Here is a 57,671-nt window from a genome sequence, read left to right as displayed (position 1 = left end):
GAAACAGCTGAGAAGCTGTATGTCGGCAAAGCCAAATCACTCCACAGCTTGCCCCAAGAAGAAATTAACGCCTTGTTAGCGGTGAAAGCCAAAGAAGGGAAAGTCGTTGTTCGTCTAAAAGGCGGCGATCCATTTATTTTTGGTCGAGGTGGCGAGGAACTTGAAGAGCTAGTTAGTGAAGGCGTGCCATTTGAAGTGGTACCCGGTGTCACTGCAGCCGCTGGTTGTGCTGCCTATGCAGGCATTCCGCTGACTCATCGTGATTACGCGCAGTCGGTTCGTTTTCTAACTGGTCATTTAAAAGATGGCACGACAGAGTTACCTTGGAATGAACTGGTGCATCCAGCGCAAACACTGGTCATTTACATGGGGCTAACGGGTCTTGAGTCGATTAGCCAATCATTGATTCGTTTTGGGATGCGTCCTTCTATGCCTGTTGCGATTGTTGAAAAAGGCACTTCGCAAGATCAGCGTGTCTTTACTTCAACAATGAAAGACATCCATCAGGTAGCACTTGATAACGAAGTGAAGTCGCCAGCTCTGCTTATTATTGGTGAAGTCGTTACACTGCAAGAAAAGCTTTCTTGGTTTGGTCAGTAAAGCCGTTACAGTGCTCAAAAAAACAAAGGCAGCCTATCGCTGCCTTTGTTTTATTCGCTACAAGCAATTAGCGGGTTTTGGTAATCCGGCTATTTTGGCTGCCAATTTGGGAGGACTGCCAGGGAATAGCTTCATTAGATAAATGCTCTTACCTTTGTCAGCCCCCAATTCTTTTGTCACTGCTTTTACCAAAGGTCGCATGGCTGGGGAGACTTCAAACTGCTCGTAAAAGTTCCTTAAAACGCGCAAGACCTCCCAATGGGCTTCAGTGAGCTCAAGGCCTTCTTTAATGGCTATCGATTTCGCTAAATTTTCATCCCACTGGCTTAGGTCTAAAAGATAGCCTTCTTCATCAAATTCTATATTTGTCATGTTGTATTACCAAGAAACTATTTTTGAGTACTGTTGCGTGAGCCCAACCCACTCAATATCTGAGAGGCTTTTACCAATAGAGGGGCTCAAACCGTAGGCCTCTAGATCTTGTTGGCGAAAATAGACGGATACTTTTTTCTTAGAAAGGGTTTCTAGTGTTGACGTTTGAGTGGCTAGGCGAAGAACACCTGCTTCAAATAGAAAAGCAGCATCGCCCTCGTTTAACGATTCTGTCCAGTCTAGCTCAACACTCTGAGGGTATTGGCTCTGATTAATCTGATAAAGTTTCATGAGAATCCTTAAAAGCGATAGATGTGTTGATGCTGCTCGAGCATGTTGATCCAAGCTTCCTGAGAAATAGCCTGTACGCCAGTCCAGAGCGATGTGCCGAATGCTTTAACTTCACTCTCTTTGACGTAGATGTTTTCTATATCGTAGAACTCCAGCCCATCTAACAGCTTGTATAGGTGTTTGCCTTGGCGCTTATTTGGCGTTTGCTCTTCGACTAAAAGTGCTAAGGCATCGCCTGTGATCGCAATCGAAATGGCCTGTTCAAATGTGCCGAATACTAAGGCCAAGTCTAGCGCTTCTTTGAGGCTTGTGCTTGCATAAGGTGAGCTAGATAGATAAATCAAAGTGCTCATACTATTTGAACCTCACAATGCGATCAGACTCAAGCGTTAGGCTAACTAAGCTACCTAAGCCTTCGAGTTGGTACTCGTCTGCTAGAACAAAATGTTCTACCTCGTGACGCTTAGCCTCAGATTCATTTAGTTGACCTCGGCGTATTGCTGCGGCGATACAAACATAAAGAGGGATCTTGTGCTGTTTTGCAAAAATAGACCACTCGTCGCGAATGTTGCATTCATCCCGTGGAGGCATGGCTAAGTTCGTGGCAATGGCTACGGCTTCTTCGTAAAAGAAAATGCCTTGAATGGTATTTTCGCCATTGGTTACAGCCGCTTCGGCAAAGTCTAAAGCGCTATGGCATGCTCTACTTGCGGTAGGGCTTCCTGTAATAAAAAGAGAGTAATTCATAGGTCGTTTGTAAAATAAAAAGAATTTTACACACAAAAAAGGCCGCAGTCTGCGGCCTTTCGAAGTCTCTTAGGATGATTAGTCGTCGCTAGCCATGCCGAAAAGAGAAAGTAGGCTTAGGAACATGTTGTACAGAGATACATACAGGTTTACCGTAGCCATAATGTAGTTAGTTTCACCACCACGAACGATCTCACTGGTTTGTAGCAAAATCACTGCAGCAGAGAACAGAGTGAAGCCTACCGAAATAAAGATTTGTAGGGCTGGAAGCTGAATGAAGAAGCCCGCAATCATGGCGAACAGTAGGGCAAAGAAACCAACTGTTAAGAAGCCATTTAGGAAGCTGAAATCTTTCTTAGAAACAATCGCGTAAGCAGATAGACCTAGGAAAGATAAGCCCGTAGTACCTAATGCGCTCATGATCATTGAAGCGCCATTAGACATGCTTAGGTAGGCATTTAAGATTGGACCAAGTGTTAAGCCCATAAAACCTGTCAATGCGAAAACACAAAGCAGACCTAAAGCACTGTTTTGGCATTTGTGAGTTAAGAACAGAAGACCATAAAAACCAACCAGCGTAATGATTAAACCTGGGTGAGGCAGATTCAAAACCATGCTAAGGCCGGCCGTAAAAGCACTAAAAAGCAAAGTTAATGAAAGTAAGCCATACGTATTACGCAGCGTCTTATTGGCCGCTTGGGACGTATGTGTCGAAAGGGCATCAGTGTAACGCATGATAAGAGTTCTCCTAGTTAGATTATCCTGTTACTTAGGACAGACTATGCGGGCGTTAGTTCCAAAGTTCAACGATTAATTGTGAGGTTTGAAGTGGTTAGAAGTAAATACGCCCACATGATGTGGGCGTAAATGTGATTAGCGGATGGTATTGGTCTGTTTATGAGGCAACGGCTGCTTTGTGATTGCCTGAAGCCTGTTTAGTTTTATGTTTGTCCACCTGGCGGGCCAGTTTATCGATCATTCCATCTATGGCATGAAATAAACGGTCTTCTGAAGAAGCGGTAGCAAATAATTCTTTGCCGGGTAAATGTATTCGTGCTTCTGCTTTTTGTTCTTTACTGTCTTGAACAAGTGTCACGTTAACAGACGTTATTTGATCACTTAATTTAGCAATTTTGCCCATTTTTTCATTGATGTGATCTTTGATAGCTGGAGTGATGTCGACGTGATGACCAGTAATATTTATTGTGTACATACAACTTTCTCCTCAGTAAAGTTGGCCGATTATCGAGCCAGAAAGAACTCTAGCTTCGCGGCACAATTCCAGCATAGGAGTCATATTTTTTTCTGTCAACAGGATTTCATCGTAAAGAAATGTGGTTGTAACAAATATATGAATCGGTTTTCTACGCTGCTTGATTCCATAGAGAAAAGAGAGTTATCGTGCTAAAAGGTTTGCCGTTTGGTAAACTGATCTACCGCTAATGATTTGGTCGAGTGTATGGCTACCCCTGATTTTTTGTTACCAGTCTCGTTTAATCTTGCTTGTGAATTGGGATTAGAAGAAAGTGTTCTATTGTCCTATTTGCAGCAAAAGGCACATCATATCGGAAGTAAGCAGATGAAAATTTCTCATAGAGAAATTGTCGATATGTTACCATTTTGGACGGCCCCGTACGTAGTGCGTTTACTGTCTAGTCTGCAAATGGCTCAACGTTTGCAGTTTCAACGTACTGAATCAGGCTTAGACATAGTTCTTGAGGCTGGGGAACAACAATCCAGAGTTAAAGCTCGCTCTGATATTGGTAACTCTTCGGCTGCTGGAAGTGAAGTTAAAGATGATGCAATGAGTAAGTTGTCACGACTTCAAAGTGAAGCCACGACCAAGTCTCAACCACAGTTCACTCAGCGTTCACGTGCGTACTCAGATACTTCTGTGCCTTCTGTTGCCTCTTCTAGGGATCGCAGAGGTCTCACAGATTTTGACCTATACTTGGAGGCAAAAGAGCGCACTCGTCAACCAGATCAGTGGATGCCAGAAGATGCCACTTTTGAGCAAATTCAACAAGCTGGTATTGAGCGAACATTTGCAGAGTCTCTTATGGCTGAGTTCTTACTAAGAATCAAAGAGCAGCGCAAAAATGTTCGTACTTGGAACAGTGAGTTTTTTAAGTACGTAAAACGTCAATGGCAATATAAGCAATCGGATCGTCAGTCCTATGAAGGAACCGCAACCTATTCAACAAATGCTAAATCCAATCGCGAGCAAGTTAGCAGTGCCCTCACCAACATCCACGACACAGACTGGTAATGGGGCTGCTTCTGACCATAATTCGTCAGAAGCAGAACAACGTACACGTGTGCTTGTTAACATGCTTTTCGCTAGGTTTAAGGCAATTTATACCCATAAGTTTGCTTCAGCTTATGCCACAACGGAAGAGGTTAAGCTGGCAAAGCGAGAGTGGGCAATAGCTTTAAAGGGCTTTCAAGAGCCTCTGCTGGCGTATGCTGTAGAACGAACCAAAGAGCGTTATGCTTGGCCGCCAACCATTTCAGAGTTTCTTGCTGTTATTCAAACGGCATATAAAGCCTATGGTTTGCCAGAGCCAAGGCAGGCATATTTAGAAGCGTGTAGTTGCCGACATAATCCAAGAGAAAAACGTTGGTCTCATCCTGCAGTGTATTTTGCCGGGGCTGAAACAGGATGGCATAACTTAAGCACTGATGAGGAGCGAGTGACGTGGCCTCAATTTGAGAAGCATTACACTTACTTTGTTGATAAGGTCATTAATGGTGAAAAGCTGGTTATTCCTAACCCCGTGATGATCGAAGATAAGTCTGCTCCTATTTTAGATGCTCTATTGAAGGATATTGCAGAGCAGATAGATCAAAACGAAAGTGATATTGCTCACCACTTATATTATCTGTACAAAACAAATGGTACGAAAATTCGAGCGTTATATCGTGATCGAGCAGTCAAGGCTTTAAAAGAACAAGGGTATAATGGGAATTTGCCGCTCTAATAACTAGCAATATGAAAGACTGGGTTAACTCAGCTGAAATGTAGCATTGGATTTAGTGGGTAATGGGCTGTTTACGTATGTTGTTGATTTACAAATTGCTACGTTCTGCAACATGTTAATTGCTTTTCGCAAAGTTTCGTAAACGGTAAAATTATAATAAGAATATGATGCTTTTAATGAGGTATAGATGCGCAAAGTTCTGATCGTCGACGATCACACCGTGGTGTGTGAAGGAATAAAACGTGTCATTGAAGACATCAACGGAGTTCATGTATGGGAAACTGTTCACAGTGGTGAAGAGGCGCTTCAAGTACTTCGTAGAGAAAGAGTAGATGTTGTGTTAATGGACGTTCATATGCCTGGAATTGGCGGATTGGGAGCTACGCGTGAAATAAATAGACTGTACCCTGACACGAAAGTGATCGCTCTTTCTGCCATTGATGATGCGCCTTACCCAGCTAAAATGATGGAAGCTGGAGCAAGTGGATATGTAGCCAAAGGCTCTGATATGTCTGAGTTGATTGAGGCTCTTGAAACGGTGTTGAAGGGCCAACAATACCTTTCTCGTGTTGTTGCGCAAAAGGTTGCGCTCGCAAAAACAACAAAGAATGGAGGAGACTCACCTTTCGGCGAGTTGTCAGACAGGGAGCTTCAAGTAGCTCAAATGATTGTTGACTGTGTTAAGACAAAAGAAATTGCCAGTCGTTTAAATGTGTCCGATAAGACGGTTAGTACATTTAGAAAGCGTATATTTACAAAGCTAGGCATAGAGAGTGACGTAGAGCTTGCACGATTAGCAATGCGCTATAATGTACTTGGCTTAGTCTAAGGTTTTTTCAGTGACTCAAGAGTTCGATCCAAAGCATTTTGTACAAAACCTAACATCGCGTCCAGGTGTTTATCGAATGTATGGCAAAGGGACTCTGCTTTATGTAGGTAAAGCGAAAAATCTAAAAAATCGAGTTTCAAGCTACTTTCGGGCGTCAGGTTTAACCACTAAAACCATGGCACTAGTTAGTCGAATAGATGATATTGAAATCACGGTTACAAAAAGTGAAACAGAAGCTCTACTGCTTGAACAAACCCTGATCAAACAACATCGTCCTCCTTACAACATCTTACTTCGAGATGATAAGTCCTATCCGTATATTTTAATTTCAGATCATAAACACCCTGCTATTTTGTTTCGACGTGGTGGAAAATCGAAAGAAGGTAAACTTTATGGTCCTTATCCGAGTGGTGTTGCTGTCAAAGAAAGTATGATCGCAATGCAGAAAGTGTTTCGTGTAAGGCAGTGTGAGGATTCGGTATATGCTAACCGGACTAGGCCATGCCTTCAGTATCAAATCAAGCGTTGCTCAGCCCCTTGTGTCTCATTGATCAGTGATGAAGATTACGCCGAAGATGTTCGCCATGCCAGAATGTTTCTCCAAGGCAAGAATCACGAGTTAACGACGGAATTAACTGAACAGATGAGCTGTGCTGCGTCTGACATGGAGTTTGAGCGTGCAGCAGCATTACGTGATCAAATCATTCAGTTGAAACATGTTCAAGAAGAGCAGCACGTTTATGGTCAATCCGGTGATGCGGATATTATCGCTGCATTGATCCAGCCTGGCGGCTTCTGTGTGCATGTCATGATGGTGCGTCAAGGGAAAGTGATTGGTAGCAAAAGTCATTATCCAAAAATGCCTATCGAAATTTCTGAGTCAGAATTGCTCTCATCCTTTATTGCGCAGCTTTATATTGGTGGTATTCAAGAGTTGCCAAAGTCTTTGATTTTAAGTCATGAGATTGAGGATCAAGAGACATTGGAAAATGCGTTACTGGAAACAACGCAGAAGAAAATAGAGATTACCAGTAGCGTGCGAGGGCAGCGTGCCCGTTGGTTGGACTTGGCAAAATTAAATGCAGAGCAGGGGTTGCAAGCACGTTTAACCGATAAGCGTAACCATTACAGCCGAATTACCGCATTACAAAAAGTATTGGGGTTCAAAGAGCCTCCATTACACATGGAGTGTTTCGATATTTCTCATTCAAGCGGTGAGGCTACAGTAGCATCCTGTGTGGTTTTCGGAGCAGAGGGGCCGGATAAGAAACGTTATCGATCTTTCAATATTGAAGGTGTTGAGGCAGGGGACGATTACGCGGCAATGCATCAAGCGCTTACTAGGCGTTACAAACGCGTAAAAGAAGGAGAGTTGCCGGCTCCAGATGTTTTGCTGATTGATGGTGGTAAAGGTCAATTAGCTCAAGCTCAGTCTGTTTTAAAAGAGTTAGGTCTTGTTGATATCTTTCTGTTAGGCGTAGCCAAAGGGGATACTCGTAAACCAGGCCTTGAGACGCTTTACATTGGGTCTAAAGAAGATGAAGTCGTTTTGCCTCCTGACTCAGCTGCTTTACATTTGATTCAGCATATTCGTGATGAAGCGCACCGTTTTGCAGTGAAAAGTCATCGTCGTCGCCGAGATAAGAAAAGACGGCACTCGGTATTAGAAACGATCCCCGGTATTGGTCCAAAACGACGAAAGGACTTGTTAACTGCTTTTGGTGGTTATCAAGAGTTACTTGCTGCATCACAAGAAGATATTGCAAAAGTGAAAGGTATCGGAGGAAATAAAGCACAAGAGATATACCTATACCTCCATAAAAGTTAAGCTTATACAATCTCTTAAGTATTGGTGATTCTTTTAAAAGGCTTTTATGAACATTCCAAACTTACTTACGTCCTTACGTATCTTTCTCATTCCAATTCTAGTTATTGTTTACTTCTTACCTTGGGAAGGCCGTTTCTATGCAAGCGCGGCGATTTTTGGTATCGCTGCAATCACCGATTGGCTTGATGGCTTTTTAGCTCGTGCTTTAAATCAATCAACACCCTTTGGCGCATTTTTTGATCCAGTTGCAGACAAAGTGATGGTGTCTGTTGCTTTAGTTGTATTAGTTGCCGAATACAATAGTGTGCTGATGACATTGGCTAGTGCTGTTATCGTAGGTAGAGAAATCGTAATCTCAGCTCTTCGGGAATGGATGGCTGAAATGGGTAAGCGTGCCAGTGTAGCTGTTTCTTTTGTTGGTAAAGTTAAAACCACCATGCAAATGATGGCCATTTTTGTATTACTGTCTAATCCTCCGGGAACAGAGTGGGCAATATTGGGGTTAGGGATCCTTGTTGTCGCTGCTTTACTGACTTTATGGTCGATGTTTGTTTATCTTCGAGCTGCATGGCCAGAGCTTACGGCTAAATAGTTGGTTAAAGCTTAGTCATTGTTGTACAAGGATTAATCTTCATTGGTTGAGAATTGTTCATTTTTGAGAAAAGTCGTTAAGTTAGCAATTTATTTAGTATTTTTGCTTGACGTCTTAATCAAATTCTATAGAATACGCACCATCTTTTGAGACGCGGGAATAGCTCAGTGGTAGAGCACAACCTTGCCAAGGTTGGGGTCGCGAGTTCGAGCCTCGTTTCCCGCTCCATCTCTTAAGAAGTACTGATTGAGGCCGGATGGCAGAGTGGTCATGCAGCGGACTGCAACTCCGTGTACGCCGGTTCGATTCCGACTCCGGCCTCCAAATCAGAACTAAGCCCGGGTGGCGAAATTGGTAGACGCACAAGACTTAAAATCTTGCGATAGAAATATCGTACCGGTTCGATTCCGGTCCCGGGCACCATTCTTGGTGCCTTTTTTATTGCTTAAAAGCAATAACACTCCTTTCATTGTAAATACTTTCTCAACTCTTTAGTTACATATCTGTAACAAGTATTAAAGCCTTATTACCATTACGCGAACTATACTCCAAGAAAAGCTTCGGTTTGGAGTGCTTATGATTCGTTTATTGCGTAACTTATCGATTAGATTCCGTTTTCTTCTTTTGGTCTTTTCCCTTGCACTAGGTGCAGCTCTAATTGCCTTCGTGTCTTTAACTGTTAACAAGGCCTACATACTTGACGCTAAAGCAGAGAAGGTGCGAAATCTAGTAGAGGTTCAGACTAGCACTCTCCAATTTTTTTATGACCAAGAGCAATCTGGCATATTGACGAGAGAGCTAGCACAGTCGCTCGCGAAAAATGCAATTAAACAGGCTCGTTATGATAAGTCAGAATATTATTGGATTAATGACTATCAAGCGCGAATGGTAATGCATTCTGTTAAGCCTGCGTTAGATGGTAAAGACCTAAGTGAACTTGAGGACCCTAACGGTAAAAAGCTATTTACTGAATTTACTCAAGTCGTCAAAAAAGATGGTGCGGGTTTTGTTGACTATCTTTGGCCCAAGGCCGGTTCAGATACACCTGTTGAAAAGATTTCGTATGTTAAAGGTTTTGCCCCTTGGGGGTGGATTATTGGGACAGGCATCTATTTAGATGATGTGGATACGCTGTTCTTTGAAGAGGCAGCTAGGCTGGGGGCGATATGTGTATTGATCGTAATGGTTACATTGCTGATTTCGACTCTTATTTCACAATCTATTATGATGCCTATTCAGCAAATTCGAAGCGCAATGGAGAATATTTCAGAGGGTGAAGGCGACTTGTCAACAACACTACCCGAGGATGGTAGAGATCAATTAACGACAATTGCCCATTCCTATAACAGTTTTGCAAAGAGGCTGAGGGGGACGCTTGGATCTGCTGTAGAGTTAAATAAAGGAGTGGAGGAGCGAAGTCAGCTTCTTATGAATGTTGCAAATGAAACACAGGTCATTACTTCTAAGCGAGAAGTTCTTTTTCAGCGTATGAGTGAAATCATTACAGAGGTAGACACACTGAAAAGCCAGGTGGTCTCTGCAATTGACACGAGTTTAGAAAATGCTGAGAAAACTAGAGAGAAAACCTCTGTTGGGCAACAATCCATCCAGAAGACCGTAGCGTCATTAGAAACATTGTCTCGTGAACTGACTCAAGGCGTCAAAAGTGTTGAAGGCGTTGCAAAAGAGTCACAAAGTATTGGCTCTGTTTTGGTGGTAATTAGTGAGATTGCTGAACAAACTAACTTATTAGCTCTCAACGCAGCTATAGAGGCGGCTCGCGCTGGGGAGCAGGGCAGAGGGTTTGCGGTTGTGGCGGATGAGGTGCGTAACCTTGCAAGTCGAACTCAGTCGTCGACTGAAGAAATTCAAGCTATGATCACCAAGTTGCAGTCTGGAGCTAAAGATGCTCAAGATAAGATTCAAACGAGCTTTTCTCAACTTCATCATACTGCAGAAGACTTAACGCAAACTGATCATTCTTTAAATGCTGTAGCATTATCTGTTGATGCGATTATTGCAGCAGGTGAAGATGTAAATAAAAGTATCGAAGGTCAGAAACTGGCGGTTCAAAGTTTGAATGCTGTTAATCAGGATATTGCAGAGCTCTCACAGCAAGCTGGAGCGTTAGTGGCTCGTAATAGAGTAACGAGTCAAGAGTTGGCTGAAGCAGCACAAGAAAATTACAAGGTAATGTCTACTTTTAAATTGTAGCCGACTTAATGGAGATTATTAGCTGCCTGAAATTGTCTAATTTCTATGCTACATTCGCATATATTTAGTTTGTTTTTGGAGGTCGTATGGCAAGTGGCTGGGCGCATGATGGGGCTGTACAAGACCAAATTGACGCGACGGTTAATTCCGCAGTTGAGCGAGCTCGAAGTAGGATGACCGTAGGTGATAGTCTTGAGTTCTGTGAAGAGTGCGATAATGAAATACCAGAAAAGCGTCGACATGCTATTCTAGGCGTACGTTTGTGTATCGTTTGTCAGAACGAAATGGAGAGTCACGATAAAACGAAAAGCATGTATAACAGAAGTGGTAGTAAAGACAGTCAACTTCGTTAGTGGCTTTTGGGTTAGATTAAATTAGTTAAAGTCATGAAATACCGACATTTTTATTTTAACGACACCTTGGTGTTTGCTGCTTGTAAGGTAAAGTCAATGCGGTGTCTTCAGTGACCTTTTAACCATTAAGTGTATTAAGCTTTTTAAACGGTGTGATTCGCGTATAACGGACTGACGAGTTTGATGTCTAGAGATATCGTCAGAATTGTTAAAATGGTAATTTAAAAGTTTCCCCTCAATTTTCTGACATAATTTGATTACATCAGTTTCTTCCGTTTTTCCAGAAAACTTAAAGCCTATGCTTTCCAATGTGATGACTGAGTTTGTAATAGACTGAATACTAGATACAAGGCTTGTTCTTGCATCTTGGTATTGCTTTAAATCCTCTTCATGCAGGTGCAAGGTCACTGATCTTTGTGCCTCATAAAGAACTTTAGATGACTCTTCTAAAATGCTTTTTATAAGCTCAGCTTTGATTGCATGATATGAATCTTGATGGCTGTTGCTGGAGATGTCGTGTACTTTTCTTGCTAAGTAAACAAATAATCCAAGGCAGCTCAATCCAGTTAATATGGAGCCAAATGTTGACCAAAACTCAAAAGAATTGCCAAAAGGAAGTGCTAAAGTAACAAAGGCTCCTAATATCACGCCTGTCACTAATGTTAGAAGCTGTGAGCTGATAAATTGAATAGATTTAGACACTTTGCTATTTCCCGTGAAATCCATTTAAGTGTCGCGTAAGCGAGTTCAAGTAAAGCAAAATTAGTTCCTTCTAATGTCAGCATTATGTATAGAATGCGGATCATACAATAGCTTTTAATGAAACTCATTAATTTTTGTAAATCATTATTTCAATACTACCAGTTTAATTAATAAACACGACCCGTCACGTGGTTTAGTGATTGCCTCACTTAAATAAGTTCTAAATCGAGCTTAGACACAAGAATTAACTCTATATCCAAGGCAAAAAAAGCCCCGCATGTAGCGGGGCGAATGACTTAGAGAGAATGCTGAGTTTAAACAGCGTCCTGACTTAATGAAGTGGCTTCGGTAAGTACTTCATTAAGGTGCAGCCATGTTTCAACCACTGTATCAGGGTTGAGCGATACACTTTCGATGCCTTGCGCTACTAGCCAGTCCGCAAAATCGGCATGGTCAGATGGGCCTTGACCACAAATACCTACGTACTTGCCTTTTGCTTTACAGGCTTCAATGGCCATTTTAAGTAGCTTTTTAACGGCTGGATTGCGCTCATCAAACTTGTCGGCAATAAGTCCAGAGTCACGATCTAGACCCAATGTTAGCTGTGTTAAGTCGTTTGATCCGATTGAGAAGCCATCAAAGAATTCTAGGAACTCATCAGCTAGCAAGGCATTTGAAGGTAATTCACACATCATAATGACTTTAAGATCGTTCTCACCGCGAACTAAGCCATGCTCAGCAAGTAGATCAATAACCTGTTCAGCTTCTTCTAGAGTACGAACGAAAGGAATCATGATCTGGACATTGGTGAAGCCCATTTCATTACGTACACGGCGGATCGCTTCACATTCCAATGCGAAACAATCGCGGAATGATTCGTCTAGGTAGCGTGCCGCACCGCGGAAACCAAGCATTGGGTTTTCTTCATCTGGTTCGAACTGTGGTCCACCGACCATGTTGTGGTACTCGTTTGACTTAAAGTCAGATAGGCGCACGATTACCGGTTTGTCTGCAAACGAGCAAGCGAGCGTTGATACACCTTCTACAAGCTTCTCAACGTAAAACTCAACTGGGCCTGCGTAGCCTGCGATTCGGTGAGTGATCTCTTCTTTTAAACCTGCATCCATACGAGCAAAGTTAAGCAGCGCTTTCGGGTGAATGCCGATCATACGATTGATGATAAATTCTAGGCGAGCCAAACCAACGCCGGCATTCGGCAACATGGCGAAGTCAAATGCTCGGTTAGGGTTACCCACGTTCATCATCACTTTTACCGGTAGGTCGGGCATGTTGCCCACTTCAGAAGTTACTACATCGAATTTCAATGCGCCTTGATAAACCATACCCATATCACCTTGAGCACAAGAAACGGTTACTTCTTGTGCATCTTTTAAGGTTTCTGTCGCATCGCCTGTGCCCACAACAGCAGGGATGCCTAGTTCACGGGCAATGATAGCAGCGTGGCAGGTACGACCACCGCGATTAGTGACAATCGCAGAGGCTTTTTTCATGATTGGTTCCCAATCTGGATCGGTGATATCTGTAACTAAAACATCACCTTCTTGGATGCGATCCATTTCGTTAATAGAGCGCAGAACCTTTACAGCCCCCGAGCCAATTTTGTGACCAATGGCACGGCCTGTAACCAATATCGGTGCATTTTCACGTAGGTTGTAACGTTCCATGCTTTGCGTGCTAGATTGCGAACGAACCGTTTCTGGACGAGCTTGTACGATGTAGAGCTTGCCATCGATGCCATCTTTTGCCCACTCAACATCCATCGGACGCTGGTAATGTTTTTCAATGATCATGGCTTGACGGGCTAGGTCTTCAACTTCTTCGTTGGTTAATGCAAATTGATTTTGTTGATCCAGTGTTACCGGTACGATTTGTACAAACTCATCACTGTCAGCCGCTGCGTATTCCATTTTCTGAGCTTTGCTGCCTAATGTTTTACGCACGACAGCTGGTCGGCCAGCTTGTAACGTGCCTTTGTGAACATGGTACTCGTCTGGGTTTACCGTGCCTTGAACGACCATTTCACCAAGACCGTAAGCAGCAGTGATGAACACTACGTCGTTAAAGCCCGACTCCGTATCGAGGGTGAATAGTACACCGGAAGCACCGATGTCACTGCGCACCATTTTTTGGATGCCAGCTGATAGAGCAACGCCCTTGTGTTCGAAACCTTGGTGAACACGGTATGAAATGGCGCGGTCATTAAACAGTGAAGCAAAAACTTGCTTGATGGTTAACTTAACAGCATCCAAACCTTGTACATTTAAGAAAGTTTCTTGCTGTCCAGCAAAGGATGCGTCAGGAAGGTCTTCCGCTGTCGCTGATGAGCGCACAGCAAAGGAAGCTCCAGCGTTATCATTAGACAGCTGGGAGTAGGCTTGCTCGATTTCACTGTTAAATTCGTCTGAAAATGGCGCTTCTTCAATCCATGTGCGAATTTGCTTGCCCGCTTTAGCAAGTGCTTGAACATCATCAACATTCAAAGCATCAAGCAGATCATGGATTTGTTGGTTAAGGCCACTTTCTTCAAGAAAGGTTTGATAAGCGTAAGCGGTTGTTGCAAAGCCGTTTGGAACTTGAATCCCCAAATCGGAAAGGTTGGAAATCATCTCACCTAGAGATGCGTTCTTTCCGCCCACTTCGCCTACATCATCAAGACGTAGATCACTAAACCACTTAATAAATTTGCTCACACTGCACTCCAGCTTATCACATAAGAATTATTAACTTGTTCCTGATCAATGGCTTGCCATAACGGAACAATAGGAGTCATTGTAAAAAGAGGATGTGAAATGAGTAAAATCGATTATTCGATGTTGTTTTATTTCAATCAGTTTTTTCAATGTCGTTGCATAACAACAAAACAGGGGGATTTCGTGAAGGTATATTTTGTTTCTGATGGAACTGCTATCACGGCTGAGGTGTTTGGCCAAGCCATGCTTTCGTTCTTTGATGTAACCATTAAACAGGTCAGTGTGCCCTTTTTATCAACCGCAGATCAGGCTCATGGTTTCTGTAAACAGTTGCAAGAAGAGCGATCGAAAGGAGAAAGTACGCTAGTGTTTTTCACCATTTCTGATCCCAATATTAGAGCAATAATCGAGTCTTGTGATGGTCATTGTTACAACATTTTTGGGGATTTATTGTCGCCTATTGAACAGGCATTAGGTGTTCCAGCTCAGCCTAACGCGCAAAAAGCGCATGGCATAAAAGAAGGGATTTACGATGGGCGTATAGATGCGATCAACTATGCGTTAGCTAATGATGACGGGGTTTCGGTAAAAAATTATGAAGAAGCTGAAATCATTCTATTGGGCGTGTCTCGCTCTGGTAAAACTCCAACAAGCTTATATCTAGCGATGCAGTATGGTATCAAAGCCGCCAACTATCCTTTGACGGAAGATGACTTTAATGATTTTGGTCTGCCGAAAGTGCTAAAACCACATAAGCATAAGTTGTTTGGTTTGACCATTGATCCTGAACGTCTGCATGAAATTCGTACAGGGCGTATGGCGGAAAGTAAATACGCTTCATCGCGCCAGTGTCGTTATGAATTGAACGAAGTGGAAGCGATTTATCGCCAAGAACGTATTCCATTTTTGAACACCACTCGGCTGTCTGTGGAAGAAATTTCCACCAGAATCATGGCTGAGATGCATTTAACCCGTAATCGGGGGTGAGCTGAAAAGTAGTGGAACTATCTAAAAAGTTGATCTATGCAGGGAAATAACAGATTTATTACATGGTTTAGGCGATATTTGTGGCGAAAAAGTTATCAAGGCACCTCCGCTTGTCATTATTTCGCCATAGATATGACATAAAAAGACCCGTTTTGTTGTGTTATTACAGGGCTTAAGAAGCTAAAGATGCAGCCATAGTGAATAATGTGGCACCATTTAGAGAGTATTATCTAATAATAACTTATACTTAGATCATTAATTCATTCAAAAATAGAAGCTCAAGATAAGCTTCTGATTAATAGGACGGTACCATTTGAGTAAAAAAGACATTCAAGACCCATTTCGAGATCGGGAAGCATCAAAATACGACAACCCCATTCCGAGTCGCGAATACATACTAGAGCATATTGCCTCGGTGGGTCGTCCTGTTACTCACCCTGAATTATGTGAAGCCTTCGGCTTAAAAGACGAAGACTCAATTGAAGCCGCGCGACGACGTTTAATAGCGATGTGTCGAGATCATCAATTGGTTAGTAACTATGACGATGCTTATTCACCTATCGTAGAGAGCGACTTAATAGAAGGCTATGTACAAGGTCAAAAAGACGGCCATGGCTTTTTACTACGCAAAGACGAAGACGATGTGTTCTTATCCCCTCGACAAATGCAATCTGTTATGGATGGCGATTTAGTCGTTGCGCGTCTTTCTGGCAAAACGATTAAAGGGCGACTTGATGGTGTTGTGGTCGAGATCAAAGAACGCAAACACAGTACTTTGGTTGGCCGTTACTACGAAGAAAGCGGCTCAGCGTTTGTTACGCCAGAGAACCCTCGTATTTCGCAAGATATCATGATCGAGCAATCTTCCGGACTCTCTCCGAAGCACGGTCAATATGTATTGGTGGAGATCGTTACCTACGCGGAACGTCATGTTGCAGCAAAAGGCATCGTGAAAAAGATCTTGGGCGACTTTATGGCACCAGGTCTTGAAATTGATGTGGCGATTCACCAGTACGATATTCCTAATGAATGGCCGAAAGACGTTGTGCAGCAAATTAGCCATTTCACGACAGAGGTCGCAGAAGACGACAAAGTGAATCGCGTCGATCATAGACAAACGCCTTTTGTCACCATTGATGGCGAAGACGCTCGTGACTTTGACGATGCGGTGTACTGTGAAAAAACACCGGGCGGTTGGAAATTGTATGTGGCCATTGCCGATGTTTCCCACTACGTGAAGAAAGGCTCTGCGTTGGATGAAGAAGCGATCTTGCGTGGCAACTCGGTGTACTTCCCAGGTCGTGTTGTCCCCATGTTGCCAGAAGTGCTTTCTAACGGTTTATGTTCTCTCAACCCGAACGTTGATCGCTTAGCGATGGTGGCTGAAATTTCGTTAACTACTCGCGGTAAAATGCGCGGCTACAAATTCTACGAAGGCATTATCAATTCCCATGCTCGTTTGACCTATTCAAAAGTCGCGAAGATGATTGCTGCCGAGCCAGATGAGCAAGGTATTGAGCTGCGTGAGCGATACAAGGACATCGTGTCACACATTGATGATTTGTACGGTTTATACCAAGTTCTGCGTGCAGCACGTGAAGAGCGCGGTGCGATGGACTTCGACACGGTTGAGACACGTATGGTGTTTGATCAAAACGCTAAGATTGAGCAAATTGTGCCGATCGAGCGCAACGATGCCCATAAGCTGATCGAAGAATGTATGTTGTGTGCCAACGTCGCTTCTGCTGAGTTGCTATTAAAAGCGAATCTGCCTGCGCTGTTCCGTATCCACGAAGGTCCGCGTGAAGAGAAGTTGATTGCTTTGCGCACTTACTTATCCGTGCTGGGTTTAGAACTGGGTGGTGGATTAAAACCGACACCGAAAGATTACGCAGATTTGGCTGAGAAAATCCGTGATCGAGCTGACGCGCGAAGCATTCAAACCATGTTACTTCGTTCTATGTCACAAGCGGTTTATCAACCAGATAATGTGGGCCACTTTGGTCTTGCATACGATGCGTACACCCACTTTACATCCCCGATTCGCCGCTACCCAGACCTATTAGTTCACCGTGCGATTCGTTACTTGATTCGTGGTGAGGGCGCGCCAAAGGTCACTCAAGCCTACAAAGTGCCCGGCTCAGTGACCCTAAAAGCGAACAAGATTTATGGCTATGATGATGCCGCTATGGATCAACTCGGTGAAAACTGTTCTGTGACGGAGCGTCGAGCAGATGAGGCCACTCGTGATGTGGAATCATGGCTTAAGTGTCAGTACGTTGAGCAACACTTGGGTGAAGAGTTCGATGGTATTGTCACTGCTGTCACGCCATTTGGATTGTTTGTTGAATTAGGTGGTTTATACGTCGACGGTTTGGTACACGTGTCTGGGCTTGGGGACGATTACTTTGTTCACGATCCTGAGCATCAGGCCATGATTGGTGAGCGTACTGGTAAGGTTTTCCGATTAGGCGAGCAAGTACGCGTAACCGTATCCGGCGTTAACCTTGAGCAGCGTAAGATTGACCTGCAAATGTTGCAAGGCCGTCCAAAGCCTAAACAACGCATGGATTTGGACGAATTGACTGAGCTTGAAATGCAGTTGGCTCAGTTGCCACCGATGGAGCTTGGTGGGCGTGTTAAACCAAAGGCAAGACCTGATCGAGAAGGTCAAAAAGCGCCTGCGGACGAAGAGTGGGATAACAAGCCTAAGAAAAAAGCCGGTAAGAAAAAGGACGCTCAGAGAGTAAAAGCCAAAGCTAAAAAGCCACGCCCTAAAAAAGCGGGCAAAAAAGCCGATGGTGCAAGCAGCAGCGCAACGCCAAAAAAATCGTCAGCTGTGAAAAAGGCAACGGGTACGAAAGCTAAAAATACCAAGCCGAAAACCAAAAAGAAAAAGAGCAACGCCAAAGCTCGTGTACGTGATTAATCAAAGAATAGAAAGAGTGTGTTAGCCACATGGCAGATTTAGATTGGGTATACGGTATTCATGCCGTAGAAAATGCGCTGGGCCAAGATGGTAAAGTGAAAGAAGTGCGTCTACAGGAAGGACGTGATGATAAAAAGATGCAGCGCATTATCAAGCTGTGTCAGGCACAGAAAATTCGGATCAGCCAAGTGCCGCGCCGTGACTTGGACCAGCTATTTAGTAAAAGCAAAGAGCGAGTGGTTCACCAAGGTGTGGTGGCGTTGGCTGAAGTCACCAAAACTGGTGATGAGAAAGATCTAGAACGTTTAGTGAAAAACCTAGATGCCGTGCCATTGATCGTAATTTTGGACGGTGTAACGGACCCTCATAACCTTGGCGCTTGTTTGCGTAGTGCTGATGCGGCAGGTGCTCATGCGGTAGTGATCCCGAAAGACAAATCGGCAACGATTAATGCGACGGTAAGCAAGGTCGCGTGTGGCGCTGCGGAAAGTATGCCAGTGTTCTCTGTCACCAACCTTGCCCGTACTATGAAGAAGCTCCAAGACCTCGGTGTTTGGATTTTTGGTACTGCGGGTGAAGCGACGAAAACTGTCTACGAGCAAGATCTCACAATTCCAACGGCAATTGTAATGGGTGCGGAAGGGGATGGTATGCGTCGTCTAACCCGTGAACAGTGCGATTACTTGATTAAACTGCCGATGGCGGGTGTGGTGACCAGCTTAAACGTTTCGGTTGCCACAGGTGTGTGTTTGTACGAAGTGGTACGTCAGCGTGCGGCAAAAGCAGGTTCTTAACCTGCTTTTTTAATTGGTTGAATGTTCGTGAGGTTCCCGTGTTAAAAGCCTTCCAAGTAGCCCCTCTAGGCCATGAATTAGACAGCGATATCCAACATAAGATTGACTTTAAAACCAAACCGCCTGGTGCTTTGGGTGGCTTGGAACGCATCGCTTTTCAAGTGGCGCGTATTCAAAGAACGCTAGTTCCTAAGCTTGAGAAAGCGCAAATGCTAGTGTTTGCAGCAGATCATGGCGCGGTTGATAAAGGCATTAGTGCATTTCCCCAAGAAGTCACACCACAAATGGTAGCGAACTTTTTAGCCGGTGGTGCCGCGGTGAGTGTCTTCTGTAAACAACACAACGTACCACTAAAGGTGGTTGATGTTGGCGTCAAAGTTGACATGCCAGATCACCCCTTACTGTCTAAACGAAAAGTGGCTTACGCGAGTCAAGATTTCTCAGAGCAAGCAGCACTGAGCCTTGAGCAAGTAAACCAAGCGTTTCAAGCAGGCGCAGATGAAGTGGATGCTTGCGGAGATATAGACTTGTTGCTATTTGGTGAGATGGGGATTGGTAATACAGGTGTCTCGTCTTGCATGATGAGCGCGATAACAGGAACGAAGCCAGAAGACACAGCAGGGCGCGGGACTGGGCTAGATGATGCTGGTGTTTCGAAAAAAGCACAGATTATTGCGACATCGCTTCAGCGTGCTGAGCAAGAGCTTAACAAACCTGTAGGCAAATGGGCACCTTGGGAAGTCGCAACACAAGTAGGTGGACTAGAAATTCTAGCCATGTCGGGGGCCATGCTGCGCTCGGCTGAGTTAGGTAAACCATTTGTGGTTGATGGCTTTATCTGCACGGTTGCTTTGTTATTTGCTAGCAAATTGCAGCAAGCCGTGGTGGATTATGCCATCTTTGCTCACCAATCCGATGAACAGGCTCATAAAGCGCTGTTACAACACTTTGACGCTACGCCTATCTTAAAGCTGGACTTACGTTTAGGCGAAGGGTCTGGTGCCATTCTTAGTTACCCGATCATTAAAAGTGCTGTCATCTTCTTCAATGAAATGGCAAGTTTTGAGTCCGCTGGAGTCAGTAATGCTTCTTGAACAGGATTGGCAGGGCTTTAAACGATCTCTGGCAACCTATACAAGAATCCCACTGAATATCGATTGGGACTCTCCTAAAAAGCACACGCCTAGCGTGTGCTTTTTACCATGGGTTGGTGCGATCGTCGCAATGCTTAGTGCTTGGCCGCTGCTCTTTAGTGGATGGTCTCCTGAATTTCAAGCATTGTTGATGATCGTCAGTGCAGTGCTATTGACCGGAGCCTTTCATGAAGATGGTTTGATGGATGCTGCCGATGGCTTAGTCGGCGGTTGGACGGCAGAACAGCGCCTTACCATTATGAAAGACTCGCGGGTTGGCAGTTATGGTGTGTTGGCAGGGATATTTTGCTTTGCAATAAAGTGGTGGCTCTTGAGTCAGTGGATCACTAAATCTTTGTGGCAAGATGGCATGTTGTTTGTGCTATTGGGCTGGATCACGGTTCATGTTTGCGCCCGTTGGTTGCCACTGGGGATCATGACTTTCTTAGATTATGTCAGCCTTGGTCATAGTAAAGCTAAAAGCATGATCTCAGAATTTACCTTGCGTGGCTGTGTATGGATCGCCTTGTCTATGCTGTTTGTCATTGTGTTGATTGGCGTAAATTATTGGTTCTCAGTTGCGCTAATGTTAGTGGTCACAGGTGTCTGTGTCGCCCTATATTTAGTTCGTCGAATTAATGGTTTTAACGGTGACACGTTGGGAGCAAGTGAGCAGATCGCGGAGCTGTTGGTGTTGTTTACCTTACTGGGGTGGCAAGCCTAATGAAGTTATTGTTGATTCGTCACCCCAAACCGGACGTTGCAAAAGGGCTTTGCTATGGTCAAACGGATGTGCCGATTGTGGAGAGCTGGCCGCACGATGCACAAGCCATTAACACTTGGCTCACCAAACACTACCCAGATAACACTTGGCAATTCTTTCACAGCCCGTTAGTGCGAACGCGCTTGCTAGCAAAAGCATTACAGCCTCAATCCGTGTCTGTGGAAGCTATTAAAGAAGTAGATTTTGGCAACTGGGAAAATCGCTTATGGAATGATATTCCCAAACCTGAAATTGATGAATGGATGGCATGTCTGACCAATAATGCGCCATATCATGGTGAGAGTTTAAAGACTTTGTTTGAACGTGTCATAAGCTGGTTTGAAGGTATTCGTCAGGCGGATAAAGACACGGTATTGGTCACGCATGCTGGCGTGATTAAAGTGCTGGTGGCGCATTTATGTCAATGGCCATTGGACCAGTGCCATCGTTTAAACCCTTCTTATTCGAGTATCACTGAATTAGATCTAGGCGAGCATTATGCCATATTGAATCGTCTAGGCGCGGGTGACTGGGTACGTTAAAGAGGTTTCTATGCTGTTGTACATTTTGGGCATGATTGGTATTGCCGCGTTCGCGATCTCGGGAGTGATTTCTGCTGGTCGACGCAACATGGATATTTTTAGCATTGTGTTGCTGGGTATGGTGGCTTCGTTGGGCGGCGGCACCATTCGCGATGTCGTGCTGAGGCTGGATGCCGTGTATTGGGTGCAAGATACGTCTTATTTATGGGTTGCGTTTTTGTCCTCAGTATTCGCTTTCTTTGGGGTGAGGGTGATCGAAAACCGTCAGCAAGTGTTTCACTATGCCGACTCATTTGGTTTGGCTTTATTCACTGTCGTCGCTACGGAGCGCGTGCTGGCCCAAGGCTTTTCTCCGATGATTGCCATAACCATGGGAGTGATTACTGGAGTTGCAGGTGGGATCATCCGAGATTTGTTGAGTGATCGTGCGCCATTGGTTCTAGGCAAAGAGTTTTATGCCACACCAGCATTTCTCGGAGCTTTGTTAGTCGTGCTACTAGAGCAGAATATGCCTTGGCATGAATATAACTCGATTTACGCCAGCTTTTTGATCTTTATACTGAGAATACTGGCAATTCATAAAGGCTTGTATTACCCAAGCTGGTTACTATTCAAAAAAAGAGATTCATAACGATGGAGAGAACCCCAGAACAGCAAGCGCAAATCGACATGGCCAAGCGTTTGAAAAAGAAAGAGGTAGTGGATAAGAAAATTGCTGCGGCGACCGAAGAGCGCGGTGTTTCGATTTTGTTAACTGGAAATGGTAAAGGTAAAAGTTCCAGTGCGTTTGGCACGATGGCCCGAGCATTGGGGCATGGCCAAAATGCGACCGTTGTTCAATTTATCAAAGGTCGTAAAGAAACAGGGGAGCAATTATTTTTTGGTCAACATCCCCAAGTATCTTTTCATGTGATGGGGCATGGTTTTACTTGGGAAACGCGCGACCCAGAGTTAGAGCAAAAAGCCGCCAATCAAGCTTGGGAAGTGGCAAAACAAGCACTTGCGGATGAGCGTGTGAACTTTGTCCTGCTGGATGAAATTACTTATATGTATAAGTACGGTTATCTTGATGCGGATGATCTGGTCGAAGCGTTAGCGAATAGGCCTGCTCACCAAAATGTGATGATGACCGGCAGAACGGCACCGAGAGCCTTATTAGATAGTATTGATACTCACAGTAAAATCGCTAATGAGCGTCATGCCTTCGAAGGGGGAGTGAAGGCGCAAGCTGGCATTGAATGGTAAAATGAGAACCTTTCTTATTTAATTGGACTTTTTCTGTTTTCTAGATGATAATCATTCTTATCATTAGAAGAGGAGGTCCTATGATTTACTGGCAGCATTTAACTCGACAAGCAAATGAAGCACATACTCGCGAGGCCTATGTAGACGCTCAAGAGTTGGGGCGAAAAGCCTTAGCATGTGCGGAAGCAACTTTTAAAGATGACTTTGAGGTCGATGCAGAAACAGCCGTTTCGGCGGTGATTGTGAGCTATATGAATCTCGCAGAAGTGTCTGTTTCTATGAAGGAGTGGCTACAAGCCAATGATTACTTTGAGCGCGGTGTGCAGTTCCTACAAGGGATTATTGTGAAGCCCGAGTTGCCGACAGAGCATCGTGAGTTAATTGAGCTGACGGCTTCGCATTTACGATTTGAGTGGGAGCTTTTTACTCAAACTTACGGTAGCAAGTTGGCTGTTGCGAAACGTACTAACCGTCTTCGTTGGTTAAAACAACGAAATGACGAAAGCTCACCGTGGCAAAGTAGCTATGGTTACTAATATTTTAATGATTGCTTTGAGTATAGTGTTGGTTGTACTACTGATTAACCTATTGAGACGATAGCGAATCAAGTTATCTTACAGTGTACAAAAAAATATACACTTAAGCCTTGCTGTTCTTTTTTAGGGTTTGCTCAGCCATAGAGTACCGCTTAGACAGAGACTAAAATACAAGCTCTTTAGGATTCAACAAGGGTTAGTTTTTATGTCTGTAGCGGTGTCTGATATCAAACGGCATTCTCTTCTAGAAGATGCCCAAGCCATCATCGCGGGTACCATGATGATCGCCTTGGGCATTAACTTTTATACGCAAGTTGGCTTGTTGACTGGCGGTACCGCAGGGATTGCCTTCTTGCTTAATTACATAACGTCTTTTAGCTTCGGGCAAATTTTCTTTGTGATTAATCTGCCATTTTATTGGTTATCGATTCGTCGTATTGGCCTAGAGTTTACTCTCAAGACTTTCGCTTCTGTTTTTCTAGTGTCTGTATTTTCAGATATTACGCCGATGTTCTTACAGCTTGAGAACATTAACCCATTCTATGCCACCATTGCTGGCGGATTTTTAATTGGTGTGGGCTTTGTGATGCTATTCCGCCACAATGCAAGCTTGGGTGGCCTGAATATTCTGGCGCGCTACTTATTCCAGACTCGTGGCGTGCCCATTGGTAAGTTTATGATGACAGTGGATTGTATGGTGGTCTGTATGTCTGTGTTTATCGTGGACTTTTCATTGATTGCGATTTCGATCCTTGGTGCTGTGGTACTTAACTTCATGTTGGTCATGAATCATAAACCAGGTCGATACAGCGTCTCGTTTTAATTAGACGTTAACTGCGTTTCTTAAATCTAGCGGGTCAGGTATGATAGAGACATCATGCTTGGCCCGTTTTGTTATGTACTTTTACAAAATTGTTAAACGAGCCGCGCTGTAATTTTAATCCTTAACTTTACGCGACGAGACACTTCCAGCCTCTATGTCAAAACCCTTTTCCGATACTTCCGTCAGACTCGACTTCTTTGTTTCCCATACATTAGGACTGTCACGAAAAGATGCCAAACTCCTAATTACCAAAGGACAAATCAGCGTCAATGATACGGTCATTAAAAAAGCCAATCATACTGTCACGCACCAAGATCAAGTTAAGCATCACGATGATTTATTAGCTTGGCCTCGAGATAAGTATTTCGTATTGAATAAACCCGCTGGCTATGTGTGTGCGACGGAAGATGGTGAACACCCAGTAGTGTTGGATTTGATCGCGACGCACGAGCAGAAAGATTTGCGTGTAGTTGGACGTTTGGACATGGACACAACAGGGTTGCTGCTGTTAACGACAGATGGGCAATGGTTGCATCGCATTACTTCGCCTAAGAGTGATTGTTTTAAGCAATATCGAGTCTGGTGTGCGGATGACATCACTGATGAAGCGATCAAGCAACTTGAGCAGGGTGTTCAACTGAAGAGTGAAGAGCACCCCACTAAGCCAGCTAAAGTTGTACGAGTAACTTCCCAAGAAATATTGCTGAGCATTTCCGAAGGAAAGTACCATCAAGTTAAGCGTATGTTGGCGGCCTTGGGTAATAAAGTCGTTCGTTTACATCGAGAATCCATCGCTGAGGTGGCTTTGGGTGACTTAGAAGAAGGTCAGTACCGAGAGCTAACCGATGCCGAAGTGGCGCTATTTTAACGTTTTAAAGAGAGATCCAGAATGAGTGAAGAGCTAAGCTTAGATCAACGCATCCAGTTACTCGCATCCACTGATGATGTTCGATTAGAGTACTTTGTAAAAACCGTCAAAGAACATAAAACAGTTTGGAGTCTAAGCAACGAAGAAGGTTTCGTGATGGTTGAAACCGATGATGGCGACTGCGTTATGGTGTGGCCTGATGCAGACTTCGCTGCTCAGTGGGCGATAGATGAATGGGATGACTGTGAGCCTGTTGAGGTCTCTCTGGAGACTTTCCAAAGCATGTGGCTACCAAGTCTTGAGAAGGACAACATTACCTTAGCTGTTTTCCCAAACATAGATGATGAAGGTAAGCTGACAAGTGCTGAGCAATTGAAGGCACTGCTTGGCTAAGTTTTAAGGACGACAAGGAGGCACCGTGAAAAACCAACGTTTAGCCAGTGAGCTGGCGACTGAAATTCAAGCCTTCCTTGATCAGCAGGGCAGCTTAATGCTCGCTGTTGTGGATGCTCAGGGTGTTCCTATTGCGTCATATGCTCCCTATGTCGTGCTAGAAGAAGAGTTTTACATCTTAGTCAGTCGTTTAGCTCAGCACACTCAAGCTTTAGAACATGGTCTGCATGCTTCGGTATTGATCATTGAAGATGAAGCAAGCAGTGATACTGTATATGCTCGAAAACGGTTACAATACGAAGTCTCTGTTAACATGATTCAGAGAGAGTCCGCTACTTGGTCTTTGGTAGGAGACTTATTAGTCAAACGTCATGGTGAAGTGGCGTCTCAGTTGTTATCACTGGGGGATTTTCTGATGTTTAAACTGCGTCCTTTACAAGGGCGTTTCGTCAAAGGTTTTGGACGAGCATACGAGTTAGCAGCCAACACATTGGTATCAGATCAATTAGATCATTTACGTGGATAAATCGAAGGAATAAAAGACTCATGAGTAAGCGTCAAGCCAACCGAGAAGAAGTTTTCTCGCGTATTTTAGAAGCGGCTGAAATTGAATTTGGATTGAAAGGTTTTGGTGGTGCAAGCCTTCAGCATATAGCTGAGCGTGCGGGTTTGCCGAAGCCAAATATCGTATATTACTTTCACTCTAAAGCGAATCTTTATAAGCAAGTTTTGAATAACATTGCTGACGGTTGGAATGATCTATTTGATAAAGCGACTGCGATGGACGATCCAGCTATTGTGCTAGATCGATTTATTCGCATTAAGTTGCGTCAAAGTTTTGAAAATGGTCGGTCATCACGTATTTTTGCTCAGGAAGTGATTCAAGGTGCGCATTACATTGGTGACTACTTGAAAGAAGATTTACGTCCTTGGCTACGTTCTCGCGTAGGTGTCATTGAGCAATGGATTGAGACTGGCAAAATGCGCAAGGTTGACCCAGTCGCCCTTATTTTTATGATTTGGTCTACGACTCAACATTACGCGGATTTTGAGGCGCAGATTCTTGCTTTGACTGGAAAAGAGCAGCTTGATGAAGCGGATTTAGTTCGTGTTGGTGACACGTTAAGCGAGATCATCCTTCGCGGTTGTGGATTAACCCCTCCAGTCTCTAATCATCCGTTATAGCATCCCGTTGGGTGATTATGTGTTGAACCAAAGCCCGTAATTTTGCGGGCTTTGCTGGTTTTGGCATATAGGATATCTGTTTCTCTTTGCACAGCTCAGCTAATTCATCCGTACGCACCGCTGTGATCAACACGGCTGCGATAGTTTGATTAAAGCGCTTTCTTAACAACTCAATTAAGTCTATCCCGTCATGCTGGTCATTAAGCTGATAATCCATCAGTAATAATTCGGGTATTGTTTCCGCAAAAGCATTCAGTGCATCTTCATAACGATTGAAGGTACGATAAGTACAGTGCCATTTATCTAATAATGTGCTCATGGCTTCCAAGTTATTCGGGTCATCGTCAACACACCATATATGACACATTGCCAAAGCTTTGTTAATGGTTGCAACAGGAGCAATTTCAGGGGCTTTTTGAGGCAGTGCGGGCTGCTTGGCATTGGGCACTAAGATCGTAAAGCAGCTTCCTTTATGTGGTACTGAACGTACTTGGGTGGTAACCCCAAGTAATTTCTGCATACGTCTTACTAGTCCTAACCCCAACCCCATTCCAGGTTCACGATTATTTTCCCAGCGATAAAAGTCATCAAATACTTTGTTCTGCTCACTCTTAGGAATACCGACACCTGTGTCCCATACTTGAATGGAAACATGCTGATGACTTGGTCTAACAGAAATTAACACTCGCCCAGTTTCAGTGTATTTGACCGCATTCGAGACAAAGTTCTGAATGATGCGTCTTAGATAAATTGGGTCACTGTGTACGCGGCAAGGTCTTATGTGAGTCGATAAACGTAAGTTTTTGCTTTCTGCTATCACTGCAAATTCAGTGATAATTGGATCAATAATCGGCTGGATGTCGGTGTCAACGAGAGTCGGTTTGATCGCGCCTTGATCTAGTCGGGCAATTTCTAATAGAGTTGAGATCAACGTTTCGGTTGACTCAAGGGAGTCACTTAACTTGTTTAAGGTGGTAATGGAGTCATCTGGAATTGCGCTATCTTGAAGTGCTCCGAGGTATAGCTTTGCAGCGTTCAAAGGTTGCAGAATATCGTGGCTTGCCAGCGCAAGAAACTCTGTTTTGGAGGCATTGGCATGCTCAGCTTCTGCCTTAGCGCTCATTAACTCTTGTTCTGCCTGAGCACGTCGGTCAATTTCTTGTCTCAATTCTTGGTTGATGCCCTGTACTTCTTGTGTTCTCGCAACCACACGTTTTTCAAGATCAATGTTGGCATCTTTTAGGGCTTGCTGGCTTTCAATGTGCTCTGTGACATCGGTAAAACTGGTAACAAAGCCTCCATTGGGTAATGGATTACCCACCATCTCAATAACACGTCCATTGGCTCTTCTGCGAAGGAAACGATGTCCTGTGCCTTTACGAAGATGCTCTAATCGCTTATTCACTAGCTCTTCGACGTCACCAACTCCGCATTCGCCATTGACAGCGTTGAAGCGGATTAACTCTTCGACAGGTAGACCGATTTTTAACATGCCTTCTGGATACGGGTAGAGAGACATATAGGTTTTGTTCCAGGCCACCATCCGTAGCTCTTTGTCGACGACACTTATGCCATGGTCCAGGTTATCTAGCGAGATGAACAATAAGTTTTGGTTGAACTGAATAGCTTGAGTGGCTTCATCTAAGTAGGTCACCATCTCTTCTACTTTGATTTGCTTATCCACCAGCAGCGAGTTGATGATGGTACGAGCTGAAGAGCCACCTAGAACTCCCCCAAGCACACGTTCGCAATATTCGATAAATAATCGAGAAGGACGCTGGTTTGAGGGCAAATCTTCGTTGTAATTTTGTTCGAAATGATGAATCACTTCAGCGCATTTTTGTTCCCCTAAAAAGGTTTCAAGCAAAACGAATAAGTCACCATTGATGGCTTTACTTTTCGGTTTAAAAAAACGACTTTCAACTTCCGAAGTGGGGGTGACAAAGGCTGTGGCTTGGATACGGTCGACTAGACGTTCGCTGGCCAACAATGAGCCAAAAACATAACCAATAATATTGGCAATTAGGCTGATTAATGCACCATAACTAATGAGCTCACTGCGTGACGAATAGGTGCCTAATGACATTTCGCCACCAGCAGTAAAGGGGAGCAGCATCCATAAGAACCAGCAGATAAAGCCAAGCGTCAGACCTGCGTAGACACCATAGGCATGTCCACGTTTCCAATACAAACCACCAATGACAGCCGGAACAAGCTGGAATACCAAAGAGAAGGCAAGTAAGCCGGTACTAGCAAGTGATTCACTGTTTGCCATTTCTTGGTAATAGACAAAGGACAAAGACAAAATGCCCAACATGGCGATGCGTCGAACCAGTAAAATTCGACGATTATAAATGGGCAAGGTTCGATTTTGAGTTTTGCTTCGAGCCAGCATCAGCGGCAGGATCACATCGTTACTGATCATGATACTGAGCGCAAAAGTGGCCACAATGACCATGGCCGTTGTGGCAGACATACCGCCAAGGAACATTAGAATTTGTAAGGGAAGGTTTTGCGATTCTAGAGCTAATTGAATCACATACGTATCGCCATTAATGTCACTACTAAAGAGGCTTTGTCCGACTATAGCAATGGGAGGAATAAGCGCAGCAAAGACGAGTAAGTACAGAGGAAAAATCCATCGTGCGGTGCGTGACTGTTTATCATTTTGATGATCCACCACGGTGACGTGGAATTGGCGAGGCAAACAAATGACCGCGGCGGCGGCCATCAATGTTTGCATAATAAATGGGAAAGAAAAAAAAGTGTCGCTGCGCCACTCGCTTAAGTCAGCACCCTCTACAAAGCTTTCAATAGAATCATGAGGTATCGCAAAAATTGCGACCAAGCCTACCGCTATAATGGCCACTAATTTAAACAGCGACTCACTGCCAATCGCTAACATCATACCTGAACGGTATTCAGTTACTTCAACCTTACGTGTCCCAAACAACATCGCAAAGATTCCGATTAATACGGTTGCCACAAAGACAACCAAACTAGCGGAGCTTTCATCTTGATTTACGAATAACGCAAAATTTGAACCAATGGCTTTAAGTTGAAGTGCAATATAAGGAATCACTGCGAGCATGCAGATTAGGATCACAACAGGGGCCGTGAGCGGCCTTTTACCATAGCGCGAAGAGATAAAGTCCGCTACCGAGGTGATATTTTGCCTACGGCTTACAAAGATCATCTTTCGCAGAATACCAAAACCAAATAGGTAAAGAAGTACAGGACCTAATAGTATCGGAAGGTAGCTCCAACCTGATCGCGTGGCTTCACCAATGGCTCCGTAAAAAGTCCATGCGGTACAATAAATAGCGAGCGACAAGCTATAGACAAGAGGGTGTCGGGTGAGTCGTTTGGCAATTGAACTGTCCTTATCGCCCCAATTAGCAATCCAGAAAAGTCCTAAGATGTAGAGTATTGCGAGAATTACCCAAAATGCTGTCATCGCGTGACATGTTCCATTACTAGCTACGAGATGTGCTTAATGTAGCACAGCTCATGCTGAATGCCTTTAGACCATAGTCTTGAGTGTTTTGTTTCGCTATATGAAACAGACAGTTAAAGATCGGTCGCTCTATTCTAATAATTATAAATGCTATGATTGTTTTACATCACTCATTATGAGATCGCCTATGCCATTGCAAGAGTTTAAAGCTTACCATGCACATTTGTACTACTCCGATCATGATGGATTATCAGAAGCTCAGCATATTGCCCATCAAGTTGCTGAGTTGTTTGATGTAAGTGTGGGGCGCTTTCATGAAAAAAAAGTTGGTCCTCACCCTATGTGGAGTGTTCAAATTTCATTTTCATCAGTGATTTTGGCAGAGATTATGCCTTGGTTGATACAAAATCGCGGTACCTTAGATGTGCTTTTGCACCCTTTGAGTGGAGATGAACTTTGGGATCACACGCAGGGAGCTTGCTGGTTAGGAAAAAGCCACACACTAGATATTCGTCAGTTCTTGCCTAAAATCTAATGAAATCCGCTGTATTTACGAAGAAAATGCCTGATACGGTAGTAAAGCAAAGATGGCTTCGTTACCATTATTATTGAATACACATTAGGGTTCGTGATGTAGCGGTGTTTGGCAATGTTCTATTGCAGTTCTTCGGCACTCGTTCCCAGCCAATATTTAATTAGGAGATTACAATGCAAATCGCACAGAACACAGTGGTGAGCATGCACTACACACTAACCGACGAAGCTGGCCAAGTTCTTGATTCTTCAGCAGGCCAAGAGCCTTTAGTTTTCTTGAGTGGTGCTCAAAACATCATCGAAGGTTTAGATAACGCGATTCAGGGTAAAGCTGCGGGCGATGCATTGAAAGTAGAAGTAACACCTGAAGAAGGTTACGGCCCAGTCCATCAAGAATTGATCCAAAAAGTGCCACGCGAAAACTTCCAAGGTGTTGATAGCATCGAAGTAGGTATGCAATTCATGGCGCAAACACCAAATGGTCAACAACCAGTAGTCGTTGTAGGTGTTGAAGAAGACGGTGTTGTTTTAGATGGCAACCATCCTTTAGCAGGAAAACCACTAAGCTTCGAGGTTGAGATTGTAGAAGTGCGTGAAGCCACAGAAGAAGAAGTTGAACATGGTCATGTTCACGGTGAAGGTGGTCACCACCACTAATCAAGTGATTGATTACTTAAGGGCTGCCGCAAGGTGGCCTTTTTTATGTTGATGTGTTTTTGAATGTAACAAGAGAAGAGAAAGGGTAAGGAAAGAGGCTTAGGAAAGCGCATTTTTATATTAATTTTTGCGCCCTATAACCTAAAACAGCGTGATTAAGCGTGAGAGTGCTTAGCTGAATTGAAAGAAATACGCTTGCTTACCAATGTTTTTTTGACCCAAGCAAATGCCGAAGAAATCATTTCTACCGTAAATTCTGCTGACTCCGCGCGAGCAATGGCTGCCGCTTTTTCATGCTCAGAAATATATGTTGCATCAACTGTTTCTAGCATTTCCACAAGAGATTTAGTTTTCATATCATTCTCCTAAAAGTGAGTTATTACACTAAAGTATGATAGAAGAACACTTGTATTGTCTCAAACGATAAAAACTCTCCTTATTGATTAGAAAAATTCAACTATTGATATTCCACTTCTCATAGTGGATGGCCTCCGATAAGGGACGTCGATCTTGCCATCCATAACGCTCTAGGTCAGGTGTTGTTTGGAAAGCTTCTACATAGCCAATACAGAAGTAGCCAATGATGTCTAAGTTTTCAGGTATCTCTAGTGTGTCGTATAACACTTGGTCTTCTAAAATACTCACCCATCCCATCCCTAAATTTTCAGCTCTTGCTGCTAACCATAAATTTTGTACAGCACAGACTGCGCTGAAAAGATCCATTTCAGGTTTAATGGTTCTACCTAACACGACATCGCCAGTGCGTGATCGGTCACAAGTGATGCAAATACCTAATGGAGCTTCTTCAATACCTTCAAGCTTAAGCGAGCGATAGAGTGTCTTACGCTCACCGTCAAATAACTTGGCGGAGGCTTCGTTAGCGGCAAGAAAACCGTCTTTAATTTTTGCGCGAGTTTTAGGGTTTTTAATGATGATGAAGTCCCACGGCTGCATGAAACCAACGCTTGGGGCATGGTGAGCGGCTGTTAAAAGTCGCTGAATGACTGCATCGTCAACTGGAGTGGGTAAAAAATCTCGGCGCACATCGCGGCGGTTAAAGATAATGTTATAAAGATGGTCGCGATGGGTACTGTCGAAATGCATACAAGGCTCCAATGTAAGAGCCCTGTATTGTCGGGAAAAAGTGTTAAAGGTGCAAATGAGTGATTAGCGATTATTGCTGAGCACCTTTCAAGAAGCACGTCCATCACAAACAGCGGTCAGTAATGGGTCGTTGTTTGGTAAAGATACCCACTCGCGATTGTCCACTTGGTTGCCAGATGGAACTTCTAGCTTGTTGGTGAAATTTGTACGTGCACTGGCTCCGCAATGAATAACTTGGGTCACGCGCTTAGCAGAGAGGCGACGTTCAAAGAAATAGAGGTCTACTAGATAAACATCGTGATTGAGATCATTTTGCGCAGCGTTGTTAATGTCGGCTGCGATAAAACGAGTGGTTTGCGGGTAAACCATGCTCCATGGACGCCATGGGGCTTCTTCTTCTACGGTTTTTACCACCACTACGCCTTCTGGTAGTAGGCTTGCTTGGTGCTCGTACCAAGTGTATTCGCTTTGAATTTGAAAACTTAGCATGCCGATACCTGCCAAAGTAGGAACCAGCCATTTAGGTGCTTTCTTTAATGACAGCTTGCGGATGAATAGGGCGATACCCGCACCTGCAAGGCCTGCACAGATTGTCGCAATTAATTCCCAAAGCATAAAGTCACCTTTTTATTATTCTGTTGTTTGAAATCAGTGGTGCAAATTGAGTGGCTAGCTCCAAAGGAGCTAGCCTTGTTAGTCAAACTAACGATTAATGGTCGACCGCACCGCCCGCACCTTTAGGGTAACGTACGCTTTCAACTAGGTCTTGTACATCTTGTGGCACTTCTTCTGTCATGTTTGACACGATGAAGGCTACTGCGAAGTTAATCACCGCACCGATTGCACCGAATGATAGTGGTGATACACCGAACAACCAGTTGTCAGGTGTGTTCGCTAGCGTGTTTGTGCCAGGGATGAAGAACCAACCTAGGTAAGTGAAGATGTAAACTAGAGTACAACCTAGACCAGCTAGCATACCTAGTACAGCACCTTTACTGTTCACGCGTTTAGAGAAAATACCCATCATTAGCGCTGGGAAGATAGATGCTGCAGCAATACCGAAGGCTAATGCTACTACCTGAGCCGCAAAGCCTGGAGGATTCATACCCAAGTAAGTGGCGATAATGATCGCGAAGAACATGGATACACGAGCCGCTAACAGCTCACCTTTCTCAGTAATGTCTGGGTTAATCGAACCTTTGATCAAGTCATGACTTACCGCAGATGAAATCGCCAATAGTAGACCAGCTGCAGTGGAAAGTGCTGCGGCTAGACCACCTGCTGCGATCAAACCGATTACCCAACCAGGTAGGTTAGCAATCTCTGGGTTTGCCAATACTAGGATGTCACGGTTAACAGTAAGTTCGTTACCAGCCCAGCCACGTGCTGTTGCTTCTTCAGCAAACGCAGGCGTGTCGTTGTAGAACTGGATACGGCCATCACCGTTTTTGTCTTCGTATTTAATTAGACCTGTTTGCTCCCAAGTTTGAATCCAGTCAGGGCGCTCATCGTATGCGATAGAGTTTGCTGTTGGACCTTCAGGGTAGATTGTGGTCATTAGGTTCAAGCGAGCCATAGACGCTACAGCTGGAGCAGTTAGGTAAAGCAAGGCGATGAATACTAATGCCCAACCAGCAGACCAACGTGCATCAGCTACTTTAGGTACAGTGAAGAAACGAATGATTACGTGTGGTAGACCCGCAGTACCGATCATCAGAGACAATGTAAACAGAACCATGTTTAGTTTGTTGTCTACGTCAGCGGTGTAATCACGGAAACCAAGTTCACGTACGACTTCATCCAGTTTTTGTAGCAAAGGCATACCAGATTGAGTGTGTTCCGAGAACAAACCAATCGCTGGAATGAAAGTATCAGTCAATTGTAGAGAGATAAACACAGCAGGGATCGTGTATGCCACGATCAATACACAGTACTGAGCCACCTGAGTGTATGTGATACCTTTCATACCACCCAATACAGCGTAGAAGAATACCACAACCGCCGCGATGATTAGACCAGTGTCTTTGTCTACTTCAAGGAAGCGAGAGAAGGCAACACCAGCGCCTGTCATCTGACCGATTACGTAGGTTACCGAGGCAATGATCAAACACGCTACTGCTACTAATCGAGCTGTGCGTGAGTAGAAACGATCACCAATGAAGTCTGGCACGGTAAATTTACCGAACTTACGTAGGTAAGGTGCAAGCAACATCGCTAGAAGTACGTAACCACCAGTCCAGCCCATTAGGAAGGTTGAGTTAGCGTAACCGCCTGCAGCGATTAGACCCGCCATCGAAATGAAAGAAGCCGCGGACATCCAATCGGCGGCCGTTGCCATACCGTTCATTACAGGGTGTACGCCACCACCTGCAACATAGAACTCTTTCGTCGAACCCGCACGGGCCCAAATCGCGATACCAAAGTAGAGGGCAAAGGATGCCCCTACAAACAACAAGTTAATCGTGAATTGACTCATGGTGATTACTCCTCAAGTCCAAATTCTTTATCCAGTGCATTCATACGCCATGCGTAGAAAAACACCAGGCCAATAAAGCTGATGATTGAGCCTTGTTGAGCAAACCAGAAGCCTAAATCAGTCCCCCCGACTTCGATTCCTGCAAGCATTGGACGAAGTAGAATGCCGAAACCGTAAGACACTAAGGCCCATACGATTAAGCAGCCGAAAATCAATCTAACATTCGCCTTCCAATAATTTTCTTGGTTTTCCGTGTGATCAGACATTGTCGATCTCCTTTGTTATTTTTATTTGCACATTGAATGTAGCAGTGCGCTTATAAAGAAGAATTGAGACTTTAGTCGAAGAGTGCAAAAAAACATCAACTGTGGCTATTTTAGGGGCCTAAAAAAGCGCCGCTCTCATAGGAAGCGGCGCTGTTTCGTTGAGCACAAATAAAATACGAAAAAACTAATCGAGCGTTTTGCTCACTAGCTCAGTCTTGTCGTCGTTTGCATACGCCTTCATGCGCTTGACAAGGTACTTAATGTCCTCTTGTACCATCAGCAGAACGGGTATCAAGATTAGAGTGATCAGTGTGGCAAACAGAATACCGTAAGCCAATGAGACCGCAGCTGGAATCATAACCTGAGCTTGTCGAGAGGTTTCCCAAAGAATAGGGATAAGGCCAGCAAACGTGGTAATAGACGTCAATAAGACGGCGCGTAAACGGCTCTGACATGCTTCACTGATGGCCTTTTGTATATGCTTGGTTTCCTGTCTTAACTCGTTAAAGCGGGAGGTCAGCAAGAGACTGTCGTTCACGACCACTCCAGATAGGGCGATGATGCCGTTCAGAGAGAAAATACCTAAGGCGATACCATTAAACCAGTGGCCTAAGAGTGCTCCAACAATACCAAATGGGATGGCCATCATGATGATGACTGGTTGGCTGTACGACTTTAATGGAATCGCTAATAAGCCATATATTACCAGCATAGCGATGGCAAACATCTTGATCATCGACGATTCGGTTTCTTCTCGTTCTTCTGCTTCGCCTGAGTAATATAAATCCACTGAAGGGAAGCGTTTATTCATTTCGGGTTCAATGGCGCTCTTCAGATACTCAACGACTTCAGTGGAAGACATCTGGTCTTTATCCACTTCCGCTGATAAGTAGACCGAGCGTTTGCCATCAATTCGAGTGATGCGTGTTTGAGCGTCTTCTTGAGTGAGCAAGGCCACTGATGACAGCGGAACCCTGGTGCCATCGGTTAATGTAATCAGCGTATTTAGAATGTTAGCAGGGCTTTCTTGCTGACTGTCCGGATAGCCAATTCTGACCTCAATTTCCGCACTGTCACGTTGATACTTTTGTACCACTTCGCCGTCAAAGTTACCTTTGATTTGTGAAGCAAGTTCATTGGTCGAAAGTCCTAGGGCGCGCCCTTGATCATTTAGTTTCAAAACGAGTCGGGACTCTGTCGAAGAGTTACTCAACTCAATGCCTCGAACAGCAGAGACGGCGCCTAATTTGCTGATAAAAGTATCCATAGCACCATCAAGAACAGTGTTGTCAGAGCCTCGTAGCTCAACTCTTAGGGCGTCAATAGACTCTCTTGCGCTTCGAATGCGAAGACTGCTAACGCCTTCTGGAGTTCCAGCAAGGTGTTGCCAAGTTTGAGCAAAATCATTGGCGCTGTATGGTGCTGAGGATGCTAATTCAATACGTAGACTGCCTGATTGATCACCGCTTGCGGTAACTTGAAGATGTTCTATCCCTTGAGCATCACTGCCATTTAACAGCTTCTTATCGGTTGCTCGAGCAGTCTCTTCAAGTAAAGTAAGTGCTTTGTGGGTTTGTCCATAACTCACATCGCTGTGCATACTCAAGCTAGCACGAATGGTATCGCCTGGGATATTAGGGAAGAAACTGATGCGGATCGCTCCTGTTAGTGGCATCGAGACCACTAATAAAAACAGTACGATGAAGGCAACGATCACGGCATAACGGTGCTGAATAGCGTATCTAATGGTGCCTGCGTAGATACGATTATTAAACCACTGCAAAGCAAAATCAGCACAATGTTGAATAGCGCCCCAGCCCCGCGCTAACCAATTTTTTCGAGCTTTTCGCTGGGTGTTGAGGTGAGCTAAATGTGCCGGTAGGATCAGCTTGGATTCAATCACCGATAATACTAGGCAAATTGTTACAACCGCAGCAAATTGGGCATATTGATGGCCTAATCGACCATCAATATTGGATAATGCCCAAAAGGCTGCCACCGTCGTGAATACACCAAACAGGGTAGGGATGGCCACTCGCAATGTACCTTTTATGGTATTCGCAAGAGTATCGCCTTCTTTTGAGCGAACACTGTAAACACTTTCACCGATCACAACGGCATCATCGACGACAATGCCTAATGCCATGATAAAGCCAAAGGTGGTGAACATGTTTAGGGTTAGCCCGACGCTGTCGAGCCCCATCACAAACATGGTGCCAAAGAAAATAAACGGCAACCCCATAGCGACCCAAAAGGCCACCGTCAGGTTTAGAAAAATCGCTAACATGATAAACACGAGCACAATACCCGTGATGGCATTTTTCACCATCAGCGACAGTCGATCGTTGATGGACTCGCTACGGTCATACCAGGTTTCGATTTCAACCCCTTGTGGTAGACGGCCGCTTTCTTGCCATTCTTTTACAACCTCTTTGGCGGCTTCGGCCGATTTGCTGATGTCATCTTGGCCCGTTGTAATGACCTGTACCGCCAAACTGCTGCGACCATTGAAGCGAGATAAGGTAAAGTCATCATCGTCAAAACCGTCAATGATGTTTGCCAGGTCGCCAAGCGTTAAGACTGCACCAGTACTGGTAGTACGTATCGGTATTTGGGCAAAATCCTGTTTCACATAGGCTTGCTCAGAGGCTCTGACATGAAGGTAAATATCTTCGTTTCTTAACGTCGCGACTTGAGACGGGCTGGACTCACTATTAATGGCGCTGGTGATGTCATCAAGAGTTAACCCATAGGCTTCTAGCTTGTCTTTATCCACTTCGATCATGATCGTTGGATCCAGCCAGCCTGAAATGGAAACTGAATTGATGTTGCTCTTCTCAAGCAGATCAGACTCTAGATCTTTGCTAAGCGCTTGCAGTGAGCGACGGTCGGTATCGCCAAAAAGCTGAATCATAATGGCATGCTCTTGGCGAGTCTCTTTTGCCACCACTGGAGGGTCCGCTTCATCTGGAAAGGACGTTACTTGATCAAGGCTGTCTTTGACATCTTGAAGCAACTCATCAATGTCATAACCTGCTTGCATTTCAATTTCGGCGGAAGCCTTGCTTGAAGTCGAAGAGATAGTGAGCGTATCAATCCCTAAAACATCCTCAAGGGCCTGTTCCATGGGAATGGCGACCCCTTCTTCGGTCGCTTGAGCAGAGCCACTATCGTAACTAATAGAGACGGTGACTTCGTCAGGCTCCTGGCTCGGAAAGGCCTCGCGATTAATGTCATTCATATTAATGACACCCAATGCGATGATCAGTACGAGTAACAGGTTTGCTGCAACCGGGTTGTTAGCGAACCAAGGAATGATGCCGCGTGCTTGCTCTGGGTTCATTGGCTAACACTCTCTTGTGGGTTAGCGAGTGTGCCGGTCAAATAGCTGTTGTAAGGGTGTGTCAAAACTCGCTGCGGTGCTTGTCGAAGGTTTTCTGGGGCCTTGATGTACACATACTCACGATCAACAAATACTGGCGTCGCATCAAAATTAGCCAGCCTTTGCTCATCTGTTAGATACCAGATTTGGCTTTTCTGGCTCAGTGCCGAGTTTGGCAATTGCCATAAGTCTGCCAGTAAACCACCGGCTAAGGTAACTGTCACGTAGCTCCCCGGAAGAAGAGGGGGAGATTGCTGCAATGGTTGGTCTACCGCAACGAATAGGCTGCGTAGCCCTGATTCGCTGTCGATATGCATACCGGCTTGATCCACATAACCTTGCCACTTTTTCTGAGGCTCGTTAACGCCAGTAATGTTTGCTGGCCATTGGTTCTTTATCATGCTGTCTGACGATGGCAGCTTCTGCCAGTCACTGCTACTGAGCTCAAGCTCAATCTTCACTTTGTCCGTACTATAGAGGGTTGCCACTTGGGTGTTGCTGCTAAGGTAAGATCCTAATGAAATATCTTTACTGACCACGATGGCATCGAAAGGAGCACGAATCGTCAGTTTCTGGACATTGTCTTTGGCTTCAGCCAAAGCGGCTTTTGCCGCAGCGACCTCTGCTTCAGCGGCGGCCAACTGAGGCTCACGCAACACCAAATCTGAGGCTGGCTCTCCAGTGAGCCCTGCGGCTTGCCATTCGGCATTGGACTGCTCTGCTTGACGTTGCTCCTCTTTCAGAGTCAGCTGTGCAGCCGCCAAAGTATTTTCTGCACTGGCCAGCTCTGATACAAGGTTTGTGTTAGCAAGTGAAACAAGTACTTGTCCTTTTCGAACTTGATTGCCCACTTCAAATGCATGATTTAGTGAAACGACTTCGCCACTCACCTGCGAGGATAAGGTGAGGTTCTGCTTGGGCTCTGCAACGCCCACAGCGCGAATTGTTGCGGCGTGGTCGGAGGCTTCTACCGTTACTACCGTGACATCAAGAGCCGTTTCTTGAGCGGTAGGACGCTGACGGCTAAACGTTTCATTTTTGGCGCTCATGGCTGAACTGACATAAAGATAGGCAGCCAAGAGGCACAGGAGTGCTAAACCAAAGGTTATCCAAGGTAAAAATCGTTTCATGTGTTGCTGCTTCCTAATCCTAGGGCGAGGCCCAAATCAACACGATTGCTAAGTTGTTGATACTGTAGAGTGTCCAGTTCTGCTTCGAGGTCGAAGACGGCTTGCTGAGCTGAGATCAAATCACTGAGTTCGACGAGCCCAGAGCGATACTTTTGCTCATATTGCTGACGGTTACTGCGAGCACTGGTCAATGCTTTTTGGATGTGTTGCTGTTGGGTGTTGAGAACCTTCTCTTGACCAATGGCGTCTTGGACTTCATTGACGGCGTTAAGTAGTGTCTCACGGTAACTTTGGTAAGACTGTGCGACTTCCAATTTGGCTATCTCATGATTGGCTTTTAGTGTTCCTGCTTGAAATAAAGGGGCGCTAAGCTGCCCTAATAATGACCAAACCGGAGAAACGAACAATGCATCCCGTAAAGTCGTACTACTGTCGCTGAGTGAGGCGCTTAGGTTGAGCGACGGCAACATTTCTTTATAGGCAACGCTGGCGCTGTAATCGGCTGCTTCGATGGCGAGATAGGCGGCTTGTAAATCAGGCCGTAACGCCAGGTCTTGCTGCGGTAGAGCGCTTAAATCGAGCCAAACTTCTGGGTATTCCGTGGGGTAATTTTCAATGGAGCTCTGCTGCTCTCCGAGCAGTAATTGCAGTGCTCGTTTATTGCTGGCAAGGGCTTCTTGGTATTCTGCTAAGTCAGAGCGAGATTGAGAGGTGGAGGTTTGCGCTTCGTCTAGACTTTCAAGCGTGCCTAAACCGTTACGAAAACGTTGAATGATTAATGCTTCATTCGTTTCCAGTAGAGCCAATCTTTTTTGTTCAATAACGATGGCCCGATAACTAGAGACTAGCTCTAGCCAGCTTTTCATGACACTGGCGACTAAGGATGCTTGTGCGGCTCGAAATAGCGCCACGTCGCTTTGATAACTCTTAGTTGCAGCCTGTTCTGCATCCGCCAATTGCGACCAAATATCCAACTGCCAGCTAACACTGCTGCTCAAGGAAAACTCTGTATCGCTGCCCTCAGAGCGGCTGGTTGATAGACTGGCGCTAGCACTAGGTAAGCGATCAGCATGGGTGCTAACCAACCCTAACTCACTGGCCTTCAGAGAAAGTAACGTTTGCTGAAGGCTAGGGTTGCCTGCTAAGGCATTCTTAATAAGCGTTTTTAAACTCTCATCAGGGATCAAATCAGCTAAGTCTATGGCATCGGATTGTTGCGCCGTTGATTGACCGAATACACGTTGGTTTTCTTGCTGCAGTGACGTCTCTGCTGTTTTATAGAAAGAGTCTTCATGGTCGGCTATTGAGCTGCACCCCGCTGTAATCATCATAATGGCGGTGCATAAAGAAGTGGTAAGGACTCTCGTAGGAAACATCGTAGATCATCCGAAAATAAGTCGATAAAATCATTGGAAATTTTAATGGAAACACACACAATAACTATGCTCTTTGCATAGATTTACATAGTCGAGTGGGTTGTCTTCTGAACCTACTACTATAGTGGTTTTTGTTGCAAGTTATGTGTTTTAAATAAATCATTTGAGGATATTTTCCAAAATGGCGTTATGGTCGGTTTATATGATCGAAACGCGGTGTGAAACTTTGTATACCGGTGTCAGTACAGATGTCTCTAGGCGTTTCGCTGAACATGAAAGTGGTGGAGCAAAGTGTGCTCGCTACTTGCGAGGTAAACAACCGTTAGCGCTGGTATGGCAGCAAGCAGGCATGAGTAAAAAGCTGGCGTTAAAAGTGGAATACCGAATAAAGCGCTTGCCACGTATAATGAAAGATCGCATTGTATCGGGTCAGGTAACGTTATCAGAGGTATTTCCTGAGTTGTTTAACTGAGGAGACTTAAGGTTAAAGGAGTGAGCAATGATAAAACGATTTGATAGCATTGTTTTAACTGTCGCAGATGTTGTTCGATCACAAGCGTTTTACAAAACTGTGTTTGGCATGGAGCTCACTTCAGAAGAAGGTATGAATGGTGTACGTTTTTGCGATCAAACCATCTGGCTCCAAACGATTGGTGAGGAGCTGCGCCATCATGCATTAGAAGGCGCGTCACATTTCTCATTGTTCAGTGAATTATCGCCAGAAAAATTGACTGAGCATTTTGAGACTCTTCAAGTTGAACTCCTAGAACCACCAGTAGATAAGGGCAGTTACGTGCTGTTTTTAATGCATGACCTAGATCGTAATTTGATAGAGATTAAGAGTCAGAAATAACAAGGTTAATGCCAGTTTCCCCAAGAATTTCGTATTTGTTGTAAATCATTAAGATGCTGTTCCCAATATTGCTGTGCTGTAAAATGTGGAAATAGCTTTGGGAAAGCGGGGTCATGCCAACGCTCTGCTATCCATGCAGTGTAAAGAATATTTCTCTCAGCAATTAGTGGATCAATTAAGCTTAATTCTCTTGTGTCAAAGCTACAAAAATTTTCATATCCCTCAATCAGTTCACTTAACTGCGCATGTTTTTCATCTGGGTCTGTTAAGTGCATCCATAAGTCTTGAACAGCATACCCCATACGACAGTCATCGAAGTCTAATGCGGTCATGACGCCATCATTTAAGATGATATTGCTGCGATGAAAATCGCCATGTATAAATCGCACGTTCGATTGCTTGTGATCATTGATTGTTTGTGTCGCTTTTAGAATTAAGTCATCAATAGTTTTGACATATTCATTGTGCAAAGCTTTAGGTAAAAATGATGTGCTGAGAATGTACTGACTTGCTTTTTTTATACGAGAGATGATCGGTGTATATGGTCGCTCAGAGATTGACCAATCTTTCGAGGTATGATGAATTTCACCGATCAATTCCCCTATTTGATAAAGGTGATCGAGGTTGCCCGCTTCAGGTGATTCCCCCATCAATTTATAGGATATAGCATAAAAAAATTCATTGTGTTGAAACAGTGTTTTACCTTCAATCTCGATCGGTGCTGATACCGCTACACCTGAAGCACGTAATGCCCTTAAGGCATTATGTTCGGCTTGAATTTGTTCGATATTCCAACGATTAGGGCGATAAAACTTTGCAATTAAAGGTGCCTCGTCTTCTATGCCAACTTGGTACACTCGATTTTCATAGCTATTTAAAGGGTATAAACGGTAATCACATAAGAAGCCTCTGGCTTCGACAGCGTCCATTACCGTATCAGGAGAGAGAGAGTTATATGGGTGTTCTAGGGAATTCAAATTTACAGTCTCTTAGGGGCTAAATGAGGCCTAGACGTTTTTTCAAGGTATATTCTTGTGCTTCACTTAATGGTGACGCTTTTCCTTGAGTAATCAGGCGGTGCCAATTCTGCCATGTTTTGACGGCTTCCCCTATATGGTTTCGAGTGACGTATTGCTGAACTTCGATACGAAATGAATTAGTGACCGCAACTGGGCTTGCTTTACCAATAATACGTAATCGAGTTAATGAGCGTTTGAACTTCTCGTTGAGTGTTTTATTACTGTCACCAGCAGATGAAATCAGATTTGTGATTGCTTGGAGGTGATCATAGTACATATCTACGTTTTCATTGATAGTATCTCGACTTAAGCGAATGACTCTACCGTAGGCCTGTTCTGCTGCCACCCAGTCCTTAAGTTTTGCACTGATATCTCCCATACGCTTGCTGCGCTCTGGTGACCTTGGCGACACTTCTAAAACTGAGCGCAATACGTTTTGTGCTTCTTCAAGGTTGTCCATTTTTTCGTAAACGTCCGCAAGCAAGTCGTAGGCAGACAAAAAGTGTCTACTTAAACTGATGGTTGTTTCTAAGTTCTTCGCGGCTCCTGCGTAGGATTCCAGTGCCATCTCGCATTGTGCAATACCAAAATATGCCCACGCTAAATTTTTGTGCTTTTGGGTGATCAGCATGTAGTGGGTTTTTGCTTGTTTGTATTCGCCTTGCGCAAATAAAGCTTCGCCGATGGATTTTAAGCAAAGGCTGGCATAGGGCGCATGCTTTGACATAATGTATTTGGCCTCTTCGATAACTTGCCCCCAATCCTTGTTTAAGCGAGATTGGTTTAAGTTATGAAATGCTTTTTTCTGCTGAATAACTTTGCCCAGACGGCGCATAAATGCTTCGGGAGGAAACGGCTTGACTAAATAGCTGTCAGGTTGATATTCAAGAACACTCACGACTGCCTCATATGCTGTGTCAGCAGTAATCATCATAAAGATAGTAGAGTGATCAAGAGCATAAGTTTTTCGAGTGACTTCAAGCAGCTGCTGACCGTCAACGCTGCCCCCTAAGTTGAAGTCTGAAAGAACAATGTCGTAGCGTCCATCTAAAATTCTTTTTAGTGCTGCCTGTCCAGAAGGTTCAATGTCAATTTTAGAGTAGCCCAGGCTGCTCATTAATGATTTGAGCATCAAACGCATTTCACCAATATCCTCAACGATAAGCACTCGTTTATTGGCGACGGACCCACGGCTGTCAGTTTTCTTGCCTTCAATATTTTTAAAATCAACTGTGCTTACTTCAGCCACTTACTACTCTCCAACAATGCATAAAGCCCTTCGTTTATATTTTTTATTTGAACATCAAGAATCAAGTTCAATGAGAAGGACTGAACGCTTAAAAAGTTCCAACTTACTTTGTTTTATCTGTACTTGCGCATCTGTCGAAAATAGCACGCTTTTAAAATTAGCACCATGCGGTAGAGAAACAGATAAAGGCTGATCTTCTCGATAAAAAATCAGCAAGAGTTTGCTTGAACTTGAAGACTCCAACAGCTGCAAAGAAATGTAGTCTCGTTCAGGATCATTCCAGTCCTCCATTGACATTGGCTGTCCAAGCTCGTTAAACCATAGCACTTCATCAGTCTTTGTATGTTGATAAAGCGGGTCATCAGGCAGAAAAGCTTCCGCTAAAATTGGGAACTTACTTCTCAGTGCCAATAGAGCTTGTATCGTGTCAATTAGAGAGAGTTCACTCTCCGTATTTTGCCAATCAATCCATGTTATCTCATTATCTTGGCAGTAAGCATTATTATTACCTTTCTGAGAATGAGACAGTTCATCGCCACTTAATAGATGAGGTGTCCCTTGACTGAACAGTAAGGTTGCTAGAAAACACTTTTGCTGATTGATTCGCGCCTGTTGTATGCGCATATCATCTGTTTCACCTTCTACACCAAAATTTTGGCTGATGTTGTCGCTATGACCATCTCGGTTGTCTTCTAAGTTTGCGAGGTTATGGCGTCGATGATAGGAGACTAAGTCTTTTAATGTATAACCATCGTGATAGGTGATGTAGTTTACTGAGTGTAAGGCGCATTTATAGCCTTTGTGAAAGACATCTCTTGAGCCCATTAAGCGCGTTGCGAAGTCTGGTACTACGTGAGTATCACCACGCCAGAAGCGACGGATGGTATCTCTATACTTATCATTACACTCAATAAAGCCTCTTGGAAAATGACCGACCTGATAACCATTTGGTCCAATGTCCCAAGGCTCCATAACCAGTGTCGTTTGGCTTAAAATTGGATCTTGTAAAATGGCTTGTAAAAGAGGTGCTGTCGGCGAAAAATCATGCTGTTCTCGACCTAAGTCGACACCTAAATCAAAGCGAAACCCGTCGATTCCAAAGATTTCTACCCAGTGACGCATGCTATCGCATATTAAACGAACACTTGCAGGGTGATTGGTATCAATACAATTGCCGCAACCAGTATAATTTAAATACTCCCCCTCGTGATGGCGATAGTAAGAGGCATTGTCTAATCCCCGATAGCAGGTTGTACCGTGATGAAGCTCACTCTCTGCTGTATGGTTATACACAACATCAATAATGACCTCGAAGCCCGCTTTATGGAATCTGACGACCATTTCTTGAAACTCGCGTATAGGGTCATCTATTGCGTAGCGAAAATCTGGGGTGAAAAAGTTGATAGGGTTATAGCCCCAATAGTTCGTTAAGCCCTTCTCTTGAAGATGGACCTCATCGACAAACGCAAAACAAGGCATCAATTGTATTGTGGTAATGCCTAAACGCTTCAGGTGCTCGATAGCGGTATCGCAGCATGCGCCTAAATAAGTTCCTTGTAGTGCCTCTTCGATATCGAGCTTTTTGGTGAACCCTTTTATATGAAGTTCATATAAACTTCGTTGAAAACCTTTTGGTTTATTGGGCTTAGGGTGCGCTATGGGCTCTAAGTGCGTAACGATGGATTTTGGCACAAGGTTGCCAGAATCTCTTATATCTAAATTACCGTCTGCTTGTATAGTTTTCTGCTCTTCATGGAAGACTAATCGCTCACTCAATTGCTTAGCATATGGGTCAAGGAGTAGCTTGTTAATATTAAAGAAGTGCATATCCTTTTGTGAGAAAGGACCTTCAGCTCTTAGTCCATAATGCTGACCAATAGCTAAACCTTCGACTTCCATATGCCATATACCACGATGTTTATGACTAAAGGGGAGCCTGTCTGTTTCATTTCCTTCATGGTCATACAAGCACAAATATAGCTGCGTAGAATGCTCAGAATAAACCGCAAAATTGACGCCGCTTTGTGTCAAAGTTGCACCTAAAGGCAGCGGTTCTCCACTATGAGTCATCCGATGATTAGCCATATTAACCCCTTTGGGAATTGAGTTTATTCTTCATACCATTTAAGCGCGACAACACTCAACGGAGGTAGCTGTACATCAATGCTTTGTTCACGACCATGACTGCTTTCTGAGGCGGTCATAAAAGAGCTTTGAATAGGGTAGCCACTGCCAGTATATTGAGCCTCATCTGAATTAAATACCACTTCATAACGACCTGGTTGTGGTGTACCAATTCGATAGTGAGCATGTGGTGTAGGTGTAAAATTAACAAGAATAATTAGATGCTCAGAAGATTCTTTTGCTCGTCTAACGAACACTAATGTTGAGTTAACGTTATCGTCTAAGCTAATCCACTCAAAACCACTGGGTGAGTGATCAAGGTGCAGCGTATTTTCATCTCGATAGAGGTAATTTAAATCCTTAGTCAGTTGCTGCTGACCGTGGTGAAAGTCCACATCCAGTAGGTGCCAATCTAATGAGCGCTCATGGCTCCATTCCTGCCCTTGTGCTAACTCATTGCCCATGAAGTTCAGCTTTTTTCCAGGGTGAAAGTACATGTAACTCGTAAAGGCTCTTAAGTTTGCAAATTTCTGCCAGGCATCTCCAGGCATTTTGGCAATCATTGACCCTTTTCCATGTACCACTTCATCGTGAGAAATAGGAAGAATAAACTGCTCATCAAAGGCGTAAACCATTGAGAAGGTCAAATTTCCTTGATGGTATTGTCGATAGACAGGATCTTTACTGATGTAATCTAAACTGTCGTTCATCCATCCCATGTTCCATTTAAAACCAAACCCCAATCCATTCATGTAGGTGGGCTTTGATACCCCGGCAAAGGCTGTAGACTCCTCAGCAACGGTAAAGCAACGTGGATGATTTAGGTAAATGGTTTCATTGAGCTTGCGAAGAAACTCAATGGCTTCATAGTTATGATTACCACCATCGACATTTGGTACCCACTCACCATCTTTTCGAGAGTAATCAAGGTATAACATGGAGGCCACAGCATCGACGCGTAAGCCATCAATGTGAAACTCTTCTAGCCAATAGTTGGCATTACTGATTAGGTAGTCAACTACGTGTTCTTTACCAAAATCATAGATAAGTGAGTTCCATTCAGTGTGCCAACCTTTTTTAGGATCAGGATACTCATATTGCTTCGAGCCATCAAAATCAGCAAGGCCATGGCTATCCGTTGGGAAATGAGCAGGCACCCAATCCATAATGACGCTTATTCCTGCCTGATGGAAGGCGTCAATAAGGCCCTTAAAGTCTTCTGCAGAACCATACCTAGATGTTGGAGCGAACAATCCTATGGGTTGGTACCCCCAAGAACCATCAAATGGAAATTCCATGACAGGTAAGAGTTCTACATGGGTATACCCCATATCAATTATGTAGGGAACGAGCTGTTCAGTAAGTTCTTTGTAGGTTAATGACTTGCCGTCCACATGTTTGCGCCACGAGCCTAAATGTACTTCATAAATGGACATAGGACGTTCATAAACGTCCTCGATAGGACGGCTTGTCCAGTCTTGATCTTGCCAATCGTAATCGTCTTGACTAACGACACTTGCAAAAGAGGGGAACTGTTCGATTGTTTGCGCAAAAGGATCGGTACGATGAGGTAATATATCCCCATTGGCGGCTCTTATTTCATATTTGTATCGTGCGCCAGCTTGAACATCGGGGATAAATAAGCGCCAAACACCATCACCATTACTGGACATAGGGTGCAGACGGCCATCCCAATTATTAAAGTCGCCCACGACAGACACTGATCGAGCAGCCGGTGCATAGACCGCAAAACGTGTACCACTGATAGACAGACTTTTGCTGATTTTGGCGGAGCGTATTAACGCACCTTCTTTCTTATAAAGTGTGGCTCGATGATACTCCGGGTCGTTGAAGGTAGCGTCAGAGAACTGATAAGGGTCGACCACGGTAAAACAATCTTCTTTGTAGTACACCTTCAATCGATAATGTGACGCTTCAACTGTTTTAGGCCACTGTAGTGTAAATACTCCATTTTGTTCCGTTTTCTGCATAACCCCAATTAGGGTGTCGTCAGTGATAGATATGACTTCCACTTTTACGGCATCTGGTCGCCATACAGTAAGTGTTTTAACGCCTTTCTCATTGGGTGTTAAGCCAAGGCATTTAAAAGGGTCGGAACATCGAGCGTTGATGACGTCGTTCAGAAGATCCATTTACATCTCCAACCAAGGTAATTATTTGGCAACATGACGTTGTTGACTATGATGTTTTGTAACAGCCCAACTAAGGTAATGATTTACTTTGTTAGGTGTCAGTTGTGCAAATTCGTCCAAGGCCATGTCAAAGTTGTCCACTTCAGGGTGGTCGCACCTATACTGTTTTACATGATCGAGTGCTGCTTTGGAAACTAAAACTGGTAAATTTATTTCATCAATAACGTGACCATCAGGATGCTTTTGGCAAAATTGGATAAATGCGTAAAGCGCTTCAAAGATCAAACATTTGTACCAACTCGGTGAAATATCTGATGTTAGGGTCTCGATCAGGAGTGCGAATGTATCCTCACCAGGTGTCATTGAGCTTAGCGTTCTTTTGCTATCAAGGATGGTGTTACTTTGAGGGTCACCAAAAACAATTCGATTGGTTTGGTTAAGGCTGTCCCAAAGCTGTAAAAGCATGGTTTCTGGAAGCTTGGTAATTAACCCTTGCCCAGTGCGCCAATCAAACCAATCGATGTCTTTTGCACGTCCATCTTTCGAGTCAATTCTATGATTGTAGCGAACGCTGGCGACAACATGAGTGAACTCTTTGTGCTTTTCAATTAATACGCGACGGAGTGTTTCATAAAGAGACATAGGGGAGCGTGACGCAAGCACTTGCACAACATCAATCTGATCGTCTTCTTCATCAACGAACTTATGGGCGCATAGCAACCCCAGGTTATGCAAACGAATGGTACGGACACCTGCAAAGTATTCTGGGTGAATTTTCATTAGCGTGCCAGTGATAGCAAGTAATTCATGAAATACTACTTGCCCTAGAAGCGATTCAGAGCTGATTTCTATGGCTTTGTACACTTCATCATGATGAAGGGGGGTCGTAATGTGAATCTGCTTATCGCTTTGCTTACCTAATATTAATACGCGTTGGCGTACAGTGATTTCGGCAGCATGGGTGGCCATGTCTGTTGTTGGTTTAAGCATTAATGAGTAAAGCTGTCGTGCGCAATACCAGTTCCTATGGATTAGAGCATTGGTATAAACTGAGTCTAGAACATTTTTAATGCTGATTTGCTCACCTTGCGTAGGCTGAATTTGCTCGTGCAACGCATTTCGACGCCCTAATTGTAATAGAATTTCAGTCGCATCGTTGAGTGTCGGCTGCTCCTGTAAATGCTGAATAAGTTGGCTTATGCTCCAGCTTGAGTAGTCATATATGTTTGAGTCTTGATTTTCTGATATGGGCCATGGTGACTCATAAACGGGTAATTGAGCGCCTAAGTCATGGCCATCAGGCATTGTGAAACTCATAACCCTTCGGCTGCCTGATTTGAATGCATTCTTGGCCGATTGAGGAAGAACACGGAACTCATTCAATTCTCTGTTTTGTAAGCTACGAATAAACTCGAATAAACCTGATGCGCCTTTCATTTCTGCTAATGCTTCATCAATTAAAATGGCGAAAACAGCATTAGCAGGGTAATACCAACTGTCAGAAATGACAGACAGTTCATTGCGAATATGTTGTTCAAACAGTGCTGGGTCGGTTTTTCGGTAATTTCTGTCTTCGTTCTGAAACCAAGATAAGCAAAGGCAATGTTGATCATTGACAACAAACGGCTGTGCGCTGGCTAAGCTGCTTAGAGCTCGGCTAGGACGTCCACTAAGACCCAATGCAGGCGATGCACCGACATTACGATACAGCTCGATTAGTTGCTCCGAACTGATTACTTGAATAGGGGCTATCTCGTCAATTGTTTGGCATAAACAACCTGCATCCATCAATTGTTGCTTAATTTTGTTATTTTTTGCTAGGACAACCATGGAAATATTAACATTCCGCTGGATGTGTTGTTTTTTATGGAGGCCAAGAGGGTCTAAGTCATCTGTCGTAATTAACTCGTCATCCAGCATACGCCCAACTAAATACAAACTTTGGGCCCATACAAGAGGGAGGTTGTCATTGGGCACTCGTGGTTGTGATCCCGGAGCCGATTTTTCTGCAAGGATATGTTCTTCTGGGACATAGTAAAGTTCTGGAAGTAGCTGCTCTCCATCCTTCTCAACCATTAAACTTTCTAAGCGATAACGGTAGTAGTTTGCGCTTTCCCAGTCGCGTGCGAATAACCGGTCAATATACAGATAGGTGAAAAATAGGGGCCACTCTGATTCGATATGTTCAAAGTTAATTAGCTCATCGTATTCGTAGTAGATACGATTATGATCTTCTAGTACGGTCTGATGCCCGTCTAACAGAAATCGTTTACAACCGTAATTTCCGCCCAGTTTGTCTAGAACTTCTTGGCGAGTGCGTCGTTTTAGTTTCTCATCATTTATGGCAAAAGCTGGGTAACTGATAATGCTTAATAGTGCGCCGTCAACTTCCTTAGAGCGAGATTCCTTTGGTAACAGTGATTCGAGTACCGATCCTGCTCTGGCAACGGCATCGGCAAAAGAGTGCGCAACGGCCCACTCAGGGCCCTCGTCGCCAAAAAGGTTAAGACCGTCTAGCGCTTCTAAGGCAGCTTTAGCCATACCTACTGAGCTTGCATTAATTTCCGCCTTACCGTTATTGACCTTGTTTCCACGCTCCCAAATACCAAAGTCAGGGGTTCGATAGGTTCTTGAGATGTAATAAATTAGATTTTGGATAAAATTAAATTCATCCCTTGAATAGATTAAGGTACTACCTGACTTCGTCATTTGAGCAAGCATTAACAAAAACAGACTGGTAGCATCAATTTGGAGATGTCCCCAAGCATCATCAGCAACAACTTCTAACCCTGTTTTGGTGTCATATTTAGCATGCAAGGCATCTTTAGGGTCTAAAGTATCTTTGAATACTTCTACTTTGTGAGACTGTCTCATCATCGCAAATAACAACCCACGCATCATTTTAATGCAGGCGTATTCAAGCTCATGGGTTCTTTTGTTTGGATTTGAAGCGCGTTTATAGGCAAGGTAAAGGGCCCAAACTGCTTGTATTGAGTAAACATTATCTCGTACCCAAGCATCAGTGTAGTCACCATGATTATTGATGCTTGTGCTGGCAGGGAACAAGCCCGTCACTGGGTGCTGTCGAGAAAGAATGACTTTATCAATATGTTGATATAGGGAGTCGAGCTCAGATGGAATATCAAGCGGCATAAAAATGATCCCTTTTATGTTTAATTACGTTCAAACTTCTTATGCAAGTTTAAGACCTTAATTGGCTATTAGGACCTAAGCCCTGCCTTTTTAAGATTCTTGTCGTAAAAATGGCTTTGTTATCAAGTAAGTCATTAATATCATGTTTTAATGAGAGAATACGAGTCATTGGCGCAGCAGCCATACAAAACTTAGATTAGTATAGGATAGTAATCATTACATATTCGCTTGTAGAGTTAGTCCCTGAGCTCTTTAGCTTGTTTCTATTTTCATTTTTAGCGGCAACCTTGTTGCCTGGGGGCTCTGAAGTTTTGTTGATAGGGCTGGTTGGTAAAACACCAGACTACTCACTGTTGCTTTGGTTCTTTGCCAGTATAGGCAACACTTTAGGAGGGATGACAAATTGGTGGTTAGGACGGTATTTCTTACGTTTTCAAGGACATCGTTTTTTCCCTATTTCGAAAGAACAACTTAGTAGAGTTCAAACCTGGGTAAGCCGTTACGGTATGCCGATACTTGTACTCAGCTGGTTGCCAGTGGTTGGAGATGCCATTTGTCTTGCGGCAGGCGTGGCAAAATTGAATGGTTTTGCAACAGCGTTTTGGATTTTTATTGGTAAATCTTTGCGTTATGCGGTATTGGTTTGGGGGACAAGTGCCCTAGTGATATCGTAGTATGTCTCAGAGGATAGGGGGATGTATGAGACTTAAGTTATTATGTGCTTGCGCTGGGGTAATTGGACTTGTTGGTTGTACTATTACTTCTGAAAAAGAAGGAACCATGTCCAATGCAGAATTACAGGATGCATTGAAAACCCAGCAAAAAGAGTGGGAGGATATGAAGCCTCAACTACAGCGTATCCTAGCACTTGAGACAGATTTAAAGCTCTTAGTAGAAACATTAGACACGGTGCCAGAATCCAGTGAAAGTTTAACTCAAGAAATGGCGCCGGAAGCAGAAGCTGTACAGCAAGCAAATGAAGCACCTGTTTTACCTTCTGCCGCGTTAGCGGATATCAACAAAGATTCCAGCGATATGGGTTCGACTCCCCCCATCTCCACCTCAGATGAGCGTCCAGAAAAGCCATTTCGTCAAACGCCGCCGAGTAATGCGGTAACGGCAGAGTTTCAGGGCGGATCGAATACAAAATCAGACGCTCAGTATTATGGTGTTCAGTTAGCGGCTTATGGTTCAGAAAGACAAGCCATTCAAGGTTGGCAAGCCATTACTCAAGCTTATGCTGAAGAGTTTGCAGACACGGCGCCTCTGATTAACCAGCATAAAATTAATGGTAAAACCTATTACCAATTGATTGTTGGCCCGTTTCTTAAGAAACCATACAGTGTTGACTTTTGTAATATGCTCAAGCAAATGCAACAGGATTGCTTAGTGACCCGTTATAAAGGTGAGCCGTTCTTGTCTCTATAAGTCTGGCTCGTCGTTAGAATTTATACGCTAACGACGAGTAATAGCTTTCACAGAGCACATTATCTTCCCAGCATTAAGTTCAGTGCAGATGCTATTTGCTTGCTGTGGTTTCTCATCAAAACCAACATACAGCTGATAGCCTGAGTCCGTCTTTGAGTAGAAATAACGTTGTTTAACTATGTTTGGGAAGCGTTGGGATAAAATTTGCCAGTAACTTCTTAGTGACTCAAGACGAGAGAATAATGCCAATTCAGCACTAAAGCCCTTTAATTCGAATGCTTTACGAAGTGTCAGGTTCTGGTTTGCTAGAACGCCAGTCTCACTTCCGCCTAAAGTGATTGATGTACCTTGTTGGTAATTAAAATTACGTAGGTAAGTTGGGTCAATTTCAAGTGTATAGGGCTTAGGGACAATCTCCGTTATTAAGAAATAGCCGTCAAATTCACTGGTCACTTCTTTGATAATTGCACCAGATGAGTCTTTCAATAATAGTGGAACACGCGCTTTGTTCGCTAAGTTACCGTTTTGTTGTAGCTCCTTCACGTAGCCTTCAATTTCTAAAGACTTTACTACAGGGATATCTATAGTCTGTAAAGCCCCTGGCCTCGGTGCAATTGAAACGCCTGCGTCAGCGCGAACTAAGAAACCTTCTATTTGTTTGCTGAGGTCAATTTTGATATCGGTTTTTTGATAGCTAGGCAAAGATGTCAAAATTGCAACACCTTGAGAATTGGTTGTTGCTCTCCTTCGATTTTGAGTTGTTTCGACTTCTACATCTTCAAGGGGGGAGTCACCTTTGTCAAAACGACCGTTATTATTTTTATCGAAGAAAACCCTAGCAGAAAGAGTGCCTTGAGATGACAGTGATTTATTTGTAAAAAAAGCATTGTTATCTTGGCTCAAACCAATGCCAACTCGTCCCAGAAGTGAGGCTCGCCATCCCGTTTGCTCGTTATAAATTAGATTAGACGTAATGCTAAATTCATTAGGTTGCCAGCTGGTGACAAGAGCCGTTTCACTAGACTGGGTGTCAAAATCATGAAGAAATCGGATACGTCCTGTAATGTCGTTACTTATCTCTCCGCTGATTTCCGCAAAGAATGAATTGATATCGAATTCAGGTGAGACAGAGTAATTATTTCCTAATCTAACAAAGTATTCGTTTAAATAGCGCTGTATTTGCCAGTCGCCTATGGTCTCAGCATCGTCGTAGTTAGACCAAGTGATTCTATTTGATAAGTAGCTATTTTTGATATTTGTGCCGAGTTGATTGATGAGTCGAATATACTCCTCATCTTCCGAGGTTTGTATTTGTTCAATAGATTGTTGATAGGACAATTTTAGAGATGGAGCTGCACCAGACAACCTTAACTCTTGGGACTTAAAGGCATCGACATCGCCATCTTTATCGGTCGTCTGATAAGAGCGTGTGGTGAAGCTAATCGACTGATCTAAAAGGCTTGTATCAACCTGATAGCGTCGATCAAAGTCCCCGTTTTCCTCTTCTATAGTGTTGACTGATAGAAGTGCTGAGCCGAATAAAGAAATTTCTGTACCTAATGCATGCTTATCAAATGATGAGATGCCTTGTTGGTGGTAGAGCTGGGAGCCAATGTTAACAGACCACCAATCAGTGATGCCGTAATCAGCCCTTATAAGTGTGCTTAAACCGTTATCATCATTGCTATTCGTCTGGTTTTGCTCAAATATACTTTCGCCCTCATCAATGATCGATATGTCATAGATGAACTCACCTTCCGATTGCCCTGTAGAGCTGACGTAATAATCACTCGTTTCGCGATTAATTTGTCCTTGCGGACCATAGAAGACGAGCTCAATTTTGTTATAGCCGTATACAAGTGGTATGTCTTGGAACTCATATTGTCCACCTGAAACATTGATCTGGCTGTCTATAAATAGTTGATTGCGATATACCTCAATATCCCAACCAGCCTGAATGTTACCTATCAGGTCAACGCTATTCCCCCCGTTGTAGATAAGTGGTTTATTACTTAATCTCGCACCAAGGCTAAAATTACTACTTTGAAGTGTGTTTATTTGTGTCGGTCGTATATCACCAAACTCTATCGTAGAAGCTCTCATGAACCCTAGTAGATCATTTTCATTAGAATAGCGGCTGCCTGATAGACGAGCTGAATCGATATTACTATCCTCGTCAACGGCAAGATAATACTGCGTATTAAAATAGGCTATATCATTTGTTCCTAGAATGGATAGATTATGACTAGTGTCACTGTCACGAACGTTGATTGAGCCTTGCATGTCAAGAAGGGGCTTTGATAAAGGCTGGTAGTCATGTTCTAGTAATGTTGCATGAGTAGTATTACTAGTTTGGTAGAGATCTTTAGAGCGTTGTTCTCGAGCTAATCTTTGCTCTACTGGAAGTGGGATATTGCTTTGGGTTTTGATGATTAAAGTGCTGTAATTTACATCAAAACTGAGATCAAACCATGTTTGGTATAATGCTAGGTCTATATAAAAATCATCTTCTAATTGAATGCTTTGATCTGGGTAAATTGTGGTTGAGCCATTACTTAAAACTGACCACTCCCCATTGTTTGTGCGTTTAAGTTCAAAAGTACTGTCAGGAGTTCGAACCCATCCTGAAGCGTTATTGTTTTCAGTATCGCTTTCAATAACGAAGTCGAAAGCTCTGCTCATGTCAGTGAGGCTTAATTTCACCGAAGAGTCTGTTTTGAAGCCAAAGACTTGCCCTAGCACTAGTTTACCAAGTTGAACCTCTAGTATAAGTTCTTCTCCACTCGGAATAGCAGTCACATCACTAACACTACGTTTGTTACTTGATGTTACGGCAGAAGAAGACAGGCTTGGAAGTTCTATCTGCCCACTTTGAAGAGCTTGATATTTTGCTTTTAAACGTTCAAAAGCTTCATTAGCTAGAGATGGCTGAGAAGCAAAGTAAAGAAGCGCTAGAAAGTAGAGCCTTCGCATGGTCGCTACTTAACCGAGTTGATCATCTGTTGGGTAATTGTGAGTGTTTTCTGAGCTAGTAGTAGCCCATGGTACTCACCTTGACCTTCATATCGTACTTCGAGTGACCCTGGCGCTAACTTAAAGTCTTTCCATGGAAATTGAATCGTTGCATTTTTAGTTTCTGGATAAAAATTGTACCCATTTAACAAACCGACTTGTCGCGGTGTTCCATTTTTAGGGGTCCAAATTGCTACGAGTCTGCCGTGAGTGCTAAATAAATCGTCATGATAAAAATCAACCTTGATATTAGTGACGCCAGATTCTTTGATATGAACTAAAGAAAGGTTTGTGATTTCTGGGTTAACGATAACGGAGCCAGCTCGATATATGACTGGCATAGAATAGCTCATCAACAACTGTAACTTTATAGAGCTCTCACCTGAGTTATTTTCTGGCGCTGTATTGAGAGGTAGGGCAACGAAACTCAGGTGCGATCGATATTCGCCTGCGGCTAAATTTTCTGGTTTTCTCAGTAGGATTTTTACAGATTGTCGCTGTCCTGGCTGCAAGCTAACTTGTTTTGGAGTGACTCGAGCTATTCTCTCAAGTCCAGCAATACGCTTCTTTTCTTCTTCCGTGTACTCTCGATAACCTCCTTCAGGAACAGCCATCAATTGTCGCCATTCAACTCGGTAGCTTCGTGTCTCATTTCCAGTGTTAATGAGCGTAATGATTTGGGTCCGTTCACGCTCACTTAATACAGTTCGCACGGGTGAGATAAGTAAGCTCGCATAGCTTTGAGCGGCAACGATTAGCCCTAAAGTGACAAGGATTACTATTTTAAAAAAAGTGTGCAATTTGAAATACATCATTGTCTTAATAGTTCACTGAAATTTGATAGGAAATGGTATAACGAGTATTTGTATAATTATTCGTTCCATCTGCAGAGGTCTCTAACACGCCGCCGACGTAGAGAGTGGCGCTTCCACTACCATCTGTGGTTACTACTGATGGTACATTGATACTGTCTAATGTGAACTGATCCTGTGAAGTAATATCGCTATTGGTTGTCGCCTGTATATTTGAACTTGTGATAAATAATGATTGATTTGATGGAAAATTGCTTAAAAAAAACTCCCCTCTAGTGGGGGGCGTAATGCCATAAATGCCGCCTGTGTAATTCACAAGGCCAGTAAAGCTTACATCAACTTGGCCCGGGGTTGAGTTCTGAGAAACGGCAATCGTGCCGAAATCGAGGGGCGATACTTCGAGAATATCACCCCATGCAATTTCTACAGACAAAACAGCAACAACAGCAAAGCTGGCTTTGACCGCGCGCATACCTGATTGGTTAATAGTCAACAGAAACTTGGTAAGTACCAGTATATGTACCATTCAAGTAGTCAGCAGCTGGAGTCGTTGCGTCGGTTACCAAATCGGCACCTACGCTGAAGGTTACTGCCCCTGTTGTATCGGTAATAAGGTTGGATGCAGCATAGGTCGAGCCGTTGCTCGGTCCGCTTGTTACTTCCGCAACAAAATTGTTGACAGTAAATGATGCTGTACCACCGCCAGTTGTTAAGGAAGTGGAGGTAGGTAGTGTTAGAGTTAGGGCGGTTGAAGGGGCTGCTGCACTAATAGAGAACGTAGCGGCTGCGCCTGCAGTAATCGATTGGATGGTAGCGTTCGTTCCTTGCACTACAGAGGAGGCTGATCCGTCAGCAGGAAGCGTTAATGTTGCAACAGTAGTGCCTGTTGTGTCCGCTGAAGCCCTAACTGTGCCAAAGTCAAGGCCGGTGTCTTCTTGCAAAGTAAAAGAGTTCTGAACAATAACGGTAGCAGACCCGTTTACCTGTTCTAGGGCAAAGGCAGAAGACATACCAATGGCAGGTAAAGCAACTATAGGTAGATATTTGAAAATCTTTTTCATGGTGTAT

General features: G+C 43.9%; 54 protein-coding genes and 3 tRNA genes (1 of these 57 running past the window's edge). 31 read left to right on the top strand and 26 right to left on the bottom strand.

Annotated elements, in window-relative coordinates:
* On the top strand, positions 1-600 hold the 3' portion of the coding sequence (gene cobA / locus JHD44_RS11425) for a uroporphyrinogen-III C-methyltransferase (RefSeq protein WP_199462876.1). 141 nt of this gene lie to the left of the window's left edge; 600 of the gene's 741 nt are visible here — the last part of the coding sequence; the start codon falls outside the window, past its left edge; its stop codon occupies positions 598-600.
* A 57-nt stretch (positions 601-657) separates the two neighbouring features.
* On the opposite strand, the gene JHD44_RS11420 is transcribed toward cobA, so the two are convergent.
* From JHD44_RS11420 to hpf, 6 genes are all read right to left on the bottom strand, one after another.
* Complete coding sequence (locus JHD44_RS11420) at positions 658-972, bottom strand: TusE/DsrC/DsvC family sulfur relay protein (protein ID WP_199462875.1); 315 nt, start codon at positions 970-972, stop codon at positions 658-660.
* 6 nt (positions 973-978) lie between these two features.
* On the bottom strand, positions 979-1,263 hold the full coding sequence (locus JHD44_RS11415) for a DsrH/TusB family sulfur metabolism protein (RefSeq protein ID WP_199462874.1): 285 nt from the start codon (positions 1,261-1,263) through the stop codon (positions 979-981).
* 8 nt (positions 1,264-1,271) lie between these two features.
* Positions 1,272-1,616, bottom strand: coding sequence for a DsrE family protein (locus JHD44_RS11410; RefSeq protein ID WP_199462873.1), 345 nt, complete (start codon positions 1,614-1,616; stop codon positions 1,272-1,274).
* A gap of 1 nt (position 1,617) precedes the next feature.
* Positions 1,618-2,010, bottom strand: a complete 393-nt coding sequence (gene tusD, locus JHD44_RS11405) for a sulfurtransferase complex subunit TusD (RefSeq protein ID WP_199462872.1) — start codon at positions 2,008-2,010, stop codon at positions 1,618-1,620.
* 78 nt (positions 2,011-2,088) lie between these two features.
* Positions 2,089-2,745 (bottom strand): Bax inhibitor-1/YccA family protein, encoded by a 657-nt coding sequence (locus tag JHD44_RS11400; RefSeq protein ID WP_133560494.1) that lies wholly within the window; start codon positions 2,743-2,745, stop codon positions 2,089-2,091.
* A 160-nt stretch (positions 2,746-2,905) separates the two neighbouring features.
* Positions 2,906-3,223, bottom strand: a complete 318-nt coding sequence (gene hpf / locus JHD44_RS11395) for a ribosome hibernation-promoting factor, HPF/YfiA family (RefSeq protein ID WP_199462871.1) — start codon at positions 3,221-3,223, stop codon at positions 2,906-2,908.
* A gap of 246 nt (positions 3,224-3,469) precedes the next feature.
* Between hpf and JHD44_RS11390 the strand changes: the two genes are divergently transcribed.
* The 10 genes from JHD44_RS11390 to JHD44_RS11345 all read left to right on the top strand — a co-directional run bounded on the left by JHD44_RS11390 (position 3,470) and on the right by JHD44_RS11345 (position 10,807).
* Complete coding sequence (locus JHD44_RS11390) at positions 3,470-4,279, top strand: DnaT-like ssDNA-binding domain-containing protein (protein WP_199462870.1); 810 nt, start codon at positions 3,470-3,472, stop codon at positions 4,277-4,279.
* The gene (locus tag JHD44_RS11385) at positions 4,245-4,991 is read left to right on the top strand and encodes a replication protein P (protein WP_325097094.1); all 747 of its coding nucleotides are present in this window, start codon (positions 4,245-4,247) and stop codon (positions 4,989-4,991) included. Before JHD44_RS11390 ends, JHD44_RS11385 begins: the two co-directional genes overlap by 35 nt.
* Positions 4,992-5,178: 187 nt before the next feature.
* Positions 5,179-5,820 carry a response regulator gene (locus JHD44_RS11380; RefSeq protein WP_199462869.1) on the top strand — a complete coding sequence of 214 codons (642 nt, stop codon included), beginning with the start codon at positions 5,179-5,181 and terminating at the stop codon, positions 5,818-5,820.
* Positions 5,821-5,830: 10 nt separating this feature from the next.
* The gene (gene uvrC / locus JHD44_RS11375) at positions 5,831-7,648 is read left to right on the top strand and encodes an excinuclease ABC subunit UvrC (protein WP_199462868.1); all 1,818 of its coding nucleotides are present in this window, start codon (positions 5,831-5,833) and stop codon (positions 7,646-7,648) included.
* Between the two features lie 46 nt (positions 7,649-7,694).
* Entirely contained in the window at positions 7,695-8,240 is a 546-nt protein-coding gene (pgsA, locus tag JHD44_RS11370; RefSeq protein ID WP_199462867.1) for a CDP-diacylglycerol--glycerol-3-phosphate 3-phosphatidyltransferase, read from the top strand.
* A 153-nt stretch (positions 8,241-8,393) separates the two neighbouring features.
* Positions 8,394-8,468 (top strand) — tRNA-Gly (locus JHD44_RS11365).
* A 22-nt stretch (positions 8,469-8,490) separates the two neighbouring features.
* Positions 8,491-8,564, top strand: a tRNA-Cys gene (locus JHD44_RS11360).
* A gap of 12 nt (positions 8,565-8,576) precedes the next feature.
* Positions 8,577-8,663: transfer RNA gene (locus JHD44_RS11355), tRNA-Leu, on the top strand.
* 153 nt (positions 8,664-8,816) lie between these two features.
* Positions 8,817-10,454: a methyl-accepting chemotaxis protein gene (locus JHD44_RS11350; RefSeq protein ID WP_199462866.1), complete on the top strand. Its 1,638-nt coding sequence runs from the start codon at positions 8,817-8,819 to the stop codon at positions 10,452-10,454.
* Between the two features lie 86 nt (positions 10,455-10,540).
* Complete coding sequence (locus tag JHD44_RS11345) at positions 10,541-10,807, top strand: DksA/TraR family C4-type zinc finger protein (RefSeq protein ID WP_199462865.1); 267 nt, start codon at positions 10,541-10,543, stop codon at positions 10,805-10,807.
* 93 nt (positions 10,808-10,900) lie between these two features.
* On the opposite strand, the gene JHD44_RS11340 is transcribed toward JHD44_RS11345, so the two are convergent.
* Together JHD44_RS11340 and ppsA are read right to left on the bottom strand one after the other, a co-directional pair.
* Positions 10,901-11,509 (bottom strand): hypothetical protein, encoded by a 609-nt coding sequence (locus JHD44_RS11340; RefSeq protein ID WP_199462864.1) that lies wholly within the window; start codon positions 11,507-11,509, stop codon positions 10,901-10,903.
* A 314-nt stretch (positions 11,510-11,823) separates the two neighbouring features.
* Positions 11,824-14,220 (bottom strand): phosphoenolpyruvate synthase, encoded by a 2,397-nt coding sequence (gene ppsA / locus JHD44_RS11335; RefSeq protein WP_199462863.1) that lies wholly within the window; start codon positions 14,218-14,220, stop codon positions 11,824-11,826.
* Between the two features lie 183 nt (positions 14,221-14,403).
* On the opposite strand from ppsA, the gene JHD44_RS11330 reads away from it, so the two are divergent.
* The 14 genes from JHD44_RS11330 to JHD44_RS11265 all read left to right on the top strand — a co-directional run bounded on the left by JHD44_RS11330 (position 14,404) and on the right by JHD44_RS11265 (position 26,418).
* A complete protein-coding gene (locus JHD44_RS11330) occupies positions 14,404-15,207 on the top strand; it encodes a pyruvate, water dikinase regulatory protein (protein ID WP_325097093.1) in 804 nt (267 codons plus the stop codon).
* Between the two features lie 313 nt (positions 15,208-15,520).
* The gene (rnr, locus tag JHD44_RS11325; RefSeq protein ID WP_199462862.1) at positions 15,521-18,136 is read left to right on the top strand and encodes a ribonuclease R; all 2,616 of its coding nucleotides are present in this window, start codon (positions 15,521-15,523) and stop codon (positions 18,134-18,136) included.
* A 29-nt stretch (positions 18,137-18,165) separates the two neighbouring features.
* Positions 18,166-18,930: a 23S rRNA (guanosine(2251)-2'-O)-methyltransferase RlmB gene (rlmB, locus tag JHD44_RS11320; RefSeq protein WP_199462861.1), complete on the top strand. Its 765-nt coding sequence runs from the start codon at positions 18,166-18,168 to the stop codon at positions 18,928-18,930.
* Between the two features lie 38 nt (positions 18,931-18,968).
* Entirely contained in the window at positions 18,969-20,024 is a 1,056-nt protein-coding gene (gene cobT / locus JHD44_RS11315) for a nicotinate-nucleotide--dimethylbenzimidazole phosphoribosyltransferase (RefSeq protein ID WP_199462860.1), read from the top strand.
* A complete protein-coding gene (locus JHD44_RS11310; protein WP_199462859.1) occupies positions 20,014-20,787 on the top strand; it encodes an adenosylcobinamide-GDP ribazoletransferase in 774 nt (257 codons plus the stop codon). Before cobT ends, JHD44_RS11310 begins: the two co-directional genes overlap by 11 nt.
* The gene (locus JHD44_RS11305) at positions 20,787-21,368 is read left to right on the top strand and encodes a histidine phosphatase family protein (RefSeq protein ID WP_199462858.1); all 582 of its coding nucleotides are present in this window, start codon (positions 20,787-20,789) and stop codon (positions 21,366-21,368) included. Before JHD44_RS11310 ends, JHD44_RS11305 begins: the two co-directional genes overlap by 1 nt.
* Positions 21,369-21,378: 10 nt before the next feature.
* A complete protein-coding gene (locus tag JHD44_RS11300) occupies positions 21,379-21,999 on the top strand; it encodes a trimeric intracellular cation channel family protein (RefSeq protein WP_133560464.1) in 621 nt (206 codons plus the stop codon).
* 2 nt (positions 22,000-22,001) lie between these two features.
* Positions 22,002-22,613, top strand: a complete 612-nt coding sequence (gene cobO / locus JHD44_RS11295; RefSeq protein ID WP_199462857.1) for a cob(I)yrinic acid a,c-diamide adenosyltransferase — start codon at positions 22,002-22,004, stop codon at positions 22,611-22,613.
* An 80-nt stretch (positions 22,614-22,693) separates the two neighbouring features.
* The gene (locus tag JHD44_RS11290) at positions 22,694-23,149 is read left to right on the top strand and encodes a tetratricopeptide repeat protein (protein WP_199462856.1); all 456 of its coding nucleotides are present in this window, start codon (positions 22,694-22,696) and stop codon (positions 23,147-23,149) included.
* A 205-nt stretch (positions 23,150-23,354) separates the two neighbouring features.
* The gene (locus JHD44_RS11285; RefSeq protein ID WP_199462855.1) at positions 23,355-23,972 is read left to right on the top strand and encodes a YitT family protein; all 618 of its coding nucleotides are present in this window, start codon (positions 23,355-23,357) and stop codon (positions 23,970-23,972) included.
* Positions 23,973-24,126: 154 nt separating this feature from the next.
* Positions 24,127-24,840 (top strand): pseudouridine synthase, encoded by a 714-nt coding sequence (locus JHD44_RS11280; protein WP_199462854.1) that lies wholly within the window; start codon positions 24,127-24,129, stop codon positions 24,838-24,840.
* A gap of 21 nt (positions 24,841-24,861) precedes the next feature.
* Positions 24,862-25,233 carry a DUF2750 domain-containing protein gene (locus tag JHD44_RS11275; protein WP_199462853.1) on the top strand — a complete coding sequence of 124 codons (372 nt, stop codon included), beginning with the start codon at positions 24,862-24,864 and terminating at the stop codon, positions 25,231-25,233.
* Positions 25,234-25,258: 25 nt separating this feature from the next.
* On the top strand, positions 25,259-25,759 hold the full coding sequence (locus JHD44_RS11270) for a HugZ family protein (protein WP_199462852.1): 501 nt from the start codon (positions 25,259-25,261) through the stop codon (positions 25,757-25,759).
* 20 nt (positions 25,760-25,779) lie between these two features.
* Positions 25,780-26,418 (top strand): TetR/AcrR family transcriptional regulator, encoded by a 639-nt coding sequence (locus tag JHD44_RS11265; RefSeq protein WP_199462851.1) that lies wholly within the window; start codon positions 25,780-25,782, stop codon positions 26,416-26,418.
* Here the strand turns inward: JHD44_RS11265 and JHD44_RS11260 are convergent.
* Positions 26,402-29,875: a PAS domain-containing hybrid sensor histidine kinase/response regulator gene (locus tag JHD44_RS11260; protein ID WP_199462850.1), complete on the bottom strand. Its 3,474-nt coding sequence runs from the start codon at positions 29,873-29,875 to the stop codon at positions 26,402-26,404. The genes JHD44_RS11265 and JHD44_RS11260 overlap by 17 nt on opposite strands.
* Before the next feature lie 187 nt (positions 29,876-30,062).
* On the opposite strand from JHD44_RS11260, the gene JHD44_RS11255 reads away from it, so the two are divergent.
* Positions 30,063-30,410, top strand: coding sequence for a DOPA 4,5-dioxygenase family protein (locus JHD44_RS11255; RefSeq protein WP_233402045.1), 348 nt, complete (start codon positions 30,063-30,065; stop codon positions 30,408-30,410).
* A gap of 173 nt (positions 30,411-30,583) precedes the next feature.
* The gene (locus JHD44_RS11250) at positions 30,584-31,066 is read left to right on the top strand and encodes an FKBP-type peptidyl-prolyl cis-trans isomerase (RefSeq protein WP_199462848.1); all 483 of its coding nucleotides are present in this window, start codon (positions 30,584-30,586) and stop codon (positions 31,064-31,066) included.
* Positions 31,067-31,221: 155 nt separating this feature from the next.
* Here the strand turns inward: JHD44_RS11250 and JHD44_RS11245 are convergent, their stop codons facing one another.
* The 8 genes from JHD44_RS11245 to JHD44_RS11210 form a co-directional block, all read right to left on the bottom strand.
* A complete protein-coding gene (locus JHD44_RS11245; RefSeq protein ID WP_199462847.1) occupies positions 31,222-31,422 on the bottom strand; it encodes a hypothetical protein in 201 nt (66 codons plus the stop codon).
* 97 nt (positions 31,423-31,519) lie between these two features.
* Positions 31,520-32,170: a 5,6-dimethylbenzimidazole synthase gene (bluB, locus tag JHD44_RS11240; RefSeq protein WP_199462846.1), complete on the bottom strand. Its 651-nt coding sequence runs from the start codon at positions 32,168-32,170 to the stop codon at positions 31,520-31,522.
* 87 nt (positions 32,171-32,257) lie between these two features.
* Positions 32,258-32,785, bottom strand: a complete 528-nt coding sequence (locus JHD44_RS11235) for a hypothetical protein (RefSeq protein WP_199462845.1) — start codon at positions 32,783-32,785, stop codon at positions 32,258-32,260.
* A gap of 94 nt (positions 32,786-32,879) precedes the next feature.
* On the bottom strand, positions 32,880-34,646 hold the full coding sequence (locus JHD44_RS11230; RefSeq protein WP_199462844.1) for a sodium:solute symporter family protein: 1,767 nt from the start codon (positions 34,644-34,646) through the stop codon (positions 32,880-32,882).
* A 5-nt stretch (positions 34,647-34,651) separates the two neighbouring features.
* Positions 34,652-34,912 carry a DUF4212 domain-containing protein gene (locus JHD44_RS11225; RefSeq protein WP_133560436.1) on the bottom strand — a complete coding sequence of 87 codons (261 nt, stop codon included), beginning with the start codon at positions 34,910-34,912 and terminating at the stop codon, positions 34,652-34,654.
* A gap of 184 nt (positions 34,913-35,096) precedes the next feature.
* Positions 35,097-38,255, bottom strand: coding sequence for an efflux RND transporter permease subunit (locus tag JHD44_RS11220; protein WP_199462843.1), 3,159 nt, complete (start codon positions 38,253-38,255; stop codon positions 35,097-35,099).
* A complete protein-coding gene (locus JHD44_RS11215; protein ID WP_199462842.1) occupies positions 38,252-39,424 on the bottom strand; it encodes an efflux RND transporter periplasmic adaptor subunit in 1,173 nt (390 codons plus the stop codon). Before JHD44_RS11215 ends, JHD44_RS11220 begins: the two co-directional genes overlap by 4 nt.
* A complete protein-coding gene (locus tag JHD44_RS11210) occupies positions 39,421-40,800 on the bottom strand; it encodes a TolC family protein (RefSeq protein ID WP_199462841.1) in 1,380 nt (459 codons plus the stop codon). The genes JHD44_RS11215 and JHD44_RS11210 overlap by 4 nt, the downstream gene beginning before the upstream one ends.
* 181 nt (positions 40,801-40,981) lie before the next feature.
* Here JHD44_RS11210 and JHD44_RS11205 point away from each other — a divergent pair, with 181 nt between their 5' ends.
* Both JHD44_RS11205 and JHD44_RS11200 read left to right on the top strand, forming a co-directional pair.
* Entirely contained in the window at positions 40,982-41,272 is a 291-nt protein-coding gene (locus tag JHD44_RS11205; protein ID WP_199462840.1) for a GIY-YIG nuclease family protein, read from the top strand.
* Between the two features lie 27 nt (positions 41,273-41,299).
* Entirely contained in the window at positions 41,300-41,653 is a 354-nt protein-coding gene (locus JHD44_RS11200) for a VOC family protein (RefSeq protein WP_199462839.1), read from the top strand.
* Positions 41,654-41,658: 5 nt separating this feature from the next.
* Here the strand turns inward: JHD44_RS11200 and JHD44_RS11195 are convergent, their stop codons facing one another.
* Genes JHD44_RS11195 through JHD44_RS11175 form a run of 5 tightly spaced genes read right to left on the bottom strand, consistent with a single transcriptional unit; the run spans position 41,659 to position 51,351 of the window.
* Positions 41,659-42,630, bottom strand: coding sequence for a serine/threonine protein kinase (locus JHD44_RS11195; RefSeq protein ID WP_199462838.1), 972 nt, complete (start codon positions 42,628-42,630; stop codon positions 41,659-41,661).
* Between the two features lie 19 nt (positions 42,631-42,649).
* Positions 42,650-43,921 carry a response regulator gene (locus JHD44_RS19125; protein WP_325097092.1) on the bottom strand — a complete coding sequence of 424 codons (1,272 nt, stop codon included), beginning with the start codon at positions 43,919-43,921 and terminating at the stop codon, positions 42,650-42,652.
* A 54-nt stretch (positions 43,922-43,975) separates the two neighbouring features.
* Positions 43,976-46,006, bottom strand: coding sequence for a glycogen debranching protein GlgX (gene glgX / locus JHD44_RS11185; RefSeq protein ID WP_199462837.1), 2,031 nt, complete (start codon positions 46,004-46,006; stop codon positions 43,976-43,978).
* A gap of 23 nt (positions 46,007-46,029) precedes the next feature.
* Positions 46,030-48,198, bottom strand: a complete 2,169-nt coding sequence (gene glgB / locus JHD44_RS11180) for a 1,4-alpha-glucan branching protein GlgB (protein ID WP_199462836.1) — start codon at positions 48,196-48,198, stop codon at positions 46,030-46,032.
* A gap of 21 nt (positions 48,199-48,219) precedes the next feature.
* On the bottom strand, positions 48,220-51,351 hold the full coding sequence (locus tag JHD44_RS11175) for a glycoside hydrolase family 15 protein (protein WP_199462835.1): 3,132 nt from the start codon (positions 51,349-51,351) through the stop codon (positions 48,220-48,222).
* 257 nt (positions 51,352-51,608) lie between these two features.
* Here JHD44_RS11175 and JHD44_RS11170 point away from each other — a divergent pair, with 257 nt between their 5' ends.
* Both JHD44_RS11170 and JHD44_RS11165 read left to right on the top strand, forming a co-directional pair.
* The gene (locus JHD44_RS11170; RefSeq protein WP_199462834.1) at positions 51,609-52,025 is read left to right on the top strand and encodes a YqaA family protein; all 417 of its coding nucleotides are present in this window, start codon (positions 51,609-51,611) and stop codon (positions 52,023-52,025) included.
* A gap of 25 nt (positions 52,026-52,050) precedes the next feature.
* Positions 52,051-52,779, top strand: coding sequence for an SPOR domain-containing protein (locus tag JHD44_RS11165; RefSeq protein WP_199462833.1), 729 nt, complete (start codon positions 52,051-52,053; stop codon positions 52,777-52,779).
* 27 nt (positions 52,780-52,806) lie between these two features.
* Here JHD44_RS11165 and JHD44_RS11160 read toward each other — a convergent pair whose 3' ends face one another.
* The 4 genes from JHD44_RS11160 to JHD44_RS11145 form a co-directional block, all read right to left on the bottom strand.
* Entirely contained in the window at positions 52,807-55,752 is a 2,946-nt protein-coding gene (locus JHD44_RS11160; RefSeq protein WP_199462832.1) for a hypothetical protein, read from the bottom strand.
* Positions 55,753-55,757: 5 nt separating this feature from the next.
* Positions 55,758-56,405, bottom strand: coding sequence for a hypothetical protein (locus JHD44_RS11155; protein ID WP_325097091.1), 648 nt, complete (start codon positions 56,403-56,405; stop codon positions 55,758-55,760).
* A gap of 205 nt (positions 56,406-56,610) precedes the next feature.
* Positions 56,611-57,075: a DUF4402 domain-containing protein gene (locus JHD44_RS11150; protein WP_199462830.1), complete on the bottom strand. Its 465-nt coding sequence runs from the start codon at positions 57,073-57,075 to the stop codon at positions 56,611-56,613.
* A 10-nt stretch (positions 57,076-57,085) separates the two neighbouring features.
* Positions 57,086-57,671: DUF4402 domain-containing protein (locus tag JHD44_RS11145; protein WP_199462829.1), on the bottom strand; the 586-nt coding region annotated here is incomplete at its 5' end.

The organism is Marinomonas ostreistagni (assembly GCF_016461785.1).
Classification (GTDB): Bacteria; Pseudomonadota; Gammaproteobacteria; order Pseudomonadales; family Marinomonadaceae; genus Marinomonas; species Marinomonas ostreistagni_A.
This window is presented reverse-complemented; position numbering and strand designations above follow the sequence as displayed.

What these genes read in the sequence shown, in the direction of transcription:
- JHD44_RS11400 (WP_133560494.1), bottom strand. Translation starts at nt 2,745, where the DNA reads ATGCGTTACACTGATGCCCTTTCGACACATACGTCCCAAGCGGCCAAT.
- JHD44_RS11305 (WP_199462858.1), top strand. Translation starts at nt 20,787, where the DNA reads ATGAAGTTATTGTTGATTCGTCACCCCAAACCGGACGTTGCAAAAGGG.
- JHD44_RS11215 (WP_199462842.1), bottom strand. Translation starts at nt 39,424, where the DNA reads ATGAAACGATTTTTACCTTGGATAACCTTTGGTTTAGCACTCCTGTGC.
- JHD44_RS11200 (WP_199462839.1), top strand. Translation starts at nt 41,300, where the DNA reads ATGATAAAACGATTTGATAGCATTGTTTTAACTGTCGCAGATGTTGTT.
- JHD44_RS11300 (WP_133560464.1), top strand. Translation starts at nt 21,379, where the DNA reads ATGCTGTTGTACATTTTGGGCATGATTGGTATTGCCGCGTTCGCGATC.
- rlmB (WP_199462861.1), top strand. Translation starts at nt 18,166, where the DNA reads ATGGCAGATTTAGATTGGGTATACGGTATTCATGCCGTAGAAAATGCG.
- hpf (WP_199462871.1), bottom strand. Translation starts at nt 3,223, where the DNA reads ATGTACACAATAAATATTACTGGTCATCACGTCGACATCACTCCAGCT.
- JHD44_RS11210 (WP_199462841.1), bottom strand. Translation starts at nt 40,800, where the DNA reads ATGTTTCCTACGAGAGTCCTTACCACTTCTTTATGCACCGCCATTATG.
- JHD44_RS11175 (WP_199462835.1), bottom strand. Translation starts at nt 51,351, where the DNA reads ATGCCGCTTGATATTCCATCTGAGCTCGACTCCCTATATCAACATATT.
- JHD44_RS11265 (WP_199462851.1), top strand. Translation starts at nt 25,780, where the DNA reads ATGAGTAAGCGTCAAGCCAACCGAGAAGAAGTTTTCTCGCGTATTTTA.
- JHD44_RS11410 (WP_199462873.1), bottom strand. Translation starts at nt 1,616, where the DNA reads ATGAGCACTTTGATTTATCTATCTAGCTCACCTTATGCAAGCACAAGC.
- bluB (WP_199462846.1), bottom strand. Translation starts at nt 32,170, where the DNA reads ATGCATTTCGACAGTACCCATCGCGACCATCTTTATAACATTATCTTT.
- JHD44_RS11350 (WP_199462866.1), top strand. Translation starts at nt 8,817, where the DNA reads ATGATTCGTTTATTGCGTAACTTATCGATTAGATTCCGTTTTCTTCTT.
- JHD44_RS11290 (WP_199462856.1), top strand. Translation starts at nt 22,694, where the DNA reads ATGATTTACTGGCAGCATTTAACTCGACAAGCAAATGAAGCACATACT.
- JHD44_RS11420 (WP_199462875.1), bottom strand. Translation starts at nt 972, where the DNA reads ATGACAAATATAGAATTTGATGAAGAAGGCTATCTTTTAGACCTAAGC.
- JHD44_RS11380 (WP_199462869.1), top strand. Translation starts at nt 5,179, where the DNA reads ATGCGCAAAGTTCTGATCGTCGACGATCACACCGTGGTGTGTGAAGGA.
- JHD44_RS11230 (WP_199462844.1), bottom strand. Translation starts at nt 34,646, where the DNA reads ATGAGTCAATTCACGATTAACTTGTTGTTTGTAGGGGCATCCTTTGCC.
- JHD44_RS11250 (WP_199462848.1), top strand. Translation starts at nt 30,584, where the DNA reads ATGCAAATCGCACAGAACACAGTGGTGAGCATGCACTACACACTAACC.
- JHD44_RS11285 (WP_199462855.1), top strand. Translation starts at nt 23,355, where the DNA reads ATGTCTGTAGCGGTGTCTGATATCAAACGGCATTCTCTTCTAGAAGAT.
- JHD44_RS11235 (WP_199462845.1), bottom strand. Translation starts at nt 32,785, where the DNA reads ATGCTTTGGGAATTAATTGCGACAATCTGTGCAGGCCTTGCAGGTGCG.
- JHD44_RS11165 (WP_199462833.1), top strand. Translation starts at nt 52,051, where the DNA reads ATGAGACTTAAGTTATTATGTGCTTGCGCTGGGGTAATTGGACTTGTT.
- glgX (WP_199462837.1), bottom strand. Translation starts at nt 46,006, where the DNA reads ATGGCTAATCATCGGATGACTCATAGTGGAGAACCGCTGCCTTTAGGT.
- tusD (WP_199462872.1), bottom strand. Translation starts at nt 2,010, where the DNA reads ATGAATTACTCTCTTTTTATTACAGGAAGCCCTACCGCAAGTAGAGCA.
- JHD44_RS11345 (WP_199462865.1), top strand. Translation starts at nt 10,541, where the DNA reads ATGGCAAGTGGCTGGGCGCATGATGGGGCTGTACAAGACCAAATTGAC.
- JHD44_RS11260 (WP_199462850.1), bottom strand. Translation starts at nt 29,875, where the DNA reads ATGACAGCATTTTGGGTAATTCTCGCAATACTCTACATCTTAGGACTT.
- JHD44_RS11205 (WP_199462840.1), top strand. Translation starts at nt 40,982, where the DNA reads ATGGCGTTATGGTCGGTTTATATGATCGAAACGCGGTGTGAAACTTTG.
- JHD44_RS11280 (WP_199462854.1), top strand. Translation starts at nt 24,127, where the DNA reads ATGTCAAAACCCTTTTCCGATACTTCCGTCAGACTCGACTTCTTTGTT.
- JHD44_RS11275 (WP_199462853.1), top strand. Translation starts at nt 24,862, where the DNA reads ATGAGTGAAGAGCTAAGCTTAGATCAACGCATCCAGTTACTCGCATCC.
- JHD44_RS11160 (WP_199462832.1), bottom strand. Translation starts at nt 55,752, where the DNA reads ATGCGAAGGCTCTACTTTCTAGCGCTTCTTTACTTTGCTTCTCAGCCA.
- JHD44_RS11415 (WP_199462874.1), bottom strand. Translation starts at nt 1,263, where the DNA reads ATGAAACTTTATCAGATTAATCAGAGCCAATACCCTCAGAGTGTTGAG.
- JHD44_RS11225 (WP_133560436.1), bottom strand. Translation starts at nt 34,912, where the DNA reads ATGTCTGATCACACGGAAAACCAAGAAAATTATTGGAAGGCGAATGTT.
- JHD44_RS11220 (WP_199462843.1), bottom strand. Translation starts at nt 38,255, where the DNA reads ATGAACCCAGAGCAAGCACGCGGCATCATTCCTTGGTTCGCTAACAAC.
- JHD44_RS11155 (WP_325097091.1), bottom strand. Translation starts at nt 56,405, where the DNA reads ATGGCTGTTCCTGAAGGAGGTTATCGAGAGTACACGGAAGAAGAAAAG.
- JHD44_RS11245 (WP_199462847.1), bottom strand. Translation starts at nt 31,422, where the DNA reads ATGAAAACTAAATCTCTTGTGGAAATGCTAGAAACAGTTGATGCAACA.
- JHD44_RS11255 (WP_233402045.1), top strand. Translation starts at nt 30,063, where the DNA reads ATGCCATTGCAAGAGTTTAAAGCTTACCATGCACATTTGTACTACTCC.
- cobO (WP_199462857.1), top strand. Translation starts at nt 22,002, where the DNA reads ATGGAGAGAACCCCAGAACAGCAAGCGCAAATCGACATGGCCAAGCGT.
- JHD44_RS11390 (WP_199462870.1), top strand. Translation starts at nt 3,470, where the DNA reads ATGGCTACCCCTGATTTTTTGTTACCAGTCTCGTTTAATCTTGCTTGT.
- JHD44_RS11150 (WP_199462830.1), bottom strand. Translation starts at nt 57,075, where the DNA reads ATGCGCGCGGTCAAAGCCAGCTTTGCTGTTGTTGCTGTTTTGTCTGTA.
- JHD44_RS11310 (WP_199462859.1), top strand. Translation starts at nt 20,014, where the DNA reads ATGCTTCTTGAACAGGATTGGCAGGGCTTTAAACGATCTCTGGCAACC.
- pgsA (WP_199462867.1), top strand. Translation starts at nt 7,695, where the DNA reads ATGAACATTCCAAACTTACTTACGTCCTTACGTATCTTTCTCATTCCA.
- glgB (WP_199462836.1), bottom strand. Translation starts at nt 48,198, where the DNA reads ATGGATCTTCTGAACGACGTCATCAACGCTCGATGTTCCGACCCTTTT.